This is a genomic window from Microbacterium sp., from assembly GCF_031988965.1.
Classification (GTDB): Bacteria; Actinomycetota; Actinomycetes; order Actinomycetales; family Microbacteriaceae; genus Microbacterium.
Window position 1 is genome coordinate 1 of sequence record NZ_DALZXX010000008.1, and the last position, 55,011, is coordinate 55,011.

Sequence of the window (55,011 nt, forward strand, 5' to 3'; positions counted from 1 at the left end):
GTGATCACGGTCTGCGACGACGCCCACGAGAGTCTGCTGACCCGTGACGACCTGCACTGGTCGGTGCGCGATCCGGCCCGCGTCGGCACCCCCGCCGCGTTCGACGATGCGTTCGACGCGCTCAGCCTGCGGATCCGCGCGCTGTCGTCCCGGCTCATCGCGGCGTAGCCGGCCCGGGGCGACGGGCATCGCTTGTACAGTGATCGCGTGGAGTCCGAGACCCAGAGCAGCGCGACACCGAACCGACCGGCGACACCGAAGCGCCCCGTCGTCGTCAGCATCGTCGTGGTCCTCATCGTGCTGAGCGGCCTGTCGAACGCGGCACTCGGCCTCGCCGTGCTTCTCAGCCGCTATCAGGTGCCCGACGCCGATGTGCTCGTCGTCTCGCTCGTCGGCGCAGCCGTGATCCTCTTCGGTCTGCTGACCATCGCCGTGGCGGCGGCGATCGGCCGCGGCAGCCGGCTCGCCCGCCTGCTCCTGACGGTCTACCTCATCATCCAGCTGGCGCTGCACGTCGTGACCGCTCTCACCACCACCTGGGACTGGGCGGTGCTCGTCCAGTCAGTGCTCGAGCTGCTGGTGCTCCTGGCGATCTGGGTGCCGCCCGCCTCCCGCCGGTTCTTCGCCGACTGAACTCCGGGCGAGGATCCGCCGGTGCACGATCCGCACGACTTCGATCGCGAGGATCGTGACGATCGTGATGCCGGCGATCAGGTACGCGGCCTGCTCACCGGGATCGACGAGCTGGAAGAACTCACCGGCGAGCGGCACAGTGAACAGCACCGACAGGGCCACGAACATGCCGCCGACCACGAGCACCTTGTACCGGTTGAGCGGACGAGCCAGCACCGCGAGAACCCAGATGCCCACGATCGCCAGGATGATCGTCGACCCGGTCCGCAGCTGCGGCTCGGTGACGCCGAGGCTCATGGCCCCGCGCGTGTAGACCGTCAACGCGGTGGCGATCAACAGCCCTGCGGGGATCGCGAACGTCAACGATCGTCGCAGGAACCCCGGCACGTAGCGGCTGGTGTTCGGCATGAGCGCCAGGAAGAACGCGGGGATGCCGATGGTCAGCCCGTCGGTGATCGACAGCTGGCGGGGCAGGAACGGGAACTCGAGCACCATGACGCCGAAGAGCACCGCAAGGGTGGTGGCGTAGACCGTCTTGGTGAGGAAGAGCATCGAGACGCGCTCGATGTTCGCGATCACCTGACGCCCCTCGGCCACGACGTCGGGAAGATGCGAGAACTGCCCGTCGAGCAGCACGAGTCGCGCGACGGCCTTGGTCGCCGGTGACCCCGAGTTCATCGCGATGCCGATGTCGGCGGTCTTGATGGCCAGGGCGTCGTTCACACCGTCGCCCGTCATCGCGACCGTGTGGCCCCGCGCCTGAAGCGCGACGACCATGCGCTTCTTCTGCTCGGGGGTCACCCGCCCGAACACGGTGTGGGATTCGAGCACCGCGCCGAGCTCGACGTCGTCGTCGGGGAGCTGCCGGGCGTCGTAGCCCTCTCCGGCGTCGAGACCGAGCTGCCGCGCGATCGCCGCGACCGTGCGCGGGTTGTCTCCCGAGATCACGCGGACGCCCACTCCCTGGGCACGGAAGTACGACAGCGTCTGGGCCGCATCCGGACGCACCTTCTCACTGAAGGTGATCACGGCGACGGGCACGAGTCCGGTCGGGAGCGATTCCGCGGCCTCGGCGGCGGTCGAGTAGTGATCGGCGCTGACCGCGAGCACGAGCGTGCGCAGCCCCTCGGCCGCCAGGCGCGTGACGGCTTCGCCGACCTCGGTGCCGGCATCCGTCGCCGCATCTCCCAGCACCATCTCGGGCGCGCCGAGCACCCGGGTCTCGTCGCCGGTGTCGGCGAACGAGAGCGCGCTCCACTTGCGGGCCGACGAGAACGAGACGTAGACCGAGGCATCGCGCGGCCCGGAGGCGGGGTAGGGCACCCGCAGGCATCGGGCTGTCGCGTTCGCATCCGGCGCATCGCCGAACCACGACAGCGCGTTCCGCCATTCGCCGGTGGCCGAGTCGAGCAGCACGAGGTCGCGGTAGGCGAGCTCCCCCTCGGTGAGGGTGCCCGTCTTGTCGAGGCAGATGACGTCGACCCGCGCGAGCCCTTCGACGGCGGGCAGCTCGTTCACGAGCACCTGCCGAGAGGCGAGACGGGCAGCGCCCACGGCGAAGGCGATCGACGTCATCAGCACGAGACCGAGCGGGATCATCGCGGTCAGTGCCGAGATCGTGTTCACGATCGCCTGTGTCCACGTGCCGGTCTTCCACGCGGTCACCCATCCCCCGGCGACCATCATCTGGGCGTTGAGCACGAGAAGGCCGATCGGCCCGATGCCCCACCCGACCCACTTCAGCACGCGGTCGATCGAGGTGCGGAGCTCGGATGCCACGAGCGAGAAGCGCTTGGCCTCCGCCGCGAATCGGTTCGCGTACGAGTCCGCGCCCACCCGCTCCGCACGAGCCAGTGCTGCGCCGGCCACGACGATCGACCCCGACAGAGCCTCGTCGCCGTCCTGCTTGTCGACGGCATCCGACTCGCCCGTGAGCATCGACTCGTCGATCTGCAGCGCGCGGTGCTCGAGAACGACCGCATCCGCGGTGACCTGGTCTCCGGCACGGAGGATCAGGATGTCGCCTCGAACGACCTCGCCGGGAGCGATCTCGACGTCCTGCGCATCGCGGCGGACCCGGGCTCGCGGGGCATTCAGCAGGGCGAGGCGGTCGAGCGCCGCCTTCGCCCGGAACTCCTGCCAGCATCCGATGATCGCGTTCCCGAACGCGGCGAGACCGAACAGCGCATCCTGCCAGCGCCCGAGAAGAAGGAGAACCAGGAAGCACGCGCCGACGATGCCGTTGAAGAGCGTGAAGACGTTCGCGCGCACGATGTTCCACGCGCTGCGGCTCGAATCGCCCGCGAACGCGTTCGTCTGCCCGGATGCCGTGAGCTCGGCGACCCGCGCCGCGGTGAGCCCCACGCGGGTGTCGGTGACGACGTCGCTCTCCGCGACGGAGGTGGTGTCGGGCTGTGGATGCTCAACCATGGTGTCTCCGACCGTGACTCACGCGGCGACCGATATATCTCGGCGTCTGCGCACCACGCTAGCGGGAGTTCCGCCGAGGCCCGAACGTTTTCTCTCACGCGGTCGGAGCGGGCTGCTGCCCGATGAATCCGGCTCTCACCGGGTGGGCGCTGCCCCCGCCAGCTCCCCACGAAGAAGAGCGGCGCCCGCACTGAGCGCCTGCAGCTTGCCGCGCGCGACGTCGCGAGGCAGCGGCGCCAGACCGCAGTTCGTGCTCGGGACGAGCTTGTCCGCGTCGACGAAGCGCAGCGCGTTGCGGAGCGTCTCGGCGACCTCTTCCGGCGTCTCGATGGCATGATTCGCGACATCGACGGCACCGAGCATGACCTTCTTGCCCCGGATGAGCTCGATGAGTTCCACCGGCACGTGCGAGTGGTGACTCTCCAGCGAGACGGTGTCGATGCTCGAGGCCTGCAGCAGCGGGAACGACGTCTCGTACTGCCGCCATTCCGCCCCGAGAGTCGCCTTCCAGTCGGTGTTCGCCTTGATCCCGTAGCCGTAACAGATGTGCACCACGGTCTCGGCGCGCAGCCCCTCGGCCGCCATCTCGAGCACCTCCACGCCCCAGTCCTTCACGTCGTCGAAGAAGACGTTGAAGGCCGGCTCGTCGAACTGGATGATGTCGACGCCCGCCGCCTCGAGTTCCCTCGCCTCCTGATTGAGGATCGTCGCGAACTCCCGGGCGAGCTTCTCACGGCTCCCGTAATGGCGGTCGTAGAGGGTGTCGATCATCGTCATCGGGCCGGGCAGCGCCCACTTGATCGGCTGATCGGTCTGCTCGCGCAGGAACCTCGCGTCGTCGACGAAGACGGGCTTCTCACGGCTCACGGCTCCGACGATCGTCGGCACGCTCGCGTCATACCGGTCGCGGATGCGAACGGTCTGCCGCTGGTCGAAGTCGACGCCCGAGAGGTGCTCGATGAACGTGGTGACGAAGTGCTGGCGCGTCTGCTCTCCGTCGCTGATGATGTCGAGCCCGGCAGTGCGCTGCTCCTGGACTGCGATGCGCAGAGCATCCTTCCGGCCCTCGTCGAGTGCCTCACCCTCGAGCTTCCACGGCGACCACAGCGTCTCCGGCTGGGCCAGCCAGGACGGCTTCGGCAGGCTGCCGACGATCGAGGTGGGCAGAAGCGTGTTCATGGCGTGGAGTTCTCCGTCGGTCGGGCGAGAGGGGTGATAGGCGACAGGGTCGTCAGGGGCAGGGTCGTGCACCGACAGGGATGGTCGGCGACAGGGTCGTCAGGCGACGGGCACGAGGTCGTCGGCAGGCACGCGGTCGTCGGCGGTGGCGCCGTACGTGGCGGCCCACTGCTCGAGCAGCTCGCCGTGCGGCTGCATGAGGTGCTCGTCGGTGAACCGGCCCTGTTCGGTCGCGAGCCGGCTGCGCTCTTCGCGGTCGTACGCGATCTTCGTCACCGAGTAGTCCTGCTGCTCGAGGGTCGGCCGATAGACGCTCGCCGCGGTCGAGTTCGCGTTGTAGATCTCGGGTCGGTAGATCTTCTGGAACGTCTCCATCGTGCTGATCGTGCCGATGAGCTGGAGGTTCGTGTAGTCGTTCAGGAGATCGCCGCGGAAGTAGAAGGCCAGCGGCGCGACGCTGCCGCGCGGCATGAAGTACCGGACCGAGAGGCCCATCTTGGCGAAGTACGCGTCGGTCAGCGACGAATCCTTCTGCTCGTACTCGACGCCGAGCACCGGGTGGTGGTTGTCGGTGCGACGGTACGTCTTGCTCGTCGAGACGCTGATGCAGATCACCGGCGACAGCGAGAACCGCTCGCGGTACGCCTCGGAGTCGAGGAAGTGCTGGAAGAGCTTGCCGTGCAGGTCGCCGAAGTCGTCGGGAAGGGCGAATCCGCCCGCCGCCTCGCTGGCGGCCGGCAGCCGCACACTGAAGTCGTAATCGCGCACGTACGACGAGAAGTTGTTGCCGACGATCCCGTGCGTGCGCGTTCCGGTCAGACGGTCGACGATCTGGATGTCGAGCACCTCGAGGAGGGGGAACTCCCTGTCTTCGCCCTCCGCGGCGAACTGCACCGCGACCGAGATGATCTCGAGCTCGAGGGTGTACCGGTCGGCACTCGGGTTGTCCCACCGGGCCAGATCGTTGAACCGGCGGTCGATCATGGTCAGCGCGTTGCGGAGGTTCTGCTGACGGTGCTCACCGCGCGCCAGGTTGGCGAAGTTGGTGGTGATGCGGGAGTCGTGCGAGGGCGAGTAGTCCTCGTCGAACCGGGTCGTCGTGATGCGGAACGTGAACTCGTGCGCCATGGGGTGCCAATCGGTGAGCTGATCGGCCGGGCTCGGCCTCGCGGAAAAGGGGATGACTCCATGGTGCGGCCAGACCGCTCCTATCGAGTAATGCGCGCCAGCTATGCCAGGGCATAGGCTGTGGCTATGGTCAGGCGATCGAGCGGCATCACCCTGCAGCAGCTCACCTATTACATCGAGGTCGCGGCAGAGGGCTCGATCAGCGCCGCCGCCGATCTGCTGTACGTCGCGCAGCCCACGATGTCGGCGGCGATGAAGGACCTCGAGGGCCGAGTGGGCCGCGACCTGCTCGTCCGCTCGGCGCGCGGAGTGACCCTCACCACCGACGGCGTGGAGTTCCTCGGCTACGCCCGGCAGGTCGTCGAGCAGGTCGCGCTTCTCGAACAGCGCTATCTGGGGCGGCCGCCGTCGCGCCGCCTGCTCGGAGTGTCGACGCAGCACTACTCGTTCGCCGTCGACGCGATGGTGCGGATGGTGAAGGCGACCGAGGCCGCAGAGTACGAGTTCTCGCTGCGCGAGACCCGCACGTGGGACATCATCGAAGACGTCCGCACCCTCCGCAGCGAGCTCGGCATCCTGTATCGCAACGACTTCAACCGCAACGTCATCGACAAGCTGCTCCGCGACTCGGGACTCGCGTTCCGCCCGCTCTTCGTCGCCGATCCGCACATCTTCATCTCCCGCAAGAACCCGCTCGCCGCCCGAGAGCGAGTGACCCTCGACGATCTCGCCGAAGTCCCGCGCCTCACCTTCGACCAGGGCGCGAACAACTCCTTCTACTTCGCCGAGGAGATCCTCTCGACCCTGTCGAGTTCGAGGGAGATCAGGGTCTCGGATCGCGCGACCATCTTCAACCTCATGATCGGACTCGACGGGTACACGATCTCGACCGGAATCATCAGCGACGACCTCGACCCCGAGATCGTCGCGATTCCCCTCGACGTCGACGAGCGCATCGAGATCGGCTGGATCGGCCACTCCGCGATCCCGCTGACCGAGCAGGCGCAGCGCTACCTCGCGGAGCTGCGCACCGTCGTGGCGAGCTTCGGCGTGACGCTGCTCGGCTGAGCACACTCCCCCGCCGCCCGCTCTGCCTGCTGCCCGCCGCTAGCACCTGGCCATCATCGCGCGCAAGAGCCATCCGTCGTCACCGCGCGCGTGCCACGATCGACACATGAGCATCCGACGCATCCCTCCCCTGATCGGGGATGCATCGTCGAGCGCCGAGGACGACCTGATGGTCGACATCGCCTCCGGCAGCCAGACGGCGTTCGCACAGTTGTACGACCTCACATGCGCGCGTGTGTTCGGACTCATCCTCAGCGTGATCGAAGCCCGAGCGTCTGCCGAGGAGGTCCTGCAGGAGACCTACGTGCACATCTGGGCGCACGCGCGGGAGTTCGCGGCGTATCGGGGAAGCGCGGAGACCTGGATCGCCGAGACAGCGCATCGCCGCGCACTCGAACTCAGCCGCGCACTCGAACTCAGCCGCGCACTCGAACTCAGCCGCGCGACGGGACAGACTCCCGCACTCGGAACCACAGCGTGAGCTCCATGATCGCGCGGCCGACCATGTCGTGGTCCCCGACGCGGAGGTCGTCGAACGAGTCGCGGTATCCGGATGCCATCGCCGGCTCCGCCGCGACCAGTGACTGGTAGCCCATCGTCCACTCGGCGAATCGCCGCTCGTGCAGCGGCTCTTCGATCAGCACCCGCACATCATGGTGCCGCGGATCACGACCGATCTTCTCCATCAGCTCTTCGACGTCGGACCGGGTTCCCTCCAGGATCTGGACGAACTCGCCTCCTCGATAGAGGAGCATCCCGGTGATGTCGCTCGCACTGTTCCGTGCTCGACTCACGGCCAGCAGTTCGGCGAGCTCCCGCTCGTCGAACGGGCGCGTGGCGCTGCTGCAGTACACGAGCGAGACGAGCGGGTTCACGTCGGTCATCCGGCATCCTCCTGCTTTCCCACGGTGTCGTCGGCATCGGCGCCGGCGGTCACGGCCGCCATCGCCAGATGGTGGTCCGCATGGTCGCCGAGAGGGCGGGACGCGGCGTCGAACGCACGCCAGGCGCCATCGACCTGACGGTCGACGTATCCGAGAAAGGTGCCTTCCCGGCTGCCCACGTAGAACCCGTCGGCCACGCTCGCCCACAGGGGGCGGACGGCCGGCGGCGACTGATCATGCATGTGATCAGCGTACCTTCGGGAATACAGCCGGGCTCGGATCATCCTGCAGAGGGATGCAGATACCTCCCCCGCACGATGCCGCGCCCGCCCTGCGCGGCGAGGCTGGATCCATGAACGCACGCACGACCCTCGCCGCCCCCGCCCTGGTCATCGCAGGACTGCTCTCACTGACCGGATGCTCCGCCTACGACAGTCTCGTCCACAAGCAGTCCACATCGACCTTCGACGATGTCGACGGGTTCGAGAGCGGTGCGGAGGTCGACGCCGACTGGATCCCGACCGACGCGAGCGAGATCACCGTCCGCACCTCGACGATCGAGGATGCCGCGGACGCCGTCATCCTGCTCATCAGCAGCTCCGGCCTCCCCGACGAATGCGCCGAGGTGGAGCGGTACTCGGCCCCCACCTGGGTGCTCGACGATGCGCCCGACCCGTACGCGGCGAAGACGGTCTTCGCGTGCGGCGACTGGAGCGTGATGGCGTCGGACGACGGCTGGTTCGGGTGGACGCCGAACTCCGAGGACGAGCGGAGTGCGGCCGCCTCCGCGGAGTGATCAGGACCCGGATCGCAGAGCCGCGACCGAGTGCCTTCCCGCGAAACCAGCCGCGCCTGCGCAAGACTGTCCGGATGCGCACCCTGCGACTCGCTCCTCTCCTGGCACTGCCTCTCGTTCTCGTCGCGCTGGCCGGATGCTCGGCGAGCGGTCCTACCGACAGCGAGCCGCCGAAGTTCGACCAGAGCATGAACGAGGTGAGAGACACGTCGAATGACGTCGTCGACAAGCTCGTGGCCGCGTTTCCCGGCGGTCAGCGGTATGCGGAGGCCGACGCGAACGCGTACGCCTGTTCCGGAGAAGACGACGGCATCGGGCACTGGCTGTGGGCGCTCGGCATCCCCAGCACCGACATCACGGGGACGATCGCCGAGCTGCAGGACGAGTACGGCGATGCGGTGACATCCACGGGCACGTCCTCACAGGACATCGAGTACTCCGACGGCGAGACCTGGCCGGTGACCGGCGGACACACGCTCATCGAAGACGAGACCGGCTCGTACCTCCTGAGCTACCCGATGACGCAGGGCGGCACTGTCATGCTTCGAGTCACGACGGCCTGCGGCGTCCTCCGCTGACGCCGGGCGCCTCCGACCGAAGTCGGCTCCGCGCTCTGACAAGCTGGACGACATGATCACGGTTCACCTGCGCTACGAGATCGACCCGGACAAGCTCGACGACTTCACCGAGTACGGACGCCGGTGGATCCGGCTGGTCGCGAAGCACGGCGGCACCCACCACGGCTACTTCCTGCCGAGCGAGGGAGACAGCGACGAGGCCTTCGCACTGTTCACGTTCCCCTCCCTCGCCGAGTACGAGATCTACCGCACCGCATCGAAGATCGATCCCGAGTGCGTGGAGGCCTTCGAGCTGGCTCGCAGGACGCAGTGCATCCGCCGGTACGAACGCCGCTTCCTGAGCCCCGTCTTCTCGGGGGACGCGGACTGAGACGGCCGCGGGGCACCGGATCGAGTCCAGCTGATTCTCTGATCGGAGTTGTCTCGAGGCTGACGCCGACTTGTCCCCCGAACGGCCGATACCGGCGGCGGCGGGCATCCACGAGGATGGTCTTTTCTGAGGATTGCGAGCGACAGGTGACGCGCGATGAGGGGCTCTCGATGACGGCACCGGATCAACCGGTGGATGCGCTGTCCGATTTCGCGGACCTCATGACGCACGAGCAGGAGTTCACCGACGGTCAGGCCGATGCCTCGGCGCGCAGGAAGCGCAGGCGCCGGGGGCTCATCATCACTGCCGTCTGCCTCGTCCTCGTGCTCGCCGTGACCGGCGGCTACATCGGGTGGGCGCTCACGGCGCCCACGAATCCGCCGACGGTGACCAACCGCACACCGCAGGTGCCGATCGGCTCCGCTGCCGCCTTCGCGACGCCGACCGCCACGGCGTCAGCGATCAGCATCGCCGGCGCCGATGCCTATCTGGGCGAGGGGGCGAGCGGCATCTGGTCGGCGACGGGCACGGGCGAACCGCTCCCGATCGCGAGCATCACCAAGCTCATCACCGCCCTCGTCATCCTCGATGCGTCGCCGCTCGCCTCGGCGGACGACCCCGGGCCGACCATCACGTTCGACAAGGCCGACCACGATCTCTACGACGCGTACTACGTGCTCGACGCGACCATCGCTCCGATGCCCACCGGCACCACCATGTCGCTGCATGATGCCCTCGCCGTCATGCTCATCCCCTCGGCGAGCAACTACGCCGAGGCGCTCTCCTCGAAGATCTTCGGATCGCAGAACGCGTTCCTCGGCGCGACGCGCGACTGGCTCGCCGCCCACGGGCTCACCGGCACGACGGTCACCGAGCCCACGGGCATCAGTCCACGCAACACGAGCACGCTCACCGACCTGCTGGCCATCGCGAAGCTCGCCGCCGCGAATCCGGCGATCGCCCGGATCGTCGCGACCCCGTCGCTCTCGGTCCCCGGTGCGGGTGCGGTGTACAACACCAACGGCCTCCTCGGCACGGCCGGGATCACGGGGCTGAAGACCGGGAACCTGGGCATGGGCACGCACAACCTGCTGTACACGGCGACCCTCGACGTGGGCGCGGCCGCTCCCCTTGCCGTCACCGGCGTCGTCCTCGGGGCGCCGACGCGCGATTCGGTGAACGCCAGCGTGATCGCCGCACTCGAGAGCATCCGCTCCGGCTTCCACCAGATGCCCGTCGCGACCGACGGCCAGGAGATCGGATCGATCGCGACGCCCTGGGGATCGTCCGCGACGCTGGTCATCGACGAGGACGCGTCGATCTTCACCTGGTCGGACACCCCGATCGAGGTGACGGTCGACATCGACACCCCGCTCACGTACCGCGACGGCACGGTCGTCGGAAGCGTCACCTGGACGGCCGGGCCGAACACCGTCACCGCTCCCGTGACGATCGACGGGAACATCGACCCGCCCACCGAGTGGTGGCGACTCACCCACCCGTCCGAGCTCGGCTTCATGGCGGATGCCGGGGACTGAGCGTTTCTCCGCAGAACGATGCCGCCGAGGTCCGCTCTCGCACGATGGCGGGCGCTTGCCGGTCCACGTCACGACCCCTCGGGCATCTGGGAATCCCGTGGGAGTCGAAGGACGATGCTCCGCCTCGCCGTTAGCGTCGAAGCATGGATATCGACACGAGACGACCCCGGGCTCGCAGTGCACGCATCCTCCCTCCCCTGTGCGGAATGGCCGTCGCCGCGGCTCTTCTGGCCGGGTGCGCCGCGACCGGCGCACCGACCCCGACAGTCACGCAGACGGTGACGGCATCCGCCGAGCCCGCGCCGACCTCGTCGCCCAGTGCGTCCGCCCCCGCGGCGGACGTCAGTCCGTCGGGCATCGGAGACGTCGACCTGGGCACGTCATACGACGAGGCAGTGGCGGCGACGGGTGCGACTCTTGCGGAGGCCTGCCCATGGCTCGCCACCGCCGAGGCTGACGGGTACACGCTCACCCTCCAGCGCCCCGAACTCCCGGAACAGGGCCCAGCGGTGGTCGACCTCGTGCAGGTGTCCGCCTCGCCCGTCGACCTCGAAGGCAAGCCGGCCGTCGGTCCCGTGACAGCGGAGGGGATCGGCATCGGTTCGCGGGTGGACCAGGCTCTGGCCGCGTACCCGGACGCGGTTGAGATCGAAAGCGTCGGCGATCGCCGGTATCTCGCGATCGAATCGGAGGCAGGCACCGGTTCCGTCTTCCTGACCTACACGGCCGGAACCGACACCATCTGGGCCGTGACCGCGACGAGTCTCGACGAGCCGCCGTACGAGTCCTGCGGCTGAGCGCACCTTTCACTGGCGCTCCGTTGCACCTCGAATCGCACGCCCAGGTTCGGTACCGAGTCCCCGCATCGAGGCGGAGTACTGAGCGCTCTTACCCGCTCCACCCCTTCTTACTTCCCTGCCTGGCCGTTTACCGACGATCAGACCACTTATCGCAACTATCCGGCACGGTCCTCTCAATCACGTCCCGGCGCGTTGCCGTGAACCGGATCCTGCGGTCAGGCCAAGACCGGCGCCCCGACCATCCCGTAGAGATCCTTCGGGTCCACGGGCTCCGTGATGAGGTCGATCGGCTCCGAGAAGCGCGAGGCCGCCGTCGCCCTCTGCACGTATCGGAGCGCGGTGAAGTCTTCGATCGCGAAGCCGACGGAGTCGAAGACCGTGACTTCGTCTCTCGACGCGACCCAGCTCCTCTCGAGGATCACCCGCCAGAGCTCGGTCACCGGCGAACCCGACGGAAGGAGCTGTATCTCCCCCTCGATGCGCGTCTGCGGCTCGAGCTCCACGAACACCCTGTGGCGGCGGACGATGTCGAGGTCGAGCTCGGTCTTGCCCGGGCAGTCGCCTCCAATGGCGTTGATGTGCGCGCCAGCTAGGACTCCGAGGCCGCAAGCACCTGGGCGTTGGCCTTATCGGCCGTGCAGGTGCGGTGATGTCGGCGTCTCGGACCGCATCCGCCGCGCTCGACTCGACGGTCACGTCGAACCCGAGGTGGCGAAGATGCGCTGCGGTCGTTCGGGCGGCTGCATCGTCGACGTCGAACAATCGCACTGTTCCGACACCTGGTCGCTGGCTCCTCAAAGACAGAGGTCGGATCCGCCCTCGATGGTCCGGAGACACGACGAAACGCCGCAGCACATCCTGCTCAGGGCTTTCACTCAAGCCGCTCACCCGGCAACACCACTCACCAGTGCCTTGAACAAGGGCTGCATCACGCTCCACGGTTCTGAGGGGGCAGCATGCTGCGGATCTCGCTCTGCGAGGATGGTCGCGTGATTGCTAAGCAGACACGGGCCGAACGGGTCGCCCAGACCAAGGAGACCATCCGCGCCGCGGCGGCGAAGCTCTTCCGGGAGGACGGCTTCCCCGCAACAGGTGTGCGGGACATCGCTCACGCAGCCGAGGTCGACCCCGCGACCGTGATCCGCTATTTCGGCTCGAAGGAAGGTCTCTTCCTCGAGACCATGGAGCTACCCGCCGGCATCGACCACGCGCTCGCCGGCCCCTTGGATTCGCTGGCGGCGGACTACCTGCGCTTCATCCTCGACGAAAGGGCACACGCGGACGGCAGGGCGATCCTGGCCGCTCTTGTCCGAGCCTCCGATCGAGCCGAGGTCGCCAGCGCACTGCGTATTCACACGCAGGCGGTGTTCGAAGAGCGGCTGCTCCCCCGGTTGAGCGGCCCGGACGCTCTACTTCGCGCCCACCTGTTCGCAGCAGGAATGACCGGCCTGCAGGTTGCACTGTGGGTCTCGGAGGACGACGTGCTCGTGACGGCATCGACCGAGGCGCTCATTGCCGCGTATTCTCCGAGCCTTCAGCTGATCCTGACTCCGTGACGAGCGCGCCGCGCCGCTTCAACCGCTCACGAAGTAGAAACTTCAACATTGTTGAAGTTCACAGATTTGCGGCGTACCCTGAGGCCGTCCCGATACGGGATGACCTCAGAAAGGAACGGCAACATGGGAACTCTCGATGACAAAGTCGCGATCATCACGGGCTCAGGAAGCGGCGTCGGACGTGGAATCGCACTGGCACTCGCCAAGGAGGGCGCCGCGATCGGTGTGATCGACATCAACGATGCCGGCGCAGATGAGACGGTCGCTCTCATCGAGGCTGCCGGCGGACGTGCGCTCACGGTGCACTGCGACATCCGCCGCTCCGCAGAGGTGGATGCCGCAGTCTCGTCGGTCGTCGAGGCCTTCGGCAACGTCGACATCCTCGTGAACAACGCCCAGGGCGCCCGCGGCCAGGTGCCCTTCGAGGAGATCACCGATGAGGATCTCGATCTCGTGTTCCAGGCGGGCCCCATCGGCGCCGTCTACTTCATGCGCGCAGCGTTCCCGTACCTGAAGGACGGCTACGGCCGAGTGATCAACGTCCGCTCGGGGGCCGAGCAGATCCCGCTCCCCGGCATGGGTGCCTACATCGCCGCGAAGGGCGCTATCGGCGGTGTCACCCGCATCGCGGCCCGCGAGTGGGGGCAGTACGGCATCACCGTCAACTCGATCGCGCCCGCGGCCATGACCGACGCCGCCAAAGGATACTTCGATGCCAACCCCGACAAGCTCGAGGCTGTGATGGCAGGAATGTCCCTCAAGCGCTTCGGCGACGCCGAAGCCGACGCGGGGCGAGCTGTCGCGTTCCTGGCGGGCCCTGACGCCTCCTACATCACAGGCACCACTGTGTCGGTCGATGGTGGAGGGGCCTTCTACTCCTGACTGCGGCGGGCTGCAGCGCCCATCCCGCTGCAGCCCCATCATCGTCGACGGTCCTCCTGAACCGCGTCGTTCTCGACCGAGAGCCTGATACTGGCTCTGCCGTAGCCATCTGAGACGACCGTCAGCGTCACCTCTCCGGCGTCGGCACCGGACCTGATGACGGCGAGGGCCCGTCCGTTGAAGGTCGAGCTCAACCCGTTGACGAAACCGTGCCTCGCCCTCGCGTCGGCGCTGCCGAAGCCGGCGAGGGTGCCGGCCCCGGTCACCGACGCGGCCACTGCGACTCCGCTGAGCGGAACGACAGTTCCTTCGCCGTCTGCCAACGAGACACGGACGAACGCCAGGTCCTGCTCGCCCGCCGAGAGCACCTCACGATCGACGGACAGGTCCAGCCGCACCCCGTCTGCGGCGCTTCTCAAGCTCGATCGGCCGACCTCGACGCTGCCGGTGTATGAGACGGCGACGAGCTCGCCGGGCTCATAGTGAACGGGGAAGACAGCCGTGCATCCGTGCCCGGGTCCGGCCGGTTTCTGCCCCAGCGAACGCCCGTTCAGGAACAGCTCGACAGCGTCCGCAGCAGAGTAGACGATCACCTCCGTCTTCCTCCCCACATCTTCCGACCAGGACCAGCTCGCGATCGCGTCCGTACCGCGCCAGTTGGTGGGCACCTTCTTGAGTCCCACATACTGCGGGGGACGCGACAGGATGGCTGGCTCCGTCTTACCCCACGCGGCGGCGGCGAGGAGTCCCGCAGCGGTGACCTCGCCGATCAGATCGACGGCGCCGCAGTCAGCGGCCAACCAGGGGAACGGTTTGATGAGGCCGACGCGGTCCTTGCCGTAGGTGTACGAACCGATCCCTGCCTCGCCCAGGTAGTCCCAGGCGGTCCACATGAAGTCACCGATGAGGAACGGATGTTCAGTGACCAGATTCCAGTTCTTGACGATGTCCTTCGGATTCGTCTCGGTTCCGACCATCACCCGGTCTGGGTAACGTCTGGCATGAAGCTCGTACTGGCCAGTGCCGTAGTTATACCCAGCGATGTCCAGCGCAGCGAAGACATCCTTCGTCGATGAGTCGAACCGGGGCAGCCGCGGATAGGTGAGGATGCGTTCGCTGAGGACGTTCATCAGATGGTTGATCAATGTGCTGCTGGCGAGCTTGGGAGCGTCTTCCATCGATCGGGCAGCGCGAGCTGACGGATCCTCGCTCTCGTCGCCACCCATATTCAGCAGTCCGATCCCCGCACTCGCGAGCGCGTTGAGGAACGGGTTCACCCCCGCCGTGACCAAACGCGTCGGATCGAGGTCGTGGCAGGCCGCCACCATCCGGCGAGCGAAATCTACTCCCTCAGCGGTAGCCGTCTCACCGTTCTCGTTTCCGATCGAATAGAGGATCACGCTGGCGTGATTGCGGTCCTTGACGACCATCGACTCCAGATCACGACGCCACCATGCACGAAAATCGCGCCCCGAGTCGAACGTCGACTTTGGCTTGAACCACACGTCGGTGAGCTCGTCCATCACGAACATGCCGATCTCGTCGCACGCGTCGAGAAGATCGCGGCTGAGCGGATTGTGCCCGGCGCGGATCGCGTTGAAACCCAGCTCCTTGAGGATCCGAACTCGACGGTACTCGGCGTCCCGGAAGGTGGCGGCACCGAGCACACCGTTGTCGTGATGCAGACAGCCTCCGCGGAGCAGAGTCGATTCTCCGTTGACCAGCAGGCCCCGACGGGCGTCGGCGCTGACCGTTCGAATCCCCACACGTTCTGTGCGCTCGGCGAGTGTCACACCGTCACGTGACGCGCGCACCGTGAGGGCGTACAGAATGGGAGTGTCCGCACTCCAGAGCTCGGGGGCCTCGACCTCGAGAGGAATGTACGCGTGGCCGTCCGTCGTTCGCACGCCACCCTTTGCGACCGAGATACCGTCGCGCCCGAGCTCCACCTCGACGTCCGTGGGCTGCCCGTCATCGTCGATGACGTCGACCTCGACCTCGACGCTGGCGATGGCTCCGACGGCTCGAGTGCGGAACTGCACTCCATCTGGGGCGAACCGTGTGGGACCCTCGACCAGCAGACATACGCGGCGGTACAAACCGGATCCGCTGTACCAACGTGTGTTCGGTTGGCCGGAGTTGTCCACGAGGACAACGAGCTCGTTCTTCAACCCCGGACGCAGTGCGGAATCGAGATCGACCGTGAACTCCGCGTACCCTGATGGGCGCGTGCCGACGACGACGCCGTTCAGCATGACGGTGCTGTGTCGATACACGCCCTCGAATATCACGGACACATGCTTGTCCGCCCACTCGGCGGGGGCGTCGATATCCGTACGGTAGGTGTAGACGTTGCCCGGATAGTATCCGGATGCCGGACCTGACGGTGCGCGCGGAGTGCGGCGCTCGTAAATCATCGCGTCGTGCGGAAGCGTGACGCCGACAGGCTCTCTCCCGTCACTGGACACCGTCCACCCGCTGTTCAGATCATGCTTCATGCTTCTCCATGGAATTCGGACTGGTGAGTACCCGCCGCCAGTTCCTTCTCCCGGCCCACCAGGCGGATCGTTGCTGTCGTCCCTGGAGGCACCATCACCGTGAGATGGATGACGCCGGAGTCGTCGAGGCGCCAACTGGCCGCGGCCCGACCGAACGGCGTCTCCACAGCACTGGACGCCGAGGTGAGTCCCCCACCGATCACGGGCGCCACCAGGAAGCGGCGGTAACCGGGTTCGAGAGGCCGAAGCCCTGCGACATGCTCATGCAGCCAGCGCGTGACGGATCCGAAGGTGTAGTGGTCGTGGGATACCTTCGCATGCCCGTTGTCCTCGTACCCCTCCCATGTCTCCCACCACGTGGTGGCGCCGCGGTCGAGCTGGCCCAGCCACGATGGCGCCGTCTCCTGCAGCAGCACGCGATAGGCGACATCCGCATGGCCGTTCTCCGACAGGGCCTGTAGCAGCAGCGGCGTGCTCAGAAATCCGGTGCCGAGGTGGTCTCCGGCCTCGACGACCAGCTCCGCGAGCCTCGAGGCTGCGGCCGCACGGTGACCCGGTGGCAGCAGGTCGAATGTGAGCGCTCGCACGTAGTCATCCTGGCGGTCGTCACCGATACGCCTTCCTCCGTCCGTGACGAACGCGGCGCGCCATGCTTCACGCGCCCTCGACGACACCCGCTTCCACCGCACGGCCTCGACCCTGTCGCCCAGGACGTCCGCGATCTGCGCCAACACTCCACTCGACAGCGCATAGTACGCAGTGGCCAGAGCCGCCGGCGGACGAAGCACGTTGTCTCGGAACGTCCCGCTCGCGTTCTCGCCTGGACGTAGCCACTCACCGTAGTGATACCCGGTGTCGACGATGTACTTCTCCAGCGCACCCACACGCGCTCCGAAGCGACGGGACAGTCCGCTCCTCCGGGCTCGACGTTCGAGCTGCTCCACCCATGCCTTCGCGCTGTGCCATTGCCTGCGCAAAACCTCCTCGTCCCCGTAGTACTGGTAGAGAGTCCACGGCACGAGAACCGCGGCATCACCCCACCCGACAGACGAGCGCACGAACTTCAGCGCTCGATCGCGTACACTCCAGCTGAAGTCCGAGGTCTCGCTGGGGATCCAGTTCGGGACCCGACCATCAGGATCCTGTTCCAGAGCGAGGTTGCGCAGGTAGCGGCGCAGGAATGCATCCGAATCGACCATGATCGCGGCGGTCGGCGCGAACACCTGCACGTCGCCGGTCCAGCCGGTGCGCTCCCGCGTGGGACAGTCGGTCGCGGTGTCGGAGAAGTTGGCGCGGAGCGAAGCCATGGTGGTCCGCGCCATCTGCTCGAGCCGTGGATCCGACGCATGGAACTCGCCCGTCACGGCGAGCGGCGTCGAGATCTCGATGCCGACGACATCGTCGTCTGCCAGGTCGACGTCCAGACCCTCGACCGTGACGTAGCGGAATCCTCGGATCGTGAATGACGGCGTGTACTCGAACTCCTCATCTCCGAGGATGATCTCGTCTCGCTGGAACCAGTCCTTCGAGCTCGCGTACTCGAGGTAGTCCATCTCGAGTTCGCCCTCTGGGGTGAGCACTTCGCTGTACCGGACCACGACCGTGCTCCCTGCGGTGCCGGTCAGTCGGATACTGGCGTACCCGTTGAAGTTCTGTCCGAAATCGAGCAGCTGTGCGCCCGAGGGAGTCGTCGAGATGGTGGCGGCGTAGGTGCCGACACGGGTGACCCGCTCGACCTCTTCTGCGACGAGTCGACGCGAATGCCGCGGCAGCGGGTGCGCCGGGCCGAACCCCTGCGGATCATCCGAGGCGTTCCAATCGATCTCGGGAACACCCGCATCTATGCGCTCGCCCCATTTGGGGTCCGCGATCAGGATGCGACCGGTGCCGACCGTCCAGGAGGTGTCACTTCCCACCGTCCGCGTCGTGCCGTCGGCATACTCGATCTCCACCTGAACGATGGTCGCGAGGCGGTCTCCGTAGGTCTCGATCTTGTTGAACGTGCCCAGAGCCCCGCGGTAGCGCCCTTCAGCGACCACGACTCCGAGGACGTTGCTTCCTTCGACGAGGGAATCGGTGACGTCGTAGACCTGGTACTCGACGATGTCGTCGAGCGATGTCCATCGCGGCACGAGGTCGGGACCGGTCTGATCCGTCCCATTGATGTAGAGCCTGTACCAGCCCAGCGCGCTGACGTACGCCCTCGCCCGCCTCACGGGCGCGGCGACCTGGATCTCGCGTCGGAAGTACTGCGTGCGGCGGTCACTGCCCTTGGATCTTGGCGGTTCCGCGATCCACTCGGCACTCCAGTCGGATGCGGACAACAGTCCGGTCTCGAACGTCGCGGCGTCGCTCCACTCCGAGACCGCTCCGTCAGCCCGCAGACGGACACGCCACGAGTAGGAGGTCGCCGAGGTGAGAGGCGGTCCGGAATAGCGGACGCCATAGGGCCGCTCGGAGTCGACCATCCCGGAACTCCAGACGCGGTCGTCCGCCGCGCCGCCACCCGACCGCCTCACCTCGATCTCGTATGCGTCCTGCGGCGCGACGACGGCGTCGCCACCCCAGCGCCAGGAGAACTCGGGGTGCGTCGAGTCGATTCCTCGAGGATCTGTTCGCAGCTCGACCCTGAGGTGGTTGGGCTTGGATGACATGTCCGTCAGCCCCGCGCGATCTTCAGCGCGACCGCAGGGGTGAACCCTGCCCTGGTGCCCCCATCGTTCAGGATGTCGACGCCGGTGAGGTAGCCGGCTCTGTCGCTGGCGCAGAAGGCCAACAGCTCGGCCATCTCCTCCGGAGTCCCGAACCTCTTCAACGCGGCCGCCAGGAGCAGGCGCTCGGATCCGCTCTTCTTCTCAAGTCGTCCCATCGAGGTGTCGAAGCTCCCAGGAGAGACGGAGAGGATCCTTGCACCCTTCGCACCGAATGCCGCCGCCATGGCCTGCGAGTACCAGATCACGAACTGCTTGCTGAGCCCGTAGGCGATTCCGGTCCGCAGTCCCTTGGGCACGAGGCGTACCGCCGAGGTGAGCTTCTCGGTGAACCGCGTCGGGTCGGTCAGCGCAAGACGATTGCGCCGCTTCGAAACGAGCACGCGGGGGGCCGTGTGCCCCGCGATCGACGCGACATTGACGACCGCGAACCCCTCGGACGCGACAGCGAGAGCCGAGTTCACGACATTGACCGTGCCCAGCGCATTGATCCGCACGATGAATCCGGCATCGCCCATCTGCGGACTCACCCCCGCGGTGTGCACGACGGCACGCAACTCACCCGACCGGTTGGCGGTGGCGACCAGCGCGTCCACAGAGGAGCGGTCGGTGATATCGATCACGATCGCCTCTGCAGAGATGTCGAGCGCCTCGAGCTCTGCGACAGCCGCATCGAGTCGCTCTCGGTTGAGGTCTGCGAGCACCACATGGTGATCGCGACCCATGATCTTCGCGGTGGCGAGTCCCATCCCGCCGGTACCGCCGGTGATGATTGCTGTCTGCATCAGATTTCCTCGATCTCGTCCTGGTCGGTCACAGCGCGCGTGCGTTGTCGATCGTCCGGGGGCTGTGGGCGGCCGCGACGATCGCCCAGGCCCCGGGCCTGCGAGCCCAGGTGCGCGACTCCGGGTTCCGCTCGCGCGTCGGCGTGAGGTCGAGATCGACCTCGATGGTCTCCTCACCGCCCGCCTGCAGCTCGACCCTGCGGAATCCGACGAGCTGGGGCACGACGTTCTCTGCGTTCGTATCAACGGCGTAGATCTGGGCAACGGTCGAACCGCTGCGATCACCGGTGTTGCTCACGTGCACCAGTGCTGTGCCCTCGGTTGCGGACGCGTCGTGGTCGACGAGTTCGATGTCGAATGTGGTGTAGCCGAGACCGAAGCCGAAGGGGAACGCTGCGGCATGGCCGTCCCGGTCGAGCTTGCGCTGGCCCCACCAGGCGTCGTACTCGATGGTGCGCGCTTCCGCATCGAAGAACGGCAGATGCGCGGCATCCGTGGGCACGGCGACCGGAAGACGCCCTCCGGGCTCGACCGTGCCGATGAGCACATCGGCGAGAGCACGACCACCCTCCATCCCCGCGTACCAGGCATGCAGGATCGCGGGAACCTTCGCGCGCCAGGCCTCGACGATGATGGCGCTGCCTCCGATGAGGACCACGACGGTGCTCGGGTTGGCTGCGGTCACCGCCGCGATCAGTCGCTCGTCCGCCGGATGGAGGGTGAGCGACTCGCGATCTCCGCCGCGCCCGAACTGGCTGGTGTTCTTGCGCGGCATCTTCTTCATGAGCCACTTCACGGGGGCGAAGTTGAAGGGAAAGCCCAGGATGCTGAGGTCCAGGTCGTCGTTCTCGACCCGCTCTCCCTCGTCGTCATGGTTCATGCCGACCACGAGCACGGCGACGTCCGCCTGCGCTGCCGACGCTGCCGCTGCCGCGACGTCCGTGCCGTCGGAGTGGATGATGTCGACGTCCGGCAGCGCTTCACGAAGCCCGCCGAGCGGCGTCACCGCGCTGGGCGGATGCACCAACGAGGACCCGTGGTCTCCCATGTTGGTGGCGTCCGCGAGAGATCCGATGACGGCGAGGCGCGCGATCGCAGGGCTCAGCGGCAGGATCGAGGTTCCATCGATCGCATCGTTCTTCAGTAGAACCATCGACTTCTCGGCGACACGGCGCGCGAGTTCTCGGTGCGCAGGCGAGGCGATGACGCTGCGCGTCGGCTCCGCGATGTCACGCGAGACGGCATGGCTCAGGATCGTGCCGACGATCCGACGGGCCGATCGCAGGACCGTCTCACGAGCGAGCCGCCCGTCCTTGAGTGCTTTGGGGAGTTCTCGTGCCCGCAGCAGCGTCAGGGGCATCTCGATGTCCATTCCGGCCTCCAGGCTCTCCAGACCGGCATGGGTGCCGAACACCCAGTCGCTGGTCACGAAACCTTCGAATCCCCACTCGTCGCGGAGGATGTCGGTGAGCAGAACACTGTTCACGTCCATGAACTTGCCGTTGACGGAGTTGTACGCGCTCATCACCGATTCCGCTCCGGCGTCGACCACGGCCTTGAAATGCGGGAGATAGACCTCGTGGAGTGCGTGATCATCCACGCGTACGTCGACGCGGAATCGCGCGTTCTCCATGGAGTTGAGGGCGTAGTGCTTCACGCACGCCATCACGTTCGCACGGAGCCCCCGCGTCAGACCGACCCCCATCCGGCCCGTCAGCACGGGATCCTCTCCGTAGGACTCCTGAGCGCGCCCCCACGCGGGGTGGCGCAGGAGATTGATGCACACGGCTCCCGAGTAGTTCGCGCCGTGGGCCCTGGCCTCGAGTCCCATGGCCTCGCCGACCTCCTGCTCGAGGTCCGGATCCCAGGTCGCGGCACGGGCCATGCTCACCGGAAACGCGGTGGATCCCTCCACGACTACTCCCCGCGGGCCGTCAACGAACTGGACGCCGGGGAATCCTATACGGGGGACCTGCGCTGCGCCGATCGCTCCCGCCCTGATCATCCCCGGCAGCTTGATCATCGAGCGCACGGGGACGTCGCCGTCGAGCAGGCCGAGAAGCTCTTCATCCTCGAGAAGCGCGAGGAGCTGCTCGGTCGCTTCGTCGACTGTGATCGCGTCAGTTCGCACCGCCTCGACGGCCTCGTCGAATGTGCGGATCATCGTCGTCTGAGTCATCTCAGCGTCCTTCCGAAGGGGTCAGGGCGACACGCACGGCCGCGCCGCGTGTGATGCCGTTCTCGTTGAATGAATCGACCGCGACCCAGTAGTCCTGGCCGGTGTTGAGCGCGCCGAGGTCGTGCGAGGTGCGAGCGTCGAGCTGCCAGCTGGAGTAGAGCTTGTCGGCCGCGGTTCCGTAGCGCAGGTTGTATCCCCGGGCTCCGGGCACGCGCGCCCAGGTGACCGTCGCGTTCATCGGTCCCGTCCGTCTGGCCGTCGGAACCGCGGCGGCCGGAGCCGACCCGCTTCCGTGGCCGAACACGCGCAGCCCGCTCACAGCGAAAAGGCCGTCGTATGGCTGGGAGTATCCGGTCACGCGCACGTATCGATACTCCGCAGGCTCTTCGAGCTCGACGAACACGTGAGATCGACTCGCGCCCGTCATCCGCGAGTCGTGGAGGGTCGTCCACTCCGAGCGATCCTTCGACACCTGGACGGTGAACTCGGTCGCAGGCTCGGTCTGGTTGATGTGACGCTGCCAGAGCGCAGTGAGGGTGGTCTCGCGGCGCGAGCGCTTGACCGTGGGCTTCAGCTCGTGCTCTGCGAGGTTGACCTGGATCGAGCTCACGGTCGATCCTTCGGGAAGCTCGACCTGAACCCACTGGCCAGGGTTCTTGTCACCCGCGACCCACCAGGTGGTCGCGTCCTCGTCGATCGCGAGCTCCGGGCCGTGCGCCGGTGCCGAAGAGGATGCGAGCGGGCGAGAGCCGGCGGTGAGCAGCATCGCTTTCGCGGACAGCGACCACGGATCCGCCGGTCCGTCGGGGATCGTCAACGGGTAGTCAGCGAATTCCTGGTTGCAGAACAGCACGCCGTCCTTGTCGAAGCCCGCCGGGAAGAACCCGATCCGGCGCTCGAACATGAAGGCCTTCGAGATGCGCATGGTCGCGATGTGCCACCAGTTGCCGTGCTCATCCTGAAAAGTCGACCCATGCCCCGCACCGGGCATGAATCCACCGGGCTTCGATGAGAACGGCGAGCTCTGTGCGTAGGTGAACGGCCCCAGCGGAGAATCTGCGGTGTAATAGCCGTCGCCGTACGTGTGCAGTTCGGTGCCTGGCGCGGAGTACTGCAGGTAGTAGCGACCGTCGTGCTTCGTCATCCAGGCGCCCTCGATGAACGGACGTGCACTGATGAACGGTTTCAGGAAGATCGAGCGCTTGTCGTTTTCGGGGTTGTAGTCCCGACCTCTCCTCTCCCACCCATGCGTCTCATTGTCGCCGTGGATGAAGTCGACGGGGCGCCGATCGGACGGAAGGTAGTGCGGTCGAGCTCGACGCCGCGAATCGGGGTCTTGTCAGAGCATCCCCAGTAGAGGTAAACGCGGCCGTCGTCGTCCTGGAACAGGTTCGGGTCCCAGAACGTGAAGGTACCGAGGATCTCCTCCCACTGCCCGCCGAGGGGATCCTTGGTGCGGAAGAAGTTGCCGTTCTTCGTGGGGTGCGACGCGCAGACCACCATGTGCCCATCGATGATGCGCACATCGGGCGCGTAGTCATAGTTGGGAAGGGTCGGAGTGCCGACGAAGTCCCAGTTCTTGAGGTCGACGGAGTGCCAGAACCCGCCCGACATGGATACGAACAGGTAGAAGCGACCTTCGTAACGGATCAGGGAAGGATCAGCCCCCTCGCGCACGACGCGGCGATAGAACGGGCCCACCGTGAGCTCTTGGAAACGGTAGGGCAGATCGAGCGGATTGCAGATGGTCTCGGTCATACGTGACGGCCTTTCAAAGGGGCTCCTGCACGGGCGCCGATCGTCTCTCCCGACGATTCGACGCTCAGCTGAGCGGAGCCGTGAGTGCGGGTGCTCACATCGAGGACGACGGTTCCCGACGCTCCGGTGCCACGGAGCGCGAGAAGTGCCCGCCCGCGGTAGGTCGAGTGCACGAGGTCGGTGAAGGACTCGGTGGTCGCAGGCGCGCCGCTGCCAAGACCCGCGACAGTCGCCGGTCCCTCGACCCGGACGACGACGATGTCGGTAGCAGAAGAGTCGACCACACCCGCATCGTCAGCGAGCTCGATCCGGACGTAGGTCACGTCATCCACCGAGACATCGGATGCGCGGTCCAGGGTCACGCGCAGCCCGCTCGGTCCTGCGGAACGCAATTCCGAGCGCGCGACGGGGAGGCCCGCGCGGTATGCGATCGCTTCGAGTGTGCCGGGTTCGTAGCGGACAGGGAACCGTGCGATGAAACCGGTCCCCGCACCCGACTTCTTCCTGCCCAGGGTGCGCCCGTTGACCAGTAGCTCGACCTCGTCGTCGGCGCTGTACACCTCGATCTCGGAGCGCTCTCCCTCATGCCCGGTCCACGACCAGCTCTCGATCGCGTCCGACGACCGCCAGGCTGACCGAGCCGCCGGGCCGGAGCGCACATCGAGAGGTCGCACGGCGATCGCCGGTGCGGCGAGCATGCCCCACGCGGCCTTCCCGAGGTTGATCGCCGCCCCCGGCTCTCCCGTGATGTCGAAGATGCCCATCTGCGAGGTCAGCTGCGGGTACTCCTTGAGGAAGGGAGCGCTGCGCACGCCATAGCTCCACGCACCTCCCCCGGCTTCACCCATGTAATCCCAGCCCGCCCACACGAAATCGCCGATGAGCCCGGGCAGCTTCTCGGCGAGCGCATGGTTGCGTGCGAGATCCCCGGGCATGGACTCGGTGCCGACGATAAGGCGAGCGGGGTGCACCACGGCGTCGATCTCATACCTGCTCGTGCCGTAGTTGTAACCGGCGACGTCGACGTGGCTGAAGAGCTCGCGGGTCGAACGATCGGCGCCTTTGAGCCGCGGGAAGCGGGTCATCAAGAATCCGAAGCGGTTCGAGATCACGTTGAGAGCCGTGCTCGTCATATCTGGCGCTCCTGCCGATGCCGCGCTCGAATCCTTCTCGTACCCATCCGCGACTCCGGCGAAAGAGGCTGCCACGAGATTGACGCCGATCGTCGACAGTCGTGTCGGATCGAGTCGACGCAGCTCCGACGCCATCGCCGCTGCGGTGCATCGGCCGCGTGGCGAGAACGCTTCGCCGTTCTCGTTGCCGATCGAGTACATGACCACTGAGGCATGGGTGCGATCCTTGGCGACCAGAGATGCGAGTTCCTCGCGCCAGATGCCATCGAACGCCTCAGCGTCGTCATGCTCGGTCTTGTGGTCGTACCAGCCGTCGAACGCTTCGTCCATCACATACATGCCGAACTCGTCGCAGGCGTCGAGCATCGCGCGTGAGGCGGGATTGTGCGCACTTCTGATGGCGTTAAACCCTGCCTCCCTCAGGATCCGGATGCGCCTGCGCTCAGCCTCAGGGAAGACGGCGGCGCCGAGGATGCCGTTGTCAGAGTGCACATTGGCACCGCGCAGGATCTCCGCACGCCCGTTGATCCGCAGTCCAACGCCCGGCACGACCTCTACCGTGCGCAGGCCGATCCGCCGGTGCACCTCGTCCCGCCGGACGCCGTCTGATGACAGATCGACCCGGAGGTCGTGCAGCGAGGGAGAGTCGGCCGACCAGAGTTCGGGATCGGGCACGTGCAGGTCGACGGAGGCGGCAATGCCACTCGTACGCGCGCTGCGGGATGCGACGACGTCGCCGTTCCTGGAGAGAATGACGTCGAGCTTGACGTCTGCGACGCCAGGGTTGGCGATCGTAACGTCGACCTCGACGACCGCTGCTGAGCCGACGCTGCGCGTCCGCACCGCGATGCCCCCCGGGAGGACGTGGACGCGGTCCCGCGATTCCAGCCACACGGGTCGGTAGATCCCCGACCCGGTGTACCACCGAGAGTTCGGAGTGGCGACGTTGTCGACCTCGACCTCGATGACATGCTCGGAGGCGATGACGAGGTGCGGGTCCAGCCGCACCTCGAACTCGCGATACCCGCTCGGTGATCCACCGACCACCCGCCCGTCGAGCAGGATGCGGGAATGCCGGTAGACCCCCTCGAATCGCAGCGAGACCTCTCGTCCCGTGAACTCCTCCGTCGGCGTCCAGACCTTGCGATAGCGGTACTCCCCGCCGGGGAAGTACGCGCCATGCGCCCAGGACCGCGCATCAGCCGTGCGGACCTCACCGATCATCGCGTCGTGCGGGAGATCGACGGGTACGTAAGCGGATTCCCGCTCCCGTCGGAACTCCCAGCCGCGGCTGAACGGTGTCGTTGTCATGGTCTCAGCGCACCGACTTGATCTTGAAGATGCTGAAGGCGCCGACGACGATCACGACCAGCGAGATCACGAACACGGGCTGATAGCCGAAGCCGAGCCCGACGATTCCCGCCGTCGCGAGGGGCGCGATGATTCCGGGTACCGTGTTGGCGGTGTTGAGGATGCCGAGATCCTTGCCGCGACTCTCCTCGCTGGGCAGCACCTCCGTCATGAGTGCGGTGTCGACCGCGAGGAATGCCCCCAGGCCGAGCCCAGACACACCCGAGAAGATGATCATCGATGTGGACGTCGGCCAGACGAGCGGGAGCAGCACGGCCACGCCGAACAGCATCGAGGCCACGAAGATCGGCATCCGTCGGCGCTTGATCCGGTCGGAGATCGGGCCAGCGAGGCTGATACCGAGGACGATCGTGATCAGGCTCGCGAAGCCCGCAAGAGCGATCACCGGCGCTGATTCGTCGTTCGACAGCCCGATGTAGTCCGTGAGGATGTACAGCGTGAAATTCTGCACCATGTAGAGGCCCAAGAGCAGGAGGAAGCGGCCTGCGAACGCCCAATAGAAGTCGGAGGCGTTGGCCGGGAACCGGAACGACTCGGCGAGACCTTTCATGTCGAGCTTCACGCGCGGCTCGTCCTTGCTGGAATAGTCCGGAGCGATTGCGACGAATGCCAGACCGCCGACGAGCACGACCGCCGAGGCGATGTAGAACATCCCCGTCGGTGCCGAGAGGAACTGCGACGCGACGATGTTCGCCACCGCGCCGCCCAGCACCTGAGCCCCGCCGTAGATCGCCGATGCGGTGCCGCGCTTGTCGCGCGGGATGCGGTCGGGGAAGACCGCGAGGACGGCTGCGGGTAGTGCGCTGAACAGCAGCTGGTAGCCGATGAAGGCCGAAATCAGTCCGCCGACGCTGTCGGAGATCGCGATCAACGAGAGCCCGATCGACCCGCTGACTGCGCCGACGACGATCCAGGGGGTGCGCTTGCCGAAGCGGCTGCGCGTCAGATCCGAGACCGCACCCCAGAAGAACAGAGCGAGCGTCGTGAGGACACCGCCGAGCGCGGTGAAGATGGCGAGGACGAAGACCTTGTCCTCTGGCGCGAGGATCGCGATCTTCGCTTGGAGCGGCAGCGCGGTGGCGACGCTGTTGGCGAAAACCCAAGCCAGCCCCACGACCATGAAGCCCCATCCGAGGCGCGCGGTTCCTGTGCGAGAGCGGACGACCCCGATCGTGCTCGTCGGCTCGTCGAGGACTCCGGGGTGAGCCGCGGGCTCAGGCAGTTCGATGGACATCGTTATCCAGCTTTCTCGGTGGGATGACCGATGGGTTATTCGACCGATCGGTTGATTAGAAGATAGCAACCCTGGCGAATAATGTCTACCGATCGGTAGAATGTTCGCATGACGACACCTGCGACTCGCCAGCCGATCCCTCGCATGAAACCCCAGGAGCGACGCGCGCAGATCTTGCAGCACGCATTCGAACTCATCGCGGTGGGAGGCTTCAACTCGGTATCTCTGTCGGACATCGCCAAGGCCAGCGGAATCCAGAAGTCCTCCGTCCTGCACCACTTCCCCTCGATGAACGACCTCCTCTTTGCCGTGCTGCAGATGCGTGAGGAGCAGGATCTGCTCTTCTACCTCGACTCCCCCGTCGACCCTGATCCGAATGACCCGAGCGCGGCCCGCGCGCGATTCACCCGTGTCTTCCGACACAATCTCGAGCGCCAAGAATTCACGCGGCTCTATTCGATCCTCTCCGCCGAGGCTCTGGACCCGAGCCACCCGGCTCACGACTACTTCGGACAGCGCTCACACCAGGCGCGAGCGGAGATCGCCAAGTCGCTCCCCTGGAAGGCTGATCCTGCGCTCGCCGCGGCGGAACTGTACGCCTTCTGGGATGGACTCGAGTTGGCCTGGCGCCACGATCCGCAACTCGACCCTCTCGCGGTGTGGGAGCACTTCTGCGACCGCTTCTTCGCCTAGGCGGGCCAGCCCGACTCCTCACCGCCGCGCTCCACATCCTGCGCACGTCGTGTAATCTACCGATCGGTAGAGAATTGCTCGACGAGGAGGACCGATGTCGGAGGAACGTGATCCGCAGCGCACGCTGCGCAGCGACGCCTGGTACGACGGCGGCGACCGCAACGCCTACATCCATCGGGCGTGGATGCGCCGCGGCGCGCCGAGCAGCGCATTCGAAGGCCGCCCGCAGATCGCGATCGCGAACACCGCGTCCGACCTGACCCCCTGCAACTCGCACCTCGACGAGGTCGCCCAGTCGGTCAAGAACGGCGTCTACGAGGCCGGCGGGATCCCCCTCGAACTCCCCGTCGTGTCGCTGGGAGAGACCCAGGTGCGTCCCACCGCGATGCTCTGGCGCAATATGGCAGCGATGGCGACCGAGGAGATGCTGCGCGCCAACCCGATCGACGGCGTCGTGCTGCTCGGTGGGTGCGACAAGACGATCCCCTCCCTGCTGATGGCTGCGGCATCCGTCGATCTCCCCGCCGTCGTCGTCCCTGGAGGGCCGATGCTGACCGGCCACTTCCGCAACGAGGCACTCGGCTGCGGCACTGACGTCTGGCGCCTGTCGGAGGAGGTGCGTGCCGGCACCCTCAGCCAGGACCAGTTCGTGAAGTCCGAATCATCGATGATCCGCAGTCGCGGGCACTGCAACACCATGGGCACGGCATCGACCATGGCGCTCGTGGCCGAGGCGCTCGGAACGGTCATCCCCGGACTCGCCGGCACACCTGCCGCCGACAGCCGCCTTCTCGAAGCGGCGCACGACACCGGCAGATTCGTCGTGGAGCTCGTCGCCGCCGGTCGCACGCCCTCGTCCTTCCTGACGAAGGGGAACTTCCACAACGCGATCGTCGCGCTCGCGGCGATCGGCGGATCGACCAATGCGGTCGTCCATCTCCTCGCGATCGCCGGGCGCCTGGGAATCGACCTGACCATCGATGACTTCGATCGCATCGGAGCCGAGGTGCCGCTCCTTGTGAACCTGCAGCCTGCGGGCCAGTACCTGATGGACGACCTCTACCGCGCCGGCGGGTTCCTCGCCGTCCTGCGCGAAGTCAAAGATCTTCTCGACCCCACCGCGCTCACGGTCACCGGCAAGCCCCTCGTCGACTACCTCGCTGACGCCCGGATCTGGGATCGCGACGTCATCACCCCGCGCGACGCGCCGCTCATCCCTGCTGCCGGCATCTCGGTGTTGAGGGGCTCACTCGCCCCCGGCGGGGCGATCATCAAGCCGGCGGCGGCCTCCCCTCGTCTGCTGAAGCACCGCGGCCGCGCCCTCGTGTTCGACTCGATCGAGGACTTCCACCGTCGCATCGACGACCCGGATCTCGACGTCGATGCAGATTCGGTCCTTGTGCTGCGAGGCTGCGGCCCGAAGGGCTATCCCGGAATGCCGGAGGTGTCGAACATGCCCCTGCCGACGAAGCTCCTCGCACAGGGTGTGCGCGACATGGTGCGCATCTGCGACGGGCGCATGTCTGGCACGGCCTACGGCACCGTCATCCTGCATGTCACCCCGGAAGCCGCCGCCGGCGGCCCCCTCGCCCTCGTGCAGACAGGCGACTGGATCTCCCTCGACGTGCGCAACAGACGTCTCGATCTCGACGTCCCCCCGGAGGAACTCGCGGGTCGTAGGCCGAACGACGCCACAGTGAAGGGGTACGCGAACCCCCGCCGCGGATGGGAGCGACTGTACGTCGACCACGTGTTGCAGGCCGACACAGGAGCCGACCTCGACTTCCTCATCGGCTCCTCCGGATCGGAGGTGTCTCGTGAGTCACACTGAAACCCGCGTCCGCGCCGCAACGGAGAGCACCCACTTCCTGGCAGAGGGACCCGTGTGGGATGCCTCACGGTCCCGCCTCCTCTGGGTCGACATCTACGCCGGCCTCGTGCTGATCGGCGAGCTCCAGGAAGACGGGACCATCGCGGAGTCCGGCTGTCTTCGACTCCCCGGCGACGTCACCGCCGTGGCGTCCGCCGAGTCCGGCGAACTGCTCGTGGCATTGAACGGGCGCGTCGTCACGGTGTCGGACGACGGTGACGTCTCACATGTCGCACAGGTCCTCTCCCCCGGCCGCAGCGGGCGGCTGAACGATGGGAAGGTCGATCCCCAGGGCCGCTTCGTGGTGGGCAGCCTCTCCGGCGAGACGGACTCCACGTCGGAGGTCCTCGCCCTCATCGACGGCACGGACGTCTCGATCATCGACGACGACCTCACGCTCTCCAACGGCCTGGGATGGTCCACGGATGGATCGATCTTCTACTCGATCGACACGTTCTCGCGGGCGATCCATCGACGTCCGTGGTCCGTTGCAGGTCCGGGCGGGCCTCGTGAGGTCTTCGCCACCGTTCCCGACGGGTACCCCGACGGCATGACGGTCGACTCCGATGATCACCTCTGGGTCGCCATCTGGGGCGGTGCGCGCGTCGACCGGTTCTCGCCGGACGGCCGACGGGTCGCATCGATACCGGTGCCGGCGCCGCATGTCTCGAGCGTGACCTTCGGAGGACCCGAACTCAGGACCCTCGTCATCACCACCGCACTCGAAGGCCTCGCCGAGGAGCAGCGCGCTGCTTTCCCGGACGCAGGTCGTCTCTTCACCATCGACCTCGACATCGCCGGGGTCCCACAACGGCCGTGGGCAGGGCTCACCGCACAGGAAAGGAAGTCATGAAGCTTCTCCGAATCGGCGCGACAGGCGTCGAGAAGCCCGCTGCCCTCGTCGACGAGGATCACTACATCGATCTCTCCGACATCGTCGACGATTTCGATGAGCGCTTCTTCGGCTCCGGAGGACTCGACCGCATCCGCCCAGTCGTCGCCCAACGCCTCGCCGACCGTTCACTCGCCCTTCCGATCGGCACGCTGCGCGTCGGCGCTCCGATCGCGCGCCCCCATCAGATCCTCTGCATCGGACTGAACTACAGCGACCACGCGGCCGAGACGGGCCAGGCGGTTCCGTCCGAGCCCATCCTGTTCACGAAGTCGCCGAACACCCTCGTCGGCCCCAACGACGACGTACGGATCCCCCGGGGATCCACGAAGCCGGACTGGGAGGTCGAGCTCGGCATCGTGATCGGCAAGCGCACCAGTTACCTCGGCTCCGTCGAGGAGGCCCGTGATGCGATCGCCGGCTGGGTGGTGGTGAATGACGTCAGCGAGAGGGCGTTCCAGATGGAGCGCGGGGGCCAGTGGTCCAAGGGCAAGTCGGCGGAGACGTTCAACCCCGCGGGCCCGTGGCTCGTCACCACGGATGAGATCGACGACGTCACGTCGCTCGGGATGTGGCTGGATTTGAGCGGCGTCCGACGCCAGACGGGCTCGACGTCGACGATGATCTTCGACCCCTATGTGATCGTGCATCACCTCAGTCAGTTCATGGTCCTCGAGCCCGGGGACCTGATCAACACGGGAACGCCTCCCGGAGTCGGCATGGGCTTCTCGCCTCAGGTCTGGCTCGCCGCCGGCGACGTGATGGAGCTGGGCATCGACGGGCTCGGCAGCCAGCGGCAGACGGTCGTCGGTCCGCGATGAAGGCCTTCGTCATCACCGCGCCGCGTGAGACCGCGGTGCTCGACGTCGATGCTCCGGTGGCGCGCCCCGGCGAGGTCATCGTCGATGTCGCTCGCGCCGGCGTCTGCGGCACCGACGTCGAGTTCTACACCGGCGAGATGCAGTATCTGCACGACGGCCACGCGGGATTCCCGATGCGCATCGGGCACGAGTGGATGGGGCGTGTCAGCGCCGTCGGAGAAGGAGTGGATCCTTCCTGGGTCGGCCGACGCGTCACCGGGGACACGATGCTCGGCTGTCAGCGTTGTGATCGCTGCCGCGACGGACGACAGCACGTGTGCGAGTTCCGCACCGAGATCGGCATCCGCGATGGTCGTCCCGGCGCTCTCGCCGAGCATCTTCCCGTCCCGGAATTCGCGCTTCTCCCCCTCCCCGACTCGGTCGACGACGCCATGGGAGCGTTGGTCGAGCCTGGGGGCAACGCGCTGCGATCCGTGAGGGGTGCGCAGCTTCGCCCCGGCGATCGCGTGCTGGTGCTCGGCGCCGGCACGATCGGGCTTCTCGTGGCGATGTTCGCGAGAGCCGAGGGCGCAGAGGTGCATGTGCTCGGGCGCAGCGCCCGCTCGCTGGACTTCGCCCGGTCGCTCGGCTTCGAGAACGCCTGGAACGACGACTCGCTTCCGGAGCGGCCGTGGGATGCTGTCATCGATGCGTCCAATGCCGCGCCGCTCCCCGCCCGCGCGGTCGATCTCGTCGAGCCGGGTAAGCGCGTCGTGTACGTCGGACTCGCCGGCACACCGAGCCTCGTCGATTCGCGGATGATCGCCCTCAAGGACGTGACCGCGGTCGGCGTCCTGAGCGCATCGGGAGGACTCGAAGGCGCGATCGACGCGTACGCCTCCGGACTCGTGGACCCCCGTCCTCTCGTTGCCGCGACAGTGCCGCTCGACCAGGCTGCCGGCGTCCTCGCGGGCGAGCGCCCCGCCGGCTCGGGCGACGGTCCCAAGTTCCATATCGCCATCCGCTGATCGAAGGAGACCACATGTCCGATTTCACCGGCCTGGTGGCCGTGGTGACAGGAGGCGCCAGCGGACTCGGCGCCGCGACAGCACGCGAGCTGCTGTCACGCGGTGCCCGCGTCGCGGTCCTCGATCGCGACCTCACGAATGCTCCCGACGGGGCTCTCGCCGTACCGGCCGACATCACCGACACCGGGGCGGTCGATGCGGCCATCGCTCTCATCGCCGGTGAGCTCGGCGGGATCGACGTGCTCGTCAACAATGCCGGAATCGGCGCCGCTGGCGACATCGCCGCGAATACGGCTGAGGAGTGGCTGCGCGTCCTGGACGTGAATGTCGTGGGCATTGCGCGTGTGACGAGCGCCGCGCTCCCCTGGCTCCGGCGCTCCGATCACGCGGCCGTCGTCAACACGTGCTCGGCCGTCGCCTTCATCGGTGTGCCCAACCGCGCCCTGTACAGCGCGACCAAGGGAGCCGTCGCTGCACTCACTCTCGCGATGGCCGCCGACCATGTCGCAGACGGCATCCGTGTGAACGCTGTCTCCCCCGGCACAGCAGACACGCCGTGGGTGGGCCGGATCCTCGACTCGGCTCCTGAGCGCGATGTCGCGGCGGAGGCGCTCCGCGTCCGCCAACCCATGGGCAGGCTCGTCTCCGCAGAGGAGGTGGCCTTCGCGGTCGCGTCGCTCGCATCCCCTCGCGCCGCATCCACGACGGCCGCCGTCCTTCGCGTCGACGGCGGGATGACCTCGATCAAGGTGTGAGCCGCCTTCCGGGCCCGACGGGTCGGGGATGACACTCGGTGCCGGCTCCGCCCCGCCTACCACCCGGCTGAAGTCGATCCTCCTCAGGCGAGCGTCGGGTAGTCGGTGTAGCCCTGGTGGTCTCCGCCGTAGAACGACGCACGCTGAGGAGCATTGAGCTCCGTGCCCGTCTCGAGTCGCGCGGGCAGATCGGGATTCGCCAGGAACATCGCCCCGTACGCGATGACGTCCGCGAGGCCGTCGTCGACCAGCGAGAGGGCACCGGGACCGGTCGGCTCCCCACCCGTGAAGGGGTTGAGGATCAGCGTACCGGGTGCTCGACCTCACCGATCTCGACATGATCGTGACGGATGCCGGCCTCAGCGATGCCACGGCGGCGGGCATCGAAGAGCTCGGCGTGTCAGTCGTCCGAACCAGTGGCAACGACGCGGCGTGACCGCGGCGGCCCGCGGGTCATCACCGGTGAACGATGACCCCCGGGTCGCGGCAGGGTCGTACTATCTTGCGGGAGGGGTTCCGCCGTCACCCGGCCCACTCCCCATTCCGCCGGTCGCCGCTTGCTGAGTGACGCTGTTGGCGTAGTCGTCGGTAGGGTCCCGGTAGATGGTGTGGACGTGCCCCCAGCCGGAGGTGGTGACGCCGTCGACGTCGGCTCCAGCGGATCCCTGCTGGGCCTGGAAGGCGATGTACACGTTCGGGCCGGAGATGGAGAAGTTGATGCCATCTCCCGTGCTCATGTCGTATGTCGCCTCACCGGACCAGGCGATCACGGTGGTGTCGAGCGTTGCTTCGATCTCTGCGAGGGCTGCTGCGGTGGTCTCCTCGTCGGCCATGCCCACCCAGTTCGCCATCAGATCGAGCAGGAGCTCTTTCTGCTCGTCGGTGAGGTCGGCTCCCGTGAGGCCCGCTCCGGTCTCGAAGTCGCAGGTGTCGCCGGGTGCGCACATGCTGACGTCGCCGGAGGTGAGGGTGGCCTGCTGTTCTTCGGTGAGGCTGTCGAAGAACGCGAACGCGTCGGTGTAGATGCCGTCGAAGGGCTGGACTTCGTTGCCGTTCTCGTCGGTGTAGACCGCGGGCTGCACGCCGAGGTGGGTGGGGGCGAAGGTGATCGCGTCGGTGGAGCCGTCGATGGTGGCGTTGATGCCGAGGTGGTGTCCGCCGAATTGCACTTCGTAGGCGCTGGTGTCGGACGGGTCGCCGAAGAAGGCGATGTAGTACTGGCCGAGTGACTCTGTGGTGGTGCTGTTGTCGAGGAGGTACTGGTCGCCGTTCATGATGCCGACGACGGTGGCGTAAGCCTCGTCGCTCAGGAGCGCTTCGAGTACGGCCAGTGCGGCGGTCTTCTGCTCGTCGGTGAGGTCGGTGAGGTTCAGGCCGGCACGCTCGACGAAGGTGACAGGAAAGTTGGACCAAGAGGTGGTCTTGGTCTCGTCGTCGTAGGCGTAGAGCACGGCTTCCCGCTGCTCCTCGGAGAGGGTGGCGAGGAAGGCGTCGATGGCTGCGGTGGTGTCGGTGATCGTTTCCGCGGTCGTGGCCGCCGAGGTGCTGCTCGTCGTCGACGTCGTTTCTTGCGCCGTGGAGGTGCTGGTGGTCGTTTCCGTGGAGGTCGCGACGCCGGTCGCGCAGCCGGTGAGGGCGATCGACATGAGGGCGATGCCTGCGCCGAACTTGACGACCGGGTTCGCCCGGCGCTGGGGAGTGGCAGTGTTCGCCTTGCGGCGGAGGAAGGTGATGGGGTTCTTGTGCATACCCACGATTGTGGAGAGTGACCCCAAGCGCCCCCTGAGGCGAACCTTGCATGTTCCTATGAGACGTCATCCGTCTGGTCGCTGAGCAGCTGGGGCGCGTGCAGTGGCAGTCGCACGGTGAACACGGTCCGGCCTGGGATGCTGTCGACAGCGATGGATCCACCGTGCGCGATGATGATCGCGTGGGCGATCGACAGGCCGAGACCCGTGCTGCCGGCGTCGCGGTTGCGGGCATGATCCCCCCGCGCGAAGCGGTCGAAGAGGCGGTCCCGCACATCCGCGGCGATGCCGGGGCCGTCGTCTTCGACTGTGAGGATGGCATCAGCGTCGTTCTGGGTGAGCGAGGTCGTGACGACCGTGCCGGCGGGTGTGTGTGTGAGCGCGTTGCGGAGGAGGTTCGCGAGGACTTGCCGGATGCGGTTGCCATCGCCGGGAACCGAGATGAGTTCCTCGGAGACGTCGAGGCGCCATTCGTGCGTGGAATCCGCGGCGTGGGCATCGCTGACGGCATCCACAGCGACGAGGGTCAGTTCCACGTCCTCTTTCCTAAGCGTCTGACCGGCGTCGAGGCGTGCGAGGAGAAGGAGATCGTCGACGAGAGAGCCCATCCGCTCCGCCTCGGACTGGATCCTGTCGAACGACCGCTCCTGCGTCGGAGTCATCGCTGCGTCCTCACTCAACGAGAGCTGCGCATAGCCGCGGATGCTTGCAAGCGGGGTTCGCAATTCGTGACTGGCATCGGCGATGAATCGCCTGAGCTGCTCTTCGCTGTGCTGCCGTGCGGTGAGGGCTGCTTCGATGTGGCCGAGGAGGTCGTTGAGCGAGGTCCCGACGCGCCCGACTTCGGTGTGCGGGTCGGTGTCTGACGGGTCGACGCGCTCGGGGATGGCGACGGCGCCCTCGGCGAGTCGCCGAGCAGAGACGCGTTGCGCGACTGCGGCAACCCGGTCAAGCGGTCGCAGGTTGCGGCGAACGAGCATGGAGAGTCCTACAACTGCGACGAGCAGGGTGCATCCGGCGACGCTGAACAGGATCACCGTGAGGGCGGTGGTGGTGGCGGTGGCATCGTCCAGAGGGATCCCGGCGACGATGGTCTCACCGTCAAGGGACGACGCTGCGATCCGGAACGCTCCGAGCTCGGATCCCAGGTCGACGGACTGCGGCGCGTTTCCCTTGTCGAGGGCATCCGAGAGCGCCGCGATCTGCTGACCGTCCAGGGTGATCTCGGTGCCATCGGCGCGGGTGTAGCTAGAGCTGATCGCCGAACCGTCTTCGTCCAGGACAGCCTGCAGCGATCCCACCCGGGGTGCTGGACCATCGGCGTCATCAGGCAGGTCCGGGCCGTCAGGATCACCCGGCAGGTCCCATCGTTGGCCGTCGAGTCCGATGGCGAGGTCAAGTGCTTCCGTGACCTGCACGTCAAGGCGTTCGAACACGAAGGATCGCAGCGCGACGATCGTAGTGAGGCTTGTGATGAGGAAACCCGCCGCGACGAGTGCGCTGATTCCGACGACGAGCTTGCGCCGCAGAGTCCACCGGCGGGTCATGCCGGCGACTTGATGGTGTACCCGACGCCGCGCACGGTGTGGATGAGCGGGGCACCGAGAGTGTCGATCTTCTTCCGAAGGTAGGAGATGTAGATCTCCACGACGCTCGCGTTGCCGCCGAAATCGTAGCTCCACACCTGGTCGAGAATCTGAGCCTTGCTGAGAACGCGACGGGGATTCAGCATCAGATACCTCAGCAACTCGAACTCCTTGGCGGTGAGTTTCACCATCGTGCCTGCGCGCTCCACCTCGTACGTCTCTTCATCGAGCGTCAAGTCCGCGACTCGAAGCCGGGAGTCAGCGTCTGTGGGCGCGGCCACGTGGCGACGTGCCATACCGCGCAGGCGCGCGATGACTTCTTCAAGATTGAACGGCTTGGTGACGTAATCGTCGCCGCCGGCAGAGATGCCCGCGATACGGTCTTCGACGGCATCCTTCGCCGTGAGAAAGAGAACCGGCACGTCGTTCCCCGTCGCGCGCACCCGCTTGAGCACTTCCATGCCATCCATCCCCGGCATCATGATGTCGAGCACGAGGAGGTCTGGGGCGAACTCGCGAATGACGTTCAGAGCCTCCTGCCCGTTGGTGGCGGCGCGAGCATCCCACCCCTCGTTCCCCATCGCCATACGCAACAGCTCACTGAGATTCGCTTCATCATCCACCACCAGCGCACGGATGCGGGACCCGTCAGGGCGAGTGAGGGGCGCGGGCCGAGAGGCGGGGGTCGTCATATGTCTAGCTTTCCGGTTTCAAGAGCAAGCTTCTAGTGCCGCGGTGATGTTGGTGGGCGGTGAGGGATGAGCGCTCTTCGGGTGAGCGCCCATCCCGGCTCGTGCTACGCGTCCACACCGGTGAAGGTTGGAGTGGCCTCCCCGTCATCTCCCGCGACGCGGAGCTGGAACACCGCGCTCCGAGGGGCCGCCGGTGGGTATCGAACAATCAGCATGGGGGCGTTCCCTTCACCGTTGCTAAGAGCATCCTGTGGATGTGAAGAGGACGCGTATGTCGACGGCGTCACCACCTCGGGGTGGGGTTGTTCGCGCGGTTCATCCGGACTCACCTTTGGGGTCGTTCGGCGCTGATCGCGAAAGCACTGCGGAGACGAGGAGCGCGGCTCCCATCACCACGAAGACGCCAGCTGCGCCTGCGCCGGTGGATATCCCTGCAACAGCGAGCGGGATCACCGTCTGACCCACTCGATTGCCGACCAGCCGCAAGGAGGCTGCCATGCCCCTTTGGCCTGGAGTGGTCACGAGCGTCATCCACGACATCGTGAGCGGCTGAACGGTCCCCGCGGCCAAGCCGTAAAGGGCTCCACCCACGACGAGCAAGAGAGGAGGGACATCGAGCGCGAGCACGGCCAAGGCCGCTCCGGCCATCGCACCGCCGGCGATCAGGACGGCGCGGCGCCCCACACCACGAGTGAGCACCCCGAGACAGAGGCGCGACAGCATCGTGGCTGCTCCCCTGGCCACAAGGAACGAGCTCACCCACGCGGCACCGAAGTCGCGCTCCGAGGCAAGCAACGGCAGGTACGCGATCACGATGTCGAGCGATGTCAGCACGACGCTGCTGGTGATCAGAGCCGAAGGCACACCGGGCCGGCGAAGCAACGCGACGATGCCTGCGCCTTCGACGCGGTCAGCATCCACTCCCCCATCGATAGTCGCGGAGCGAATGCCGAAAGCGAGCCCCACTGCGAGCAACGACAGCGCGCTGGTGGCTGTAGCCACGAGACTCAGGGCTGGGGAAGCCGACGAAGACGGCAGGAGAAGCAGGAACGGGCCGAGCATCTGGCCCGCGGACGTGGCGAAGGTGTACAGGCCGAATGCGGAATCCAGGCGACCGGAGGGCGCCGCGCGCATCACCCAGCTCTGCTCCCCGACCACGGAGAACAGCACTCCGAGGCCGAGCAGAGCTGTAGCGACGATGAGCCCCCCAGCCGATTCCGCGAAACACAACGCCACGACCGCTGCGGCGAAGAGCACGGCGCCGCCCGCGACGAGCATGCCGCGCTCACCGAGTCGGTCGACGATGCGCCCCGACGGGAGGGCGAGGATGAGCGGGGGGAGCGCGAACGTGGTGGCCGCGATGCCGAGCCACGAACCGTCCAGGCCGAGCTCCAGGATCTCGTATGAGATAGCCGGGCGGAGTCCATAGCTAACCAGTTGCACGCAGACAGCGTGCATGAGGAGCAGAACCAGACCACGCGGACGTCCCGTGGAGCGCGCGCCGATCACTCCCGCGTCACGGCCGTCGACGCTCGGTGCCGACGTCGCGCATCGCTTCGATCACGCTGTCGAGGTGCTCGGACATCGCCGCTTCCGCCGCCGCCGGGTCGCGAGCGCACAGGGCGTCGATGATGCGTTGATGCTCGTGGACCGATACCGCTGGCCGACCTGGTTTCATCGCCAGCCGGAATTGCTCGCGAACGCTCTGTGCGCGCAGGCGTTCGATGAGTGACTGAGCGACGGTCTGCGCGCTGATCATCCGGACGAGTGCATGCAACTCGCGGTTCTTGGCCGAGTAGGTGAGGACGTCGCCCGCGGCCACACCATCCTGCATCGACGTCCCCAAGCCCTTCAGCCCGATGATCTCGTCATCCGTCACCCGCTCCGCGGCCTTGCCGGCGCAGAGCGACTCCAGCGCGCGACGCACCTCTGCGATCTCGATCGCCTCGGAGAGTGTGAACGCTCGCACCCGTGCCCCGCGATTCTGCACCCGCTCGATGAGCCCCTCGCCCGTCAGCACACCCAGTGCCTCCCGGATCGCCGCGCGCGATGCGCCGAGCTGCTCGGCGACGTCGGCTTCGACAAGTCGCTGATTCGGCGCGAAATCTCCTGCCAGAATGAACTCGCGGATCTCGCTCGTCACATCCATCGCCTACTCCCTTCCCCTACCGACGGGGCACCCGCTGGTTTGTCGGAGACGGGAGAAGCGACGCCCCGAGACGAGGCGTCGCTTCTCCCGTCCGCTCAGCCGGTGTAATCGAAGATCTGCATCCAGGTCGCGGCATCAGGCTGCAGGTTCTCGAGCGACTCCTCGAGCGTCGCACGGTAGAGGAAGCCAGAGTCCGCGTCGGGGAGCTCGATGTCGCCGATGGTCGGGGTCGGGGCGTTCGAGTTCACGGGGTAGTCGCCGATTGACGCCGCCAGCGTCTGCCCGTCGGTCGACAGCAACCAGTTCACGAACACTGTCGCCGCGCTGGACCGCTCAGTCGAGGCGGTCTGCCCGAGATAGAACGGGTATGCGGCGGCGCCTTCCTCCGGCATGGCGATGGTGATGGGGGCGCCTTCGAGGATTGCCGCATACGCTGTGCCGATCGGTACCGCGCCGATCGCGATCTCGCCCCGGGCCATCTGCGATGCCCTCGAGTCGGGCGACCTCTTGCAATACAGCTCACTCAATCGCGAGCTCGATGCCACGGTGCAGCGGATCAGTGGCCATCGGACCGCGACAGAGATCCTCGAGCGCCTTCATGCACAGTCGGCCCGCCATCAGTTCCGACTCGGTTTCACCCCCGGCAGGGCGAAGGTCTCCGGCCCCGAGCACCTCGCCATCATCGATGCCGTGCTGGCCCGCGACCCGGCACGCGCAGAGTCGACGACGCGACGTCACCTCGAAGGAGTTCTTGCGATATTGCGCGATCTGCGCTGATAAGCCCGATTCTCAGTGGCCCGGTCGGTCTGACAGCACGGCGATCAGGTCCACATGAATCAGGGCACCTCCGTCGAGATCCGCCTTCATCACCTGACGGGCCGGGCGGGAGCCGGCATTGGGAAAGAGCGCGAGCCATTCCCGGTTGAGCGCGCCCCTCTCGCGGTAGTCGACGAGGTGGACCGTGACTTTGAGAATGTCGTCGGGCGACGAGCCTGCGGCCGCCATGAGCTCTCGCACGTGCACGAACGCGTTGACGCACTGCTCGTCGAGGGACGGTGGCATCTCGCCGCTGACCGGATCCCGACCTGTGAGGGCGCCCGAGGCGAGAAACGGGCCGATCCGACTGGCAGCCGGAACCGGATTCGCGTGCGTGAATCCCTGCAGGTCCACGGCTCTCCGTCGCGTCACACCACGACTCGGTTCTCGATCGCGCCCAGGCCTTCGATCTCCGCACGCACGACGTCCCCGACCCGGAGGAAGTTCCCCGTGGGAGCGCCGATGCCCGACGGCGTGCCGGTGGCGAGGATGTCGCCGGGCATCAGCGTCATCACCGAACTGAGATAGGCGATCTGCTCGTAGATGTTGTAGATCATGTCGCTCGTGTCGGCTTCCTGCCTCACTTCGCCGTTCACGGTCAGCGTCATCCGCAGGGCGAGTGGGTCGTGGATCTCGTCATCGGTGGTGAGCCACGGCCCGATCGGCCCGTGCGTGTCGAAAGACTTGCCGAGGGTGAACGTCGGCGAGAGCTTCTGCAGCCAATCGCGCACGGACACGTCGTTCGCGACGAGATAACCGGCGATCACCGATCGCGCATCCTCGATCGAGACGTCCTTCGCAGGCACCCCGATCACGACCCCGAGCTCGATCTCGTAGTCCAATTCGTCCGACACCGTCGGCTTCACGACGTCGCCGTAGGGGTCGTTCAGGCACGAGACCTGCTTGTTGAACCACAGCTGACTGGTGGGGGTCGGGATGCCGGCGAGGCGCGCCTCCTCGGCGTGCTTGGCGTAGTTCATGCCGATCCCGAGGTACTTCTGCGGATCGTCGACCGGCGCGAGCAGAGTCACACTCGAGAGCGGATGCCGCGGGCCATGCGCTGCCCGGAGCTCTGCCCCTCGCTCTGCCAGTGAGGGCAGCAGAGCCCTGAGGGACGATCCGAACTCCTGGGTGAGGTCGACGACCTCGTCGCCCTCGACACGGCCCAGTCTCGGCTCGAGGACGTCGGTGCGGAAGCGCGCGAGCCTCATGCTTCTGCCTCCGCGGCAGCGGTCTCGCTGGGCAGGGAGCCCCACACCTGCTCGCCGGTCGGCGTCATCTGAAAGCTCACGAACCGCCAGGCCCCGTCGCCTCCGCGGCGGAGCACCTGTGTCGCGACGCCACTCAGTGTGCGTTCCGAGCCATCGGGGTTCCGGAGCCGATTGGTGATCGGTCCCGTCATGATGACGACACCGCCGACGATTCGGATCGACAGCTCACCTCGCGACATCTCGAGGTATGCGCGACGGGTCCCGACATGCTCGAGCAGCTGCGCCTTGGTGTGCGTCAGCCCGGGCGCGTGGATGTGCACGAGATCCTCATCGAAGAGAGCATCCAGAGTCTCGAGGTCACCGTCGATCAGAGCACGCTGCCGACGCTCCTCGACGGCGAGGATCTCCGCGCGCACCGTCACGTCGACATCTTCGGTCGTACTCATGAGACGACCTCTTCTCCCGCAGCCAGCCACGTGCGGAACCCTGTCGCCTCGCCCGCCTCGAATCCCGGCCGTGGAGCCCCGACGAGCGCGTGATACCGGCTGAAGATCCCGTCGGCCTCGGCGAGCGGCAGCACGTCTTCGATGTCGTCGAACGGCTTGCCTTCAGTACGCTCGGCGACCATGCGCCGGATCACCTCGTACCCTTCGCCGCGCATGTTGTCGGCGATGCGGTTGACGAGCTCCCGCCGCACCGAGTCATAGGCGGTGAACGCCTCGCGGGGGTCTTCGTGCGCGGCGAGCTTCTCGGTGAGGACCCGGGCGTCGAGCATCGCCTGCGTGATTCCGTTTCCGCCTCGCGGATACATCGCGTGGGCTGCATCTCCGAGCAGCACCACGCGGCCGTCGACCCAGGTGTCGAGAGGGAAGTGCCGGATCAGCGGGAAGAGATACACCTCACGGGCGTCGCGGATCAGCTGCTGCACGTCGAGGAAGGGCAGTTCGAGCGTGTCGAAGGCGGGGATGATCTGCTCGGGATCGGCGACCTGGTTCCAGTCCTCGATCGTCGCCTCACCGTTCGTCTCGACCACCCAGTTGATGAGGTCGAGCCCAGAGCCTTCGAAGTTCTCCGCGATCGGGTAGACGACCATCGTCGAGATCCGCGGATCGCCGAGATGGAGGATCGTGTGGCCGCCGCGGAACGGTTCGCGCAGCGTCGTGCCTCGCCACATGGTGATCCCCGAGAACTCGGGCTCGGCGAGGTTCGGGTGCATCTGACGACGCACTGCGGACTTGATCCCGTCGGCCGCGATCACGGCCGTGTGGCGCACCTGCTCGGTTCGGCCTTCGCGGTGGGCGACATCGAGCGTGACCCCTTCGTCATCCTGGGCGTATGCGGTGACCCGAGCGCCGAGAACGACAGCGTCGTCACCGAGGCGCTCGAGCACCGTCCGGAACAGGAGCATCTGCAGGATGCCGCGGTGCACGAAGCGCTGCTCGTGGAGGTAGCCCATGTGCGCGCCGCACTTCTCGGCGTAGATCTCCTGACCGAAGTGGTTGTAGAAGATCGAGTCCTCGGCGTCGACCGAGATCGCTCGGAACTCCTCGAGCAGCCCGAGCTCGTCGAGCTCCTTCGTGCCCACCGTCTTGATGTCGACGCCGACACCGAGGGGCTTGAGCTCGGGCACGCTCTCATAGATCGTGGGGCGAATTCCCTGCTGGTGCAGGCGAAGCGCGGTCACGAGCCCTCCCGGGCCGGCGCCGATGATCGCGATGTCGGACATGATTCCTCTTATCTCTGGGGTTGCTGCTCGCCGAACACGGCGGCGAGGGTACGACGAAGGGCCGCGGCACGATGCGATGCCGCGGGGTGCAGGGTGGTGGCGCGCGATGAGCGCGCCAATGGTTCGGTCAGTCGACGCGCGTGCGACGGAACCAGTCGCTCATGAAGTCGAGGAAGACCTTGACGCGCTCGGGTGTCTGCCCGCCGGGGCCGTGCACAGCGTAGAGCGAGCGTGACTGCACCGGAAACTCCGGCAGCACCTCGACGACGGCGCCCGATTCGAGAGCTCGGCGGGCTGAGCGCCGCGGGATGATCCCGATGCCACGCCCCGACTCGATCAACTGCTCCAGGGTGAGGTAGGCGTTGGTCGCGACGATCGGATCCTGCACCTTGAAGTGCACTAGATCCGCGCCCTCGCCCAACCGCCAGGCGGGGTCGCTCGTGTGGCTGAGTAGATCGTGGTCGTTGAGATCTGCGATCGCGTGCGGTGTGCCGCGCCGGTCGAGGTAGTCCGCCGATGCCGCGAGGACGAACGGCAGTTCCGAGATGCGTCTGACCCGCACTCGCGAGTCCCGTGGGTCGCGCGCATGGAAGGCCACGTCGAACCCGCGGTCGAGGAAGTCGTAGAGCCGATCGGAGATCCCGCCCAGTTCCAGTCTCACGCGCATCTTCGGGTGCGCCTCGACGAAGGCTCCGACGGCGGTTCCGAGGTCCATCAGCCCGATCCATTTCGGGCTGATGATCGAGAGGTGCCCCTCGGCGGAGTCCTGGGTGTCGGACATCTGCGCGTCGGTATCGTCGATCTCCTGCAGGATCCGCTCCGCGAACTCCGCATACTTCACCCCGGCGGCCGTCACGGACACCGAGCGAGGTGTGCGGTTCACCAGGCGCACGCCGACCTGCTCCTCGAGGTCCGCGACGTGGCGCGACACCATCGAGGGCGATATCCCGAGGTCGGCGGCCGCGCCACTGAATGTCGCGGCGCGCGCCACTGCGGCGAATGTCCTCATCACGACCAGACGATCCACGGCGGTCCTCCCGTGCGGCTTCCGCGGGCTCGGGGACGCCGCGCGATGTCACGAGTGTATCGATCGCTCTGATGGTGATCACGACGGACTCCCCGCGAGTGCTGCACGGTCGGCCTGGCGTCGTGCCCGGCGTTCGTCGCGTCCGTCCGGGTGCGACGACGGCGTCGCCTCGAGCAGGCGCCGTGTGTACGGATCGCGCGGGTCGTCGAAAAGCTGCTCGGTGTCGGCCAGCTCGACCAGCTCGCCGCGGTTCATCACCCCGACGCGGTGGGCGATGTGCCGCACCAGCGCGAGATCGTGCGCGATGAAGAGGTAGCTGACGCCGGTCTGCTGCTGCAGATCTGCGAGCAGGTTGATGATCTGCCCCTGGGTCGACAGGTCGAGCGCGCTCACCGCTTCGTCGCACACCACGAGACGCGGTTCGAGCACGAGCGCTCGGGCGATCGCCGCACGCTGCTGCTGTCCGCCCGAGAGCTCTGCGGGAAAACGGTCGAGGTGCGCCGTGGTGAGGCCGACCATCTCGATCGCCTCGGACATGCGCTTGCGTCGCGCCACGCGGTCGCCCATGCCGTGCCGGGCGAGCGCGATGTCGAGCGCGTGGGACACCAGCTGACGCGGGTTCAGAGAGGCACTCGGATCCTGGAACACGGCCTGCACGTCTCGCCGATACGAGAGCGGTGTGCGAGAACCCCACGCCGCGAGATCCTGTCCGGCGAACCGGATGCTGCCGGCGAGCGTCGGCACCAGCCGGAGGATTGCGCGACCCGTCGTACTCTTGCCGGAGCCCGACTCCCCGACGAATGCGAGCGTCTCCCCGGGGTGGATGTCGAAACTCACCCCCTCGATCGCCGGCACGACCGAGCGGCGCCCGAAGCCCCCGTGGGAAACGTCGTATCCGACGGACAGATCGCGCACCTCGAGCAGCGCGCTCATCTCACGACCTCCTTGGCGAGGGCATCCTGGCGATCCAATGCGTCGATGTCGGCATCGATCTCGGCCCGAAGCGAGCCCTCGATCACCGAAAGTCGCCCACTGCCACCCGATGCCATCGGATTCGCCTCGAGCAGTGCCCGGGTGTACCGGTGCCTCGGGGCATCGAACAGCTCGGCGACGGGGGCGTCCTCGACGATTCGTCCGCGATACATCACCGCAGCCCTGTCGCACGTCTCGGCGACGACTCCGAGGCTGTGCGTGATCATGAGCACTCCCATGCCGTACTCGTCCCGCAGATCGAGGATCAGGTCGAGCACCTGACTCTGCGTGGTCACATCGAGTGCGCTGGTCGCCTCGTCGGCGATGAGCAGTTGCGGGTCTGCGGCGAGCGCCATCGCGATCGCGACACGCTGCGCCATGCCCCCGGAGAACTGGTGCGGGTAGTCGTCCAGGCGAGATGCGGCGCGCTGAACTCCCACGCGCTCGAGGAGTTCGACAGCGCGGTCGCGAGCCTGCACCCTGCTCATGCCTTTGTGGATGCGCAGCGGTTCGATGAGCTGTGCGCCAACGGTGTGAACGGAAGAGAGGGCGCTCGCCGGGTCTTGGAAGACGGCGCCGACCACCGAGCCGCGGAAGCTGCGCAGTTCGCGCTCCGGGCGATGGGCGACCTCTGCGCCGGCGATGCGGATGGAGCCCCCGGACAGCCAGGTTCCGGCGGGGAGCATCCCGAGCACGGCACGGGCATAGGTGGATTTGCCCGAGCCGGATTCGCCGAGCAGGCCGACGATCTCACCCCTGGCGACCTCGAGACCCACTCGCTTGACGATTTCGACCTGCTCGCCGTCGGGGCGTGCGAGCGATACAGTCACCCCGCTCGTGTGCAGGATCGCATCTGATGCGGCGTCTCGGGGCGAGACGGATGCCGCCGCGGAGCGCGTGGACTTCATCGGTACCGCGTCCGTCGGCACGACGGGCCTCTCCTCGATCTGACGGGAGCGGAGTCCGATCCGGGGAAGCCGACGGCGCTCGCCGATCAGAGCATCATTCAGACCGTCGCCGAACACGCTGAACGCGAGCACGGTCACGATGATCGCGATCCCTGGCGGCCAGGTGAGGAACGGCGCGACGTTCTGCTTCTCGACGGCGAGGCTCAGCATCGATCCCCATGTGGGGGTGCTCTTGTCGAGTCCGATGCCGAGGAAGCTCATCGCCGACTCGATCATGATCGCCGACCCCAGGAACACGGCGGCCTGCGTGATGATGCCGCCGGTGAGGTTGGGGAGGACCTGTCCGAAGATGATCTGGTCGCGCCGCAGCCCCACGACCTCCCCGGCCTCGACGTAGAGCTTGCGGCGCTCGGTGAGCACGGTCGCTCTGGTCATGCGGGCGAACGCCATCGAGAAGATCAGACCGATCGCCAGCATGAGGACGAACATGTTGCGGCCGAGGATCGTGATCACGGTGATGCCGATGAGCATCCCGGGCAGGGACTGCGCCATGTCGACGAAGCGCATGCCGATCCTGTCCCACCAGCCGCCGTTGAACCCGAAGACGAGGCCGAGCGGCACCCCGATGACGATCGCGATCAGTACGGCTCCGAGTGCCACGAGCAGAACGATGCGGGCGCCGTAGATGAGGCGGCTGAGCTGGTCTTGGCCGAGGTCGTCGGTGCCGAGCAGGAACTGCGCGTCGGGTGCCTGCAGCACGTTGTCGAAGTGCGCCTGGTTCGGGTCGTAGGGCGCGATCCAGGGGGCGGTGAGAGCCACGACGACGAGCAGCACGATGAAGGCGGCCGCGACGATCGTGCCCGGTTGCCGACGCAGACGGGAGAGCACCCGACCGAGATTCGTGGCGTGCTTCTGCTCGCGGGGCGCAGCCTGGACTGTGGTGGTGAAGGTGTCGATCATTGGGGCCGCGATTTCGGGTCGATCAGCCCGTAGCTGATGTCGAGGATCAGGTTGACGATGATCACCATCGTGGCGACCAGGAGCACTCCGCCCTGGATGACCGCGAAGTCCTTGGCTGTGACGCTGCGGATGATGAGCGAGCCGATGCCGGGGAACGCGAAGACCTTCTCGATCGCGAAACTGGCGCCGAGCATGATGCTCACCGTGATGCCGGTGGAGGCGAGGATGGGCACGAGGGCGTTCTTGAAGCCGTAGTGGAAGATCATCCTCGGGCGGGAGACGCCGGCGGCGACGAGAGTGTTCACATAGCGTGCCGACAGGGTCTCGGCCATCGCCGTCCTGGTCTGCCTGGCGATCAGTGCCGCGCCTGCGATGCCCAGCGCGATCGAGGGGAGGATGAGTCCTCGTGCCCAGGCGGCGGGGTCGGCGCCGATCGGCACATAGGCGATCACCGGTACGAGTCGGAGCTGTACGGCGAAGACGAGCATGAGCACGATGCCGATCCAGAACTCCGGCACCGACATCGTGACGCTCGTGACCGCGGTGGCGATGCGGTCACGGATCGAACCCGGCTTCGTGCCGCCCACGAGGCCGAGCACGAGGCCGAGCACGACGGCCACGATGAGTCCGCCGATCATGAGCGACATCGTCGCAGGGATCCGCTCGGCGAACAGCTCGGCCACAGGGCGCCCGGAGCTGAACGAGTTGCCGAAGTCGCCCTGGAAGAGGCCGGCGTAGTATTCGCCGAGTCGCTCGAAGAAGGGCCGATCCAGCCCCAGCTGAGCCTCGAGCCGCGCGATGCTCTCGGGTGTCGCCGAGGCGCCGAGCACCGCGGCCGCAGGGCTGCCGGGTACCAGGTACGTCAGCAGGAACACGAACAGCGACAGCAGGATCAGCTGGGGCACCGCCAGGACGAGCCGGGAGAGGATGAGCTTGACCATCAGCGGGTTCCCCTCTCAGCTCGTCCGGGCGGGTGGATCGACATCGTCACGTGCGTCTCTGCCTCAGGAGGCCGGGGTCAGATCGCGGTAGTTGACCGACTTCGGCTCCCACGGCTCGGCCGGGGCATCGACCCCCGACACCGTGGTGGTGTTCCAGGCGAGCGTCTCGACTCCCCGCAGATGGGCGCAGGTCAGCGCCTCGTCGGCGATGATCTTCGTCACCTGGGCCCAGAGATCGGCCGCCTCTTCGGATCCGCCCGCCGCGATCGCAGCATCCGCCGCTGCCTTGAGCTCGTCACTCTCGATCCCTGACGGGTTGCCGGGCGCATCAGCCGCGAACCACGCGCTGTACCACTCGAACGCGGTCAGCTCGTCGTTGCTGGAGAGCCCGAGCGGGTACTTGCCGCTGTTCCACTCGCCGTTGTACTGGGGCGGCGGCAGAGTGGTCACGGTGACACGGAAGTCGCCGATCTCGGCCGCTTGAGTCATGTAGACCTCGATCTGCGTGTTGTTGTAGGGAGCGGCGGCCATCTCGACGGCGACCGAGGGGCTTCCGGCCTCGGCATACAGCTCCTGCGCCCTCTCGAGGTCGGTGGGGTACCCCTCGATGGCGGGGTTGTAGCCGATCTCGCCTTCGGCGAAGTGCTGAGTCGCGGCCTCGCCCTCCCCCTCGACCTTGATCATCTGGTCGATATCGATTGCGTAGCAGACGGCCTGGCGCAGAGCGACGTCTTCGAAGACGCCTCCGGGGCCACGATCGAAGAAGAAGAGGTTGTTGCGGATCGCCGGATACTGCAGCGAATCGACGTCCGAGCCGTCGAAGCGCGGCAGCGAGGTGACCTCGGTATCGGTGAGGTCGAGATCGCCGGCGAGGAGAGCGGCCGCGGACGATTCCGCTTCGTCGATCGCGTAGAGCTCGACGTTCGCGAAACCGGGCTTGTCTCCCCAGTACTCGTCGAACGCCGCGAAGAACATCTTGGTGCCGACGATCGACTTCGCGTCGTCGTAAGCCCACGGCGATGTGCCGACCGGGGTCTGAGCGATCGAGCCGTCGGCGATCGCCGTGGGGCTCGCGATCGGCAGGGCGCGGGTGGTCAGGGTGGTCGGCAGCGAGGGGTTGGGGCTGGAGAGGTTGAGTCGCACCGTGTACTCGTCGACGACGTCGACCGAGTCGACCGTCTGGAACGAGCCCGCATAGGCGGTCGCTCCCGACTTCACGTACTCGACGTTCGCCTTGACGGCCTCAGCGTCGAACGGGGTCCCGTCGTGGAACGTCACTCCCTCTCGCAGCGTCAGGGTGAGGGCATCATCGGTGAGCTCGTAGTCGGTGGCGAGAAACCCCGTCGGGATCCCGTCGTCACCCGGAGCCAGCAGTGTCTCGTAAGGGATCCGGAGCACACCGCCCTCGAGCTCCTGACCCGGCGCCCAGCTCTCGGGGAACTGGCCGAAGTTGACACGGAGCGTGGCATCCGCGGTCGTTCCGGTCGAACTGTCGGAGTCGTCCGGCGCCTCTGCCGAACAACCGGCCAACATCAGGCCGGCGACCGCGAACACCGCGGCCGTCTTCAGTACTGCACTCTTGCGTGGCACCTTTGCCTCCTCAGATGAATGCGGGTCCGGCCGATCGGGAGTCGGCGACCCGGAACCCGTTCACCATAACCACGGGGGCATCCGCCGGTATATGCCAGCGCGTGCAACATAACTGTGCACGATCGGGGGGATCTCCCGACGCCCGCTTCTGCCTATCGTGAGAAGTGACGCGGAGAGTCCGAGACCGCGCAGGAAAGCAGGAGCCGACAATGACCGTCGTCGACATCAACATCCATCACCTCCCCGAGGATCTCTTCACGAACGAGAAGATCCTGCGTGGGTTCCTCGACTCGGCGCCGCGCGGCTTCGGCGAGATCGCACGCGTAATCACGATGGACAGCGGCAAGAAGCAGCTCATCCTCGAGAAGCCGGCCGGATTCCAGAACCTCAACTACGTCGAGGGCGACTACTCGGCCGACGCCAAGCTCGCGGCGATGGACGAGGCGGGTGTCGACTACGGCATCATGCGCGTGCCCGTCTGGCAGGAGTGGCTCGGGCTCGAGACCTGCAAGGCCGTGAACGACAACGCCGCCGACATCGTCAGTCGCTCCGGCGGACGCCTGTTCGCTACCGCGTGCGTGCCGCCGTGGGGCGGCAGGGAGAACATCTACGAACTCGAGCGCAGCGTGAAGGAGCTCGGGGCCGTCGGTGTGCAGCTCGCCTGCCACTACGGTCAGCTCTACCTCGATGACGAGGTCTTCGAGCCGTACCTCAAGGTCATCGAGAAGCTCGACATCCCCGTCATCGTCCACCACACTCCGCTCCCCGTCGAATACAAGTCGGTCATCGACTACACCAACCTGCGGCGCGAGTACGGGCGCATCATCGACCAGGGCATCGCCGTCGGCCGCGAGCTCTTCAGCGGCATGTTCGACCGGATGCCCGGACTGCGCTTCATCCACACCATGATGGGCGGCAACTGGTTCGCGAACACCGCCCTGCTCACCCCGCACGCCACGAACAAGCCCGAGGCCATGCAGCGCCTCGACCCGACCGGCGGCGCGAAGATCACCCAGTACCTCGACGAGAACATCTTCTTCGACATGACCCACCCCCACTCGTGGGGCAAGGACCAGGTCGAGGCGGCGCTGAAGATCAACGGCGCCGACCACTACCTGTTCGGCTCGTCGTTTCCCGTGTTCTACAGCTGGATGGGCCAGGGCGTCGAGTTCGTCAAGAACGAGCTCGAGATCAGCGACGCCGACCGCGAGCTCGTGCTCTCGGGCAACGCCAAGCGACTGTTCAATCTGCCCATCTGACATGACCTCGCACGCCCAGCAGAACGACATCGACGGTTTCTTCTCGAGCGACCGGGTCGCCGGGCGGGAGGAGGCCGTCGAGCTCGACGCCTCGTCGTTCCGGGAGTATCTGATCCCCCTCGACGACCCGACTCTGGCCGACGTGCGAGGCATGGACTACGAGGAGTTCACCGCTGACCGGTATCAGGCGCCGTTCCTGCGCGAGCTGCTGAACCACTGGAAGGGACTGTACGAGGAGCCTTTCGTCGGCGTCACCAGCGATGGCACGGTGCAGGACGTGTGGCATCTGGACGACGGACCGGCGGCGGGCTCCGCCGCGGCAGAGTCGGCATCCGCTCTGCTGGCCTCCCTCTCCCCCGCGGAGCGTGCGGCCGTGCGGTATCCGATCGACGCACCCGAGTGGCGTAGCTGGAGCAATCCCGAATTCGTCTTCTTCCGCACCGGGCTCCGCCTGGACCACCAGAAGGATGAGGTCGTCGAGGCCGCGCTCGCGGTGGTCGAGGCGTCGCTCAGCGTCGAGGGCTATGCCCGAGTGCGGGAGACGATGGGGCTCAACGGATACCTCGGCGAACTGGTCGACCTGCCCCGGATCATGAACGACCGCAGCTACTGGTTCGCGCTCTACGGCGAGCCGGGGGCAGGGCCGTGGGGGTGGCAGCTGTTCGGCCACCACGTCGCGGTGCACTCGGTGTTCGCGGGAGCGAGACAGGTCATCGCCCCGGTCTTCCTGGGCGGCGAACCGGCACTCAGCGATGACGACCGCCGTCCCCTGTTCGATGCACGCGAGCGGGATGCTCTCGACCTCGCCGCATCGCTGTCACAGGAGCAGCGCGACGCAGCGATCGTATACGCCTCGGTGCTCGACCCTGCCATGCCGGAGGGTCGGCTTCATCCGGCCGACGAACGGCACGTCGCCGGCGCGTTCCGCGACAACCGCATCGTCCCATACGAGGGCATCCAGGCATCCGACCTGACGGATGCCCAGTGGAACCTGCTGCGATCGATCGTCGAAGACTTCCACCGGCTGCTCCCCGAAGAGCAACTCGCCCTGACGCTCGCGGAGATCGACGCGCACCGAGACGTCACCCGGTTCAGTTGGTACGGCGCCACCGACGGCACTCAGCCCTTCTACTTCCGCATCCAGAGCCCGGTGGTGCTCGCCGAGCTCGATCATCATGCCGGCGTCTGGCTCAGCAATCGCCTGCCGGCTCGATTCCACGTACACACCACGCTGCGTCTGCCGAACGGCAACGACTACGGCACCGCGTTCCGCGCCGCGATGCGCTGACGCTCGGCTCCTGCAGCATCCGATCAAGGAGGATCCATGCTCCCCACCACCAACGACACTCCGCCGTTCGTCCTCACCAGGGCGAGCCACGTGTCGCTCGCAGTGACCGACCTCGAAGTCAGCCGCGACTTCTATCGCGACGTGATCGGCCTCGTCGTCACTGAAGAGGCCGACGATGCGATCTACCTACGCGGCCTCGAAGAGGCGGCGCACCACAGTCTGGTGCTCGTCCGGGCCGAGCAGCCCGAAGCGCTGCACGTCGGATTGCGGGTGCGCACCGACGACGACATCGCCGCCGCCGAGCGGCACTTCGCGGCCGCCGGGGTAGAGCACGAACGCGTCGAGGTGCCCCACCAGGGGCCAACGCTGCGGTTCCGTGACGGCGTCGGCACGCACATCGAGCTCACCAGCTCGATGGACGTGGTGGAGCGCAAGATGCAGAAGTTCGACGAGTTCCGCGCGGCATCCCCGCAACGTCTGGATCACTTCCAGGTGGTGACCCACGATGTGCAGGCCGCGACCGACTTCTGGGCCGGCCTCGGCATGAGGATGGCCGAGTACACGGCAGCCGACGGAACGGACGAGCTCTGGGGCACGTGGCTCGAGGTCAAGGGCAACACCCACGACCTCGTGTTCACGAACGGTCGTGGCCCCCGCCTGCACCACTTCGCCTACACGGTGCCGGATGCCTCGGCGCTGCTGCATGCGGCCGACGTCTGCGGTGCGGTCGGTCTGGGCCGCGAGATCGACCGTGGGCCGGGTCGACATGGCCTGAGTAACGCGCTCTTCCTCTACGTGCGCGATCCCGACCAGCACCGCATCGAGCTCTTCACCACGCACTACCAGTTCATCGACCTCGAGACGCCACCGATCCGCTGGGACGTCAGCAACCCGCAGCGCGCACAGCTGTGGGGCATGCCCGCATCGAGGCGCTGGTTCTTCGAGGCCAGCGAGTTCCCCGGAGAGGCTGTGCACCCGCCGTTGCTCACCGCGAATCCGGAGACGCTCGAGGAGTACCTGAGCCTGCACTGAGACGATGGGCAGAGTCTACTTTCCCGCTGCGACCAGGATCGAGAGGGCGTATTGCGAAGACAGGACCTCGAGCGCAGCCAAACTCGCGTTACCGCCGCGTTACTGCGGTGACCGCTCCCCATCGGGGGCCCGCAGTGTTCCAATGGAGTCACGGCCCTGCTGCTGGCGGTGACGGGGGATCTGAACTCAGAGCGCACTATCGCGTTGAGAACGCACGCAGAGAGTGCAATTACCAGCCCGCCGGAATCTGCACCGCGAATGCACCACACCCCACCCCGGATACGGAAAAACCCCCGATTTCTCGGGGGTTTCCATGGCGGTGACGGTGGGATTTGAACCCACGGTAGGGGGTTACCCTACACAACTTTTCGAGAGTTGCACCTTCGGCCGCTCGGACACGTCACCGCGGACTAGCTTACGACACCGAGGCCCGCGGCGCGAATCGAGCAGACGCGCGCATCTTCCCGCGGGCGAGCACACTTTTCTCCGGTGGCCGATCGGGGCGCGACGAAGCGTCCTGGTTAGGATGGCCTAAGGCATCCTACGCGGATGAGCCGCGGAGTCGAGGCACGGAGGGGACGCAATGGGCTTCATCACATCGGAGGCGCTGGCCGAGACCGGATACGTCGTCCTCGACGATCACGATCAGGCATCCGACCCCGCCGAGTGGCTCGATCTCGAGTACATCGGCTGGCGCTCGTCCGGCGTCACGCGCTTCGCTCCCCTCGCGAGCTATGCCGGTCAGATCGAGTGCAACGGCTTCTGGAACCACACCCCGCCCCGCACCGACAAGGACGGCGTGTGGGTCGACTCGCAGGTCGCGATCGCTCCGACTCTGCAGCGCCGGGCCCTCGAACCGGGTGTCGGCGTCGGTCGTTGCCGCGTGATCGAACTGCAGCCGAACGAGTACGCGGATGCCGTCTACAACCTGCACCAGGACGACAACAACCGCCTCAACGACGACGGCACCGGTTGGGTCGTGCGCGGGTACTACAACCTGTCCGACGACTCCGACTCGCTGCTGCTCCTGCGCTCGGACCGGTTCGACCCGGCGACCGAGATCCGCCTGCCGCTGCGCGAGGGGTCGCGCATCATCGTCGACACCCAGCGCTTCTGGCATGCGGTCTGGCACCGGGGCGTAGCCCCGCGCTACGCGCTGATCACGTCGTGGACCTCAGGCCCCGAGCTCGACGCTTACATCGCGGCCAATCACGGCGACCCGCACCCCGCGACGGTCGATCTCGATCCTCAGCTGGTCGATGACGCACAGGTCGAACTGCACCGCCGCATCGAAGAGCGCCGCCGGGTGTTCGAGGCCCAGGGCATCGTCATGGAGCCCCGCGCCGACCTCAGCGTCTGACGTCGCCCGTCTACTCCGAGACCGTCCGCCCGGCCTCGAGCCGCACGACCCGGTCGACGGTCCCCGCCGGCGGGGCGACGTGCGAGATGAGCAGCACCGACTGCTCCCCCGCCGCCTGCAGCAGATCGCTCAGCAGAGCATCGGATGCCTCGGGGTCGACGCCCGCCGTCGGCTCATCGAGCACGAGCACCGGGAAG

The 55,011-nt window shown here is 66.8% G+C and carries 51 protein-coding genes, 1 tRNA gene and 2 pseudogenes; 22 read left to right on the plus strand and 32 right to left on the minus strand.

All coding sequences use genetic code 11. The features are described from left to right. Positions 1-207: 207 nt before the first annotated feature. Positions 208-633 (plus strand): hypothetical protein, encoded by a 426-nt coding sequence (locus RTM68_RS03925; protein WP_312168458.1) that lies wholly within the window; start codon positions 208-210, stop codon positions 631-633. Here RTM68_RS03925 and RTM68_RS03930 read toward each other — a convergent pair. The 3 genes from RTM68_RS03930 to RTM68_RS03940 form a co-directional block, all read right to left on the minus strand. Continuing rightward, positions 562-3,063, minus strand: a complete 2,502-nt coding sequence (locus RTM68_RS03930) for an HAD-IC family P-type ATPase (RefSeq protein ID WP_312168459.1) — start codon at positions 3,061-3,063, stop codon at positions 562-564. The genes RTM68_RS03925 and RTM68_RS03930 overlap by 72 nt on opposite strands. Positions 3,064-3,198: 135 nt before the next feature. Further along, positions 3,199-4,242 carry a methionine synthase gene (locus RTM68_RS03935; RefSeq protein ID WP_312168461.1) on the minus strand — a complete coding sequence of 348 codons (1,044 nt, stop codon included), beginning with the start codon at positions 4,240-4,242 and terminating at the stop codon, positions 3,199-3,201. Positions 4,243-4,341: 99 nt separating this feature from the next. Beyond that, positions 4,342-5,370 (minus strand): DUF1852 domain-containing protein, encoded by a 1,029-nt coding sequence (locus tag RTM68_RS03940; RefSeq protein WP_312168463.1) that lies wholly within the window; start codon positions 5,368-5,370, stop codon positions 4,342-4,344. A gap of 126 nt (positions 5,371-5,496) precedes the next feature. On the opposite strand from RTM68_RS03940, the gene RTM68_RS03945 reads away from it, so the two are divergent. Both RTM68_RS03945 and RTM68_RS03950 read left to right on the plus strand, forming a co-directional pair. Next, entirely contained in the window at positions 5,497-6,438 is a 942-nt protein-coding gene (locus RTM68_RS03945) for a LysR family transcriptional regulator (RefSeq protein WP_312168465.1), read from the plus strand. A 106-nt stretch (positions 6,439-6,544) separates the two neighbouring features. Beyond that, the gene (locus RTM68_RS03950; protein WP_312168467.1) at positions 6,545-6,919 is read left to right on the plus strand and encodes a sigma factor; all 375 of its coding nucleotides are present in this window, start codon (positions 6,545-6,547) and stop codon (positions 6,917-6,919) included. Here the strand turns inward: RTM68_RS03950 and RTM68_RS03955 are convergent. Further along, positions 6,873-7,322, minus strand: coding sequence for a BLUF domain-containing protein (locus tag RTM68_RS03955; protein WP_312168469.1), 450 nt, complete (start codon positions 7,320-7,322; stop codon positions 6,873-6,875). The genes RTM68_RS03950 and RTM68_RS03955 overlap by 47 nt on opposite strands. Beyond that, positions 7,319-7,564 carry a hypothetical protein gene (locus RTM68_RS03960; protein ID WP_312168470.1) on the minus strand — a complete coding sequence of 82 codons (246 nt, stop codon included), beginning with the start codon at positions 7,562-7,564 and terminating at the stop codon, positions 7,319-7,321. The genes RTM68_RS03955 and RTM68_RS03960 overlap by 4 nt, the downstream gene beginning before the upstream one ends. 110 nt (positions 7,565-7,674) lie before the next feature. On the opposite strand from RTM68_RS03960, the gene RTM68_RS03965 reads away from it, so the two are divergent. From RTM68_RS03965 to RTM68_RS03985, 5 genes are all read left to right on the plus strand, one after another. Next, on the plus strand, positions 7,675-8,118 hold the full coding sequence (locus tag RTM68_RS03965) for a hypothetical protein (protein WP_312168472.1): 444 nt from the start codon (positions 7,675-7,677) through the stop codon (positions 8,116-8,118). Positions 8,119-8,192: 74 nt separating this feature from the next. Further along, positions 8,193-8,696 carry a hypothetical protein gene (locus tag RTM68_RS03970; protein WP_312168473.1) on the plus strand — a complete coding sequence of 168 codons (504 nt, stop codon included), beginning with the start codon at positions 8,193-8,195 and terminating at the stop codon, positions 8,694-8,696. Between the two features lie 52 nt (positions 8,697-8,748). Then, on the plus strand, positions 8,749-9,066 hold the full coding sequence (locus RTM68_RS03975; RefSeq protein WP_312168475.1) for an NIPSNAP family protein: 318 nt from the start codon (positions 8,749-8,751) through the stop codon (positions 9,064-9,066). Between the two features lie 170 nt (positions 9,067-9,236). Then, the gene (locus tag RTM68_RS03980; RefSeq protein ID WP_312168477.1) at positions 9,237-10,604 is read left to right on the plus strand and encodes a D-alanyl-D-alanine carboxypeptidase; all 1,368 of its coding nucleotides are present in this window, start codon (positions 9,237-9,239) and stop codon (positions 10,602-10,604) included. Between the two features lie 143 nt (positions 10,605-10,747). Next, positions 10,748-11,401: a hypothetical protein gene (locus tag RTM68_RS03985; RefSeq protein ID WP_312168480.1), complete on the plus strand. Its 654-nt coding sequence runs from the start codon at positions 10,748-10,750 to the stop codon at positions 11,399-11,401. Between the two features lie 218 nt (positions 11,402-11,619). Here RTM68_RS03985 and RTM68_RS03990 read toward each other — a convergent pair. Next, a pseudogene (locus tag RTM68_RS03990) lies at positions 11,620-11,988 on the minus strand (ornithine cyclodeaminase); the annotation flags it as partial. A gap of 372 nt (positions 11,989-12,360) precedes the next feature. Between RTM68_RS03990 and RTM68_RS03995 the strand changes: the two are divergent. Beyond that, positions 12,361-12,960 (plus strand): TetR family transcriptional regulator, encoded by a 600-nt coding sequence (locus tag RTM68_RS03995; protein ID WP_312168483.1) that lies wholly within the window; start codon positions 12,361-12,363, stop codon positions 12,958-12,960. A gap of 123 nt (positions 12,961-13,083) precedes the next feature. Next, positions 13,084-13,842 (plus strand): SDR family oxidoreductase, encoded by a 759-nt coding sequence (locus tag RTM68_RS04000; RefSeq protein ID WP_312168486.1) that lies wholly within the window; start codon positions 13,084-13,086, stop codon positions 13,840-13,842. Between the two features lie 38 nt (positions 13,843-13,880). On the opposite strand, the gene RTM68_RS04005 is transcribed toward RTM68_RS04000, so the two are convergent. From RTM68_RS04005 to RTM68_RS04040, 8 genes are read right to left on the minus strand one after another with little or no spacing between them, the layout of a single operon-like run. After that, on the minus strand, positions 13,881-16,340 hold the full coding sequence (locus RTM68_RS04005; RefSeq protein WP_312168489.1) for a glycoside hydrolase family 2 TIM barrel-domain containing protein: 2,460 nt from the start codon (positions 16,338-16,340) through the stop codon (positions 13,881-13,883). Next, a complete protein-coding gene (locus RTM68_RS04010; RefSeq protein ID WP_312168491.1) occupies positions 16,337-18,994 on the minus strand; it encodes a family 78 glycoside hydrolase catalytic domain in 2,658 nt (885 codons plus the stop codon). The genes RTM68_RS04005 and RTM68_RS04010 overlap by 4 nt, the downstream gene beginning before the upstream one ends. 5 nt (positions 18,995-18,999) lie before the next feature. Then, positions 19,000-19,836, minus strand: a complete 837-nt coding sequence (locus RTM68_RS04015) for an SDR family oxidoreductase (RefSeq protein ID WP_312168493.1) — start codon at positions 19,834-19,836, stop codon at positions 19,000-19,002. Between the two features lie 28 nt (positions 19,837-19,864). Further along, a complete protein-coding gene (locus tag RTM68_RS04020; RefSeq protein WP_312168495.1) occupies positions 19,865-22,015 on the minus strand; it encodes a glycoside hydrolase family 3 C-terminal domain-containing protein in 2,151 nt (716 codons plus the stop codon). A 1-nt stretch (position 22,016) separates the two neighbouring features. Continuing rightward, the gene (locus tag RTM68_RS04025; RefSeq protein WP_312168574.1) at positions 22,017-23,285 is read right to left on the minus strand and encodes a discoidin domain-containing protein; all 1,269 of its coding nucleotides are present in this window, start codon (positions 23,283-23,285) and stop codon (positions 22,017-22,019) included. After that, complete coding sequence (locus RTM68_RS04030) at positions 23,201-23,773, minus strand: family 43 glycosylhydrolase (protein ID WP_312168497.1); 573 nt, start codon at positions 23,771-23,773, stop codon at positions 23,201-23,203. The genes RTM68_RS04025 and RTM68_RS04030 overlap by 85 nt, the downstream gene beginning before the upstream one ends. Beyond that, positions 23,770-26,217 carry a glycoside hydrolase family 2 TIM barrel-domain containing protein gene (locus tag RTM68_RS04035; RefSeq protein ID WP_312168500.1) on the minus strand — a complete coding sequence of 816 codons (2,448 nt, stop codon included), beginning with the start codon at positions 26,215-26,217 and terminating at the stop codon, positions 23,770-23,772. The genes RTM68_RS04030 and RTM68_RS04035 overlap by 4 nt, the downstream gene beginning before the upstream one ends. Positions 26,218-26,221: 4 nt before the next feature. Then, positions 26,222-27,511 (minus strand): MFS transporter, encoded by a 1,290-nt coding sequence (locus RTM68_RS04040; protein WP_312168502.1) that lies wholly within the window; start codon positions 27,509-27,511, stop codon positions 26,222-26,224. Positions 27,512-27,619: 108 nt separating this feature from the next. Between RTM68_RS04040 and RTM68_RS04045 the strand changes: the two genes are divergently transcribed. The 6 genes from RTM68_RS04045 (at position 27,620) to RTM68_RS04070 (ending at position 33,549) form a co-directional block, all read left to right on the plus strand. Further along, a complete protein-coding gene (locus RTM68_RS04045; RefSeq protein WP_312168503.1) occupies positions 27,620-28,204 on the plus strand; it encodes a TetR/AcrR family transcriptional regulator in 585 nt (194 codons plus the stop codon). Between the two features lie 94 nt (positions 28,205-28,298). Continuing rightward, on the plus strand, positions 28,299-30,035 hold the full coding sequence (locus tag RTM68_RS04050; protein WP_312168506.1) for an IlvD/Edd family dehydratase: 1,737 nt from the start codon (positions 28,299-28,301) through the stop codon (positions 30,033-30,035). After that, entirely contained in the window at positions 30,022-30,927 is a 906-nt protein-coding gene (locus tag RTM68_RS04055; RefSeq protein ID WP_312168509.1) for an SMP-30/gluconolactonase/LRE family protein, read from the plus strand. Before RTM68_RS04050 ends, RTM68_RS04055 begins: the two co-directional genes overlap by 14 nt. Beyond that, entirely contained in the window at positions 30,924-31,787 is an 864-nt protein-coding gene (locus RTM68_RS04060; RefSeq protein WP_312168512.1) for a fumarylacetoacetate hydrolase family protein, read from the plus strand. The genes RTM68_RS04055 and RTM68_RS04060 overlap by 4 nt, the downstream gene beginning before the upstream one ends. Continuing rightward, on the plus strand, positions 31,784-32,794 hold the full coding sequence (locus RTM68_RS04065; RefSeq protein WP_312168513.1) for an alcohol dehydrogenase catalytic domain-containing protein: 1,011 nt from the start codon (positions 31,784-31,786) through the stop codon (positions 32,792-32,794). Before RTM68_RS04060 ends, RTM68_RS04065 begins: the two co-directional genes overlap by 4 nt. A gap of 14 nt (positions 32,795-32,808) precedes the next feature. Continuing rightward, positions 32,809-33,549, plus strand: coding sequence for an SDR family oxidoreductase (locus RTM68_RS04070; RefSeq protein ID WP_312168516.1), 741 nt, complete (start codon positions 32,809-32,811; stop codon positions 33,547-33,549). Positions 33,550-33,632: 83 nt separating this feature from the next. On the opposite strand, the gene RTM68_RS04075 is transcribed toward RTM68_RS04070, so the two are convergent. Then, positions 33,633-33,758, minus strand: a complete 126-nt coding sequence (locus tag RTM68_RS04075; RefSeq protein WP_312168519.1) for a hypothetical protein — start codon at positions 33,756-33,758, stop codon at positions 33,633-33,635. Between the two features lie 104 nt (positions 33,759-33,862). Between RTM68_RS04075 and RTM68_RS04080 the strand changes: the two genes are divergently transcribed. After that, the gene (locus RTM68_RS04080) at positions 33,863-33,985 is read left to right on the plus strand and encodes a hypothetical protein (RefSeq protein ID WP_312168522.1); all 123 of its coding nucleotides are present in this window, start codon (positions 33,863-33,865) and stop codon (positions 33,983-33,985) included. A gap of 61 nt (positions 33,986-34,046) precedes the next feature. Here the strand turns inward: RTM68_RS04080 and RTM68_RS04085 are convergent, their stop codons facing one another. The 6 genes from RTM68_RS04085 to RTM68_RS04110 all read right to left on the minus strand — a co-directional run bounded on the left by RTM68_RS04085 (position 34,047) and on the right by RTM68_RS04110 (position 40,203). Continuing rightward, positions 34,047-35,297 (minus strand): DUF3500 domain-containing protein, encoded by a 1,251-nt coding sequence (locus RTM68_RS04085; RefSeq protein ID WP_312168524.1) that lies wholly within the window; start codon positions 35,295-35,297, stop codon positions 34,047-34,049. A 56-nt stretch (positions 35,298-35,353) separates the two neighbouring features. Then, positions 35,354-36,844, minus strand: coding sequence for a HAMP domain-containing sensor histidine kinase (locus RTM68_RS04090; RefSeq protein ID WP_312168526.1), 1,491 nt, complete (start codon positions 36,842-36,844; stop codon positions 35,354-35,356). Continuing rightward, the gene (locus RTM68_RS04095; protein ID WP_312168528.1) at positions 36,841-37,575 is read right to left on the minus strand and encodes a response regulator transcription factor; all 735 of its coding nucleotides are present in this window, start codon (positions 37,573-37,575) and stop codon (positions 36,841-36,843) included. The genes RTM68_RS04090 and RTM68_RS04095 overlap by 4 nt, the downstream gene beginning before the upstream one ends. A 315-nt stretch (positions 37,576-37,890) precedes the next feature. Next, a complete protein-coding gene (locus RTM68_RS04100; RefSeq protein WP_312168531.1) occupies positions 37,891-39,033 on the minus strand; it encodes an MFS transporter in 1,143 nt (380 codons plus the stop codon). A 58-nt stretch (positions 39,034-39,091) separates the two neighbouring features. Beyond that, positions 39,092-39,724, minus strand: coding sequence for a GntR family transcriptional regulator (locus tag RTM68_RS04105; protein WP_312168532.1), 633 nt, complete (start codon positions 39,722-39,724; stop codon positions 39,092-39,094). Positions 39,725-39,819: 95 nt separating this feature from the next. Beyond that, positions 39,820-40,203 (minus strand): extracellular solute-binding protein, encoded by a 384-nt coding sequence (locus RTM68_RS04110; RefSeq protein ID WP_312168534.1) that lies wholly within the window; start codon positions 40,201-40,203, stop codon positions 39,820-39,822. On the opposite strand from RTM68_RS04110, the gene RTM68_RS04115 reads away from it, so the two are divergent. Beyond that, positions 40,160-40,501 (plus strand): FCD domain-containing protein, encoded by a 342-nt coding sequence (locus RTM68_RS04115; RefSeq protein ID WP_312168537.1) that lies wholly within the window; start codon positions 40,160-40,162, stop codon positions 40,499-40,501. The two genes, RTM68_RS04110 and RTM68_RS04115, sit on opposite strands and share 44 nt — an antisense overlap. 12 nt (positions 40,502-40,513) lie before the next feature. Here the strand turns inward: RTM68_RS04115 and RTM68_RS04120 are convergent, their stop codons facing one another. The 9 genes from RTM68_RS04120 to RTM68_RS04160 all read right to left on the minus strand — a co-directional run bounded on the left by RTM68_RS04120 (position 40,514) and on the right by RTM68_RS04160 (position 49,875). Continuing rightward, positions 40,514-40,894 carry a RidA family protein gene (locus RTM68_RS04120; RefSeq protein ID WP_312168539.1) on the minus strand — a complete coding sequence of 127 codons (381 nt, stop codon included), beginning with the start codon at positions 40,892-40,894 and terminating at the stop codon, positions 40,514-40,516. Between the two features lie 14 nt (positions 40,895-40,908). Further along, positions 40,909-41,751, minus strand: a complete 843-nt coding sequence (locus RTM68_RS04125) for a fumarylacetoacetate hydrolase family protein (RefSeq protein WP_312168542.1) — start codon at positions 41,749-41,751, stop codon at positions 40,909-40,911. Beyond that, complete coding sequence (locus tag RTM68_RS04130; protein ID WP_312168544.1) at positions 41,748-42,197, minus strand: nuclear transport factor 2 family protein; 450 nt, start codon at positions 42,195-42,197, stop codon at positions 41,748-41,750. Before RTM68_RS04130 ends, RTM68_RS04125 begins: the two co-directional genes overlap by 4 nt. Beyond that, positions 42,194-43,477 carry an FAD-dependent monooxygenase gene (locus RTM68_RS04135; RefSeq protein WP_312168546.1) on the minus strand — a complete coding sequence of 428 codons (1,284 nt, stop codon included), beginning with the start codon at positions 43,475-43,477 and terminating at the stop codon, positions 42,194-42,196. The genes RTM68_RS04130 and RTM68_RS04135 overlap by 4 nt, the downstream gene beginning before the upstream one ends. A gap of 127 nt (positions 43,478-43,604) precedes the next feature. Beyond that, the gene (locus tag RTM68_RS04140; protein WP_312168550.1) at positions 43,605-44,486 is read right to left on the minus strand and encodes a LysR family transcriptional regulator; all 882 of its coding nucleotides are present in this window, start codon (positions 44,484-44,486) and stop codon (positions 43,605-43,607) included. A gap of 96 nt (positions 44,487-44,582) precedes the next feature. Next, on the minus strand, positions 44,583-45,437 hold the full coding sequence (locus tag RTM68_RS04145) for an ATP-binding cassette domain-containing protein (protein ID WP_312168553.1): 855 nt from the start codon (positions 45,435-45,437) through the stop codon (positions 44,583-44,585). Continuing rightward, the gene (locus RTM68_RS04150; RefSeq protein WP_312168556.1) at positions 45,434-47,344 is read right to left on the minus strand and encodes a dipeptide/oligopeptide/nickel ABC transporter permease/ATP-binding protein; all 1,911 of its coding nucleotides are present in this window, start codon (positions 47,342-47,344) and stop codon (positions 45,434-45,436) included. The genes RTM68_RS04145 and RTM68_RS04150 overlap by 4 nt, the downstream gene beginning before the upstream one ends. Beyond that, positions 47,341-48,285 carry an ABC transporter permease gene (locus tag RTM68_RS04155; protein WP_312168558.1) on the minus strand — a complete coding sequence of 315 codons (945 nt, stop codon included), beginning with the start codon at positions 48,283-48,285 and terminating at the stop codon, positions 47,341-47,343. The genes RTM68_RS04150 and RTM68_RS04155 overlap by 4 nt, the downstream gene beginning before the upstream one ends. A 63-nt stretch (positions 48,286-48,348) precedes the next feature. Then, entirely contained in the window at positions 48,349-49,875 is a 1,527-nt protein-coding gene (locus RTM68_RS04160; RefSeq protein ID WP_312168560.1) for an ABC transporter substrate-binding protein, read from the minus strand. 209 nt (positions 49,876-50,084) lie between these two features. Here RTM68_RS04160 and RTM68_RS04165 point away from each other — a divergent pair, with 209 nt between their 5' ends. From RTM68_RS04165 to hpaD, 3 genes are read left to right on the plus strand one after another with little or no spacing between them, the layout of a single operon-like run. Continuing rightward, positions 50,085-51,134: an amidohydrolase family protein gene (locus RTM68_RS04165; protein ID WP_312168562.1), complete on the plus strand. Its 1,050-nt coding sequence runs from the start codon at positions 50,085-50,087 to the stop codon at positions 51,132-51,134. Between the two features lies 1 nt (position 51,135). After that, positions 51,136-52,422, plus strand: coding sequence for a DUF3500 domain-containing protein (locus RTM68_RS04170; RefSeq protein WP_312168564.1), 1,287 nt, complete (start codon positions 51,136-51,138; stop codon positions 52,420-52,422). A 36-nt stretch (positions 52,423-52,458) separates the two neighbouring features. Then, the gene (gene hpaD / locus RTM68_RS04175; protein ID WP_312168566.1) at positions 52,459-53,454 is read left to right on the plus strand and encodes a 3,4-dihydroxyphenylacetate 2,3-dioxygenase; all 996 of its coding nucleotides are present in this window, start codon (positions 52,459-52,461) and stop codon (positions 53,452-53,454) included. A 314-nt stretch (positions 53,455-53,768) separates the two neighbouring features. On the opposite strand, the gene RTM68_RS04180 is transcribed toward hpaD, so the two are convergent. Continuing rightward, positions 53,769-53,859 (minus strand) — tRNA-Ser (locus tag RTM68_RS04180). Between the two features lie 178 nt (positions 53,860-54,037). Between RTM68_RS04180 and RTM68_RS04185 the strand changes: the two genes are divergently transcribed. Next, entirely contained in the window at positions 54,038-54,814 is a 777-nt protein-coding gene (locus RTM68_RS04185; protein ID WP_312168569.1) for a hypothetical protein, read from the plus strand. A gap of 10 nt (positions 54,815-54,824) precedes the next feature. Here RTM68_RS04185 and RTM68_RS04190 read toward each other — a convergent pair. Continuing rightward, a pseudogene (locus tag RTM68_RS04190) lies at positions 54,825-55,011 on the minus strand (thiol reductant ABC exporter subunit CydC); the annotation flags it as partial.

Excerpts from the sequence above, each read along its gene's own strand:
- RTM68_RS03940 (WP_312168463.1), bottom strand. The coding sequence starts at position 5,370 with ATGGCGCACGAGTTCACGTTCCGCATCACGACGACCCGGTTCGACGAG.
- RTM68_RS04185 (WP_312168569.1), top strand. The coding sequence starts at position 54,038 with ATGGGCTTCATCACATCGGAGGCGCTGGCCGAGACCGGATACGTCGTC.
- RTM68_RS04065 (WP_312168513.1), top strand. The coding sequence starts at position 31,784 with ATGAAGGCCTTCGTCATCACCGCGCCGCGTGAGACCGCGGTGCTCGAC.
- RTM68_RS04005 (WP_312168489.1), bottom strand. The coding sequence starts at position 16,340 with ATGAAGCATGATCTGAACAGCGGGTGGACGGTGTCCAGTGACGGGAGA.
- RTM68_RS04110 (WP_312168534.1), bottom strand. The coding sequence starts at position 40,203 with ATGGCCCGGGGCGAGATCGCGATCGGCGCGGTACCGATCGGCACAGCG.
- RTM68_RS04095 (WP_312168528.1), bottom strand. The coding sequence starts at position 37,575 with ATGACGACCCCCGCCTCTCGGCCCGCGCCCCTCACTCGCCCTGACGGG.
- RTM68_RS03970 (WP_312168473.1), top strand. The coding sequence starts at position 8,193 with ATGCGCACCCTGCGACTCGCTCCTCTCCTGGCACTGCCTCTCGTTCTC.
- RTM68_RS04155 (WP_312168558.1), bottom strand. The coding sequence starts at position 48,285 with ATGGTCAAGCTCATCCTCTCCCGGCTCGTCCTGGCGGTGCCCCAGCTG.
- RTM68_RS04100 (WP_312168531.1), bottom strand. The coding sequence starts at position 39,033 with ATGCACGCTGTCTGCGTGCAACTGGTTAGCTATGGACTCCGCCCGGCT.
- RTM68_RS03975 (WP_312168475.1), top strand. The coding sequence starts at position 8,749 with ATGATCACGGTTCACCTGCGCTACGAGATCGACCCGGACAAGCTCGAC.
- RTM68_RS03955 (WP_312168469.1), bottom strand. The coding sequence starts at position 7,322 with ATGACCGACGTGAACCCGCTCGTCTCGCTCGTGTACTGCAGCAGCGCC.
- RTM68_RS04130 (WP_312168544.1), bottom strand. The coding sequence starts at position 42,197 with ATGAGTACGACCGAAGATGTCGACGTGACGGTGCGCGCGGAGATCCTC.
- RTM68_RS03945 (WP_312168465.1), top strand. The coding sequence starts at position 5,497 with ATGGTCAGGCGATCGAGCGGCATCACCCTGCAGCAGCTCACCTATTAC.
- RTM68_RS04165 (WP_312168562.1), top strand. The coding sequence starts at position 50,085 with ATGACCGTCGTCGACATCAACATCCATCACCTCCCCGAGGATCTCTTC.
- RTM68_RS04125 (WP_312168542.1), bottom strand. The coding sequence starts at position 41,751 with ATGAGGCTCGCGCGCTTCCGCACCGACGTCCTCGAGCCGAGACTGGGC.
- RTM68_RS04140 (WP_312168550.1), bottom strand. The coding sequence starts at position 44,486 with ATGAGGACATTCGCCGCAGTGGCGCGCGCCGCGACATTCAGTGGCGCG.
- RTM68_RS04145 (WP_312168553.1), bottom strand. The coding sequence starts at position 45,437 with ATGAGCGCGCTGCTCGAGGTGCGCGATCTGTCCGTCGGATACGACGTT.
- RTM68_RS04075 (WP_312168519.1), bottom strand. The coding sequence starts at position 33,758 with ATGTTCCTGGCGAATCCCGATCTGCCCGCGCGACTCGAGACGGGCACG.
- RTM68_RS04045 (WP_312168503.1), top strand. The coding sequence starts at position 27,620 with ATGACGACACCTGCGACTCGCCAGCCGATCCCTCGCATGAAACCCCAG.
- RTM68_RS03980 (WP_312168477.1), top strand. The coding sequence starts at position 9,237 with ATGACGGCACCGGATCAACCGGTGGATGCGCTGTCCGATTTCGCGGAC.
- RTM68_RS04105 (WP_312168532.1), bottom strand. The coding sequence starts at position 39,724 with ATGGATGTGACGAGCGAGATCCGCGAGTTCATTCTGGCAGGAGATTTC.
- RTM68_RS04030 (WP_312168497.1), bottom strand. The coding sequence starts at position 23,773 with ATGACCGAGACCATCTGCAATCCGCTCGATCTGCCCTACCGTTTCCAA.
- RTM68_RS04060 (WP_312168512.1), top strand. The coding sequence starts at position 30,924 with ATGAAGCTTCTCCGAATCGGCGCGACAGGCGTCGAGAAGCCCGCTGCC.
- RTM68_RS04070 (WP_312168516.1), top strand. The coding sequence starts at position 32,809 with ATGTCCGATTTCACCGGCCTGGTGGCCGTGGTGACAGGAGGCGCCAGC.
- RTM68_RS04010 (WP_312168491.1), bottom strand. The coding sequence starts at position 18,994 with ATGTCATCCAAGCCCAACCACCTCAGGGTCGAGCTGCGAACAGATCCT.
- RTM68_RS03965 (WP_312168472.1), top strand. The coding sequence starts at position 7,675 with ATGAACGCACGCACGACCCTCGCCGCCCCCGCCCTGGTCATCGCAGGA.
- RTM68_RS04035 (WP_312168500.1), bottom strand. The coding sequence starts at position 26,217 with ATGACAACGACACCGTTCAGCCGCGGCTGGGAGTTCCGACGGGAGCGG.
- RTM68_RS04040 (WP_312168502.1), bottom strand. The coding sequence starts at position 27,511 with ATGTCCATCGAACTGCCTGAGCCCGCGGCTCACCCCGGAGTCCTCGAC.
- hpaD (WP_312168566.1), top strand. The coding sequence starts at position 52,459 with ATGCTCCCCACCACCAACGACACTCCGCCGTTCGTCCTCACCAGGGCG.
- RTM68_RS03960 (WP_312168470.1), bottom strand. The coding sequence starts at position 7,564 with ATGCATGATCAGTCGCCGCCGGCCGTCCGCCCCCTGTGGGCGAGCGTG.
- RTM68_RS03930 (WP_312168459.1), bottom strand. The coding sequence starts at position 3,063 with ATGGTTGAGCATCCACAGCCCGACACCACCTCCGTCGCGGAGAGCGAC.
- RTM68_RS04170 (WP_312168564.1), top strand. The coding sequence starts at position 51,136 with ATGACCTCGCACGCCCAGCAGAACGACATCGACGGTTTCTTCTCGAGC.
- RTM68_RS04135 (WP_312168546.1), bottom strand. The coding sequence starts at position 43,477 with ATGTCCGACATCGCGATCATCGGCGCCGGCCCGGGAGGGCTCGTGACC.
- RTM68_RS03935 (WP_312168461.1), bottom strand. The coding sequence starts at position 4,242 with ATGAACACGCTTCTGCCCACCTCGATCGTCGGCAGCCTGCCGAAGCCG.
- RTM68_RS04150 (WP_312168556.1), bottom strand. The coding sequence starts at position 47,344 with ATGATCGACACCTTCACCACCACAGTCCAGGCTGCGCCCCGCGAGCAG.
- RTM68_RS03985 (WP_312168480.1), top strand. The coding sequence starts at position 10,748 with ATGGATATCGACACGAGACGACCCCGGGCTCGCAGTGCACGCATCCTC.
- RTM68_RS03950 (WP_312168467.1), top strand. The coding sequence starts at position 6,545 with ATGAGCATCCGACGCATCCCTCCCCTGATCGGGGATGCATCGTCGAGC.
- RTM68_RS04015 (WP_312168493.1), bottom strand. The coding sequence starts at position 19,836 with ATGCAGACAGCAATCATCACCGGCGGTACCGGCGGGATGGGACTCGCC.
- RTM68_RS04085 (WP_312168524.1), bottom strand. The coding sequence starts at position 35,297 with ATGCACAAGAACCCCATCACCTTCCTCCGCCGCAAGGCGAACACTGCC.
- RTM68_RS04020 (WP_312168495.1), bottom strand. The coding sequence starts at position 22,015 with ATGACTCAGACGACGATGATCCGCACATTCGACGAGGCCGTCGAGGCG.
- RTM68_RS04000 (WP_312168486.1), top strand. The coding sequence starts at position 13,084 with ATGGGAACTCTCGATGACAAAGTCGCGATCATCACGGGCTCAGGAAGC.
- RTM68_RS04090 (WP_312168526.1), bottom strand. The coding sequence starts at position 36,844 with ATGACCCGCCGGTGGACTCTGCGGCGCAAGCTCGTCGTCGGAATCAGC.
- RTM68_RS04050 (WP_312168506.1), top strand. The coding sequence starts at position 28,299 with ATGTCGGAGGAACGTGATCCGCAGCGCACGCTGCGCAGCGACGCCTGG.
- RTM68_RS03995 (WP_312168483.1), top strand. The coding sequence starts at position 12,361 with ATGCTGCGGATCTCGCTCTGCGAGGATGGTCGCGTGATTGCTAAGCAG.